37 protein-coding genes and 3 pseudogenes are annotated in these 45,126 nt (G+C 60.4%); 18 read left to right on the top strand and 22 right to left on the bottom strand.

All coding sequences use genetic code 11. The features are described 5' to 3' along the window. Both E7813_RS23540 and E7813_RS23535 read right to left on the bottom strand, forming a co-directional pair. A pseudogene (locus E7813_RS23540) lies at positions 1-387 on the bottom strand (branched-chain amino acid ABC transporter permease); the annotation flags it as partial. Between the two features lie 2 nt (positions 388-389). Beyond that, positions 390-1,664 (bottom strand): ABC transporter substrate-binding protein, encoded by a 1,275-nt coding sequence (locus tag E7813_RS23535; RefSeq protein ID WP_291577676.1) that lies wholly within the window; start codon positions 1,662-1,664, stop codon positions 390-392. A 184-nt stretch (positions 1,665-1,848) separates the two neighbouring features. Here E7813_RS23535 and E7813_RS23530 point away from each other — a divergent pair, with 184 nt between their 5' ends. The 3 genes from E7813_RS23530 to E7813_RS23520 are packed head-to-tail and all read left to right on the top strand — an operon-like array spanning position 1,849 to position 3,325. Next, positions 1,849-2,652 carry a sterol desaturase family protein gene (locus E7813_RS23530; RefSeq protein ID WP_291577680.1) on the top strand — a complete coding sequence of 268 codons (804 nt, stop codon included), beginning with the start codon at positions 1,849-1,851 and terminating at the stop codon, positions 2,650-2,652. A gap of 47 nt (positions 2,653-2,699) precedes the next feature. Beyond that, entirely contained in the window at positions 2,700-3,098 is a 399-nt protein-coding gene (locus tag E7813_RS23525; RefSeq protein ID WP_291577675.1) for a hypothetical protein, read from the top strand. 20 nt (positions 3,099-3,118) lie between these two features. Beyond that, entirely contained in the window at positions 3,119-3,325 is a 207-nt protein-coding gene (locus tag E7813_RS23520) for a hypothetical protein (RefSeq protein WP_291577674.1), read from the top strand. Between the two features lie 49 nt (positions 3,326-3,374). Here the strand turns inward: E7813_RS23520 and E7813_RS23515 are convergent, their stop codons facing one another. The 10 genes from E7813_RS23515 to E7813_RS23470 form a co-directional block, all read right to left on the bottom strand. Beyond that, a complete protein-coding gene (locus tag E7813_RS23515; RefSeq protein ID WP_291577673.1) occupies positions 3,375-3,701 on the bottom strand; it encodes a hypothetical protein in 327 nt (108 codons plus the stop codon). Between the two features lie 93 nt (positions 3,702-3,794). Next, positions 3,795-5,279 carry an ATP-binding cassette domain-containing protein gene (locus tag E7813_RS23510; protein ID WP_291577672.1) on the bottom strand — a complete coding sequence of 495 codons (1,485 nt, stop codon included), beginning with the start codon at positions 5,277-5,279 and terminating at the stop codon, positions 3,795-3,797. Continuing rightward, entirely contained in the window at positions 5,276-6,202 is a 927-nt protein-coding gene (locus tag E7813_RS23505) for a branched-chain amino acid ABC transporter permease (protein WP_291577671.1), read from the bottom strand. The genes E7813_RS23510 and E7813_RS23505 overlap by 4 nt, the downstream gene beginning before the upstream one ends. A gap of 2 nt (positions 6,203-6,204) precedes the next feature. Continuing rightward, entirely contained in the window at positions 6,205-7,080 is an 876-nt protein-coding gene (locus tag E7813_RS23500) for a branched-chain amino acid ABC transporter permease (protein WP_291577670.1), read from the bottom strand. A 107-nt stretch (positions 7,081-7,187) separates the two neighbouring features. After that, complete coding sequence (locus E7813_RS23495) at positions 7,188-8,444, bottom strand: ABC transporter substrate-binding protein (protein WP_291577669.1); 1,257 nt, start codon at positions 8,442-8,444, stop codon at positions 7,188-7,190. A gap of 265 nt (positions 8,445-8,709) precedes the next feature. Next, positions 8,710-9,738 (bottom strand): glycosyltransferase family 2 protein, encoded by a 1,029-nt coding sequence (locus E7813_RS23490; RefSeq protein WP_291577668.1) that lies wholly within the window; start codon positions 9,736-9,738, stop codon positions 8,710-8,712. Continuing rightward, a complete protein-coding gene (locus tag E7813_RS23485) occupies positions 9,705-10,634 on the bottom strand; it encodes a Gfo/Idh/MocA family oxidoreductase (RefSeq protein ID WP_291577667.1) in 930 nt (309 codons plus the stop codon). The genes E7813_RS23490 and E7813_RS23485 overlap by 34 nt, the downstream gene beginning before the upstream one ends. After that, complete coding sequence (locus tag E7813_RS23480; RefSeq protein ID WP_291577679.1) at positions 10,631-11,110, bottom strand: hypothetical protein; 480 nt, start codon at positions 11,108-11,110, stop codon at positions 10,631-10,633. The genes E7813_RS23485 and E7813_RS23480 overlap by 4 nt, the downstream gene beginning before the upstream one ends. Then, a complete protein-coding gene (locus E7813_RS23475) occupies positions 11,031-11,522 on the bottom strand; it encodes a methyltransferase domain-containing protein (protein ID WP_291577666.1) in 492 nt (163 codons plus the stop codon). The genes E7813_RS23480 and E7813_RS23475 overlap by 80 nt, the downstream gene beginning before the upstream one ends. Beyond that, positions 11,429-11,785, bottom strand: coding sequence for a hypothetical protein (locus E7813_RS23470; protein WP_291577678.1), 357 nt, complete (start codon positions 11,783-11,785; stop codon positions 11,429-11,431). Before E7813_RS23470 ends, E7813_RS23475 begins: the two co-directional genes overlap by 94 nt. Here E7813_RS23470 and E7813_RS23465 point away from each other — a divergent pair. After that, positions 11,693-11,902, top strand: coding sequence for a hypothetical protein (locus tag E7813_RS23465; RefSeq protein ID WP_291577681.1), 210 nt, complete (start codon positions 11,693-11,695; stop codon positions 11,900-11,902). The genes E7813_RS23470 and E7813_RS23465 overlap by 93 nt on opposite strands. Here the strand turns inward: E7813_RS23465 and rfbG are convergent. Continuing rightward, the gene (rfbG, locus tag E7813_RS23460) at positions 11,890-12,957 is read right to left on the bottom strand and encodes a CDP-glucose 4,6-dehydratase (protein ID WP_291577665.1); all 1,068 of its coding nucleotides are present in this window, start codon (positions 12,955-12,957) and stop codon (positions 11,890-11,892) included. The genes E7813_RS23465 and rfbG overlap by 13 nt on opposite strands. Beyond that, a pseudogene (rfbF, locus tag E7813_RS23455) lies at positions 12,954-13,724 on the bottom strand (glucose-1-phosphate cytidylyltransferase). The gene rfbG and the pseudogene rfbF overlap by 4 nt, the downstream one beginning before the upstream one ends. Before the next feature lie 250 nt (positions 13,725-13,974). Between rfbF and E7813_RS23450 the strand changes: the two are divergent. Next, complete coding sequence (locus E7813_RS23450) at positions 13,975-14,865, top strand: hypothetical protein (RefSeq protein ID WP_291577664.1); 891 nt, start codon at positions 13,975-13,977, stop codon at positions 14,863-14,865. Positions 14,866-14,925: 60 nt separating this feature from the next. Beyond that, positions 14,926-15,159, top strand: coding sequence for a hypothetical protein (locus E7813_RS23445; RefSeq protein ID WP_291577663.1), 234 nt, complete (start codon positions 14,926-14,928; stop codon positions 15,157-15,159). Here the strand turns inward: E7813_RS23445 and E7813_RS23440 are convergent. Then, positions 15,156-16,184, bottom strand: a complete 1,029-nt coding sequence (locus E7813_RS23440) for a class I fructose-bisphosphate aldolase (protein ID WP_291577662.1) — start codon at positions 16,182-16,184, stop codon at positions 15,156-15,158. The genes E7813_RS23445 and E7813_RS23440 overlap by 4 nt on opposite strands. Before the next feature lie 585 nt (positions 16,185-16,769). Here E7813_RS23440 and E7813_RS23435 point away from each other — a divergent pair. Beyond that, complete coding sequence (locus E7813_RS23435; RefSeq protein ID WP_291577661.1) at positions 16,770-19,967, top strand: lantibiotic dehydratase; 3,198 nt, start codon at positions 16,770-16,772, stop codon at positions 19,965-19,967. A gap of 115 nt (positions 19,968-20,082) precedes the next feature. Beyond that, positions 20,083-20,745, top strand: coding sequence for a DUF6065 family protein (locus tag E7813_RS23430; protein ID WP_291577660.1), 663 nt, complete (start codon positions 20,083-20,085; stop codon positions 20,743-20,745). Between the two features lie 43 nt (positions 20,746-20,788). Here the strand turns inward: E7813_RS23430 and E7813_RS23425 are convergent, their stop codons facing one another. Next, on the bottom strand, positions 20,789-21,598 hold the full coding sequence (locus E7813_RS23425; protein WP_291577659.1) for a hypothetical protein: 810 nt from the start codon (positions 21,596-21,598) through the stop codon (positions 20,789-20,791). 206 nt (positions 21,599-21,804) lie between these two features. Between E7813_RS23425 and E7813_RS23420 the strand changes: the two genes are divergently transcribed. Next, on the top strand, positions 21,805-24,465 hold the full coding sequence (locus E7813_RS23420) for a tetratricopeptide repeat protein (RefSeq protein WP_291577658.1): 2,661 nt from the start codon (positions 21,805-21,807) through the stop codon (positions 24,463-24,465). Here the strand turns inward: E7813_RS23420 and oxlT are convergent. From oxlT to soxC, 3 genes are all read right to left on the bottom strand, one after another. Next, positions 24,428-25,693: an oxalate/formate MFS antiporter gene (gene oxlT, locus E7813_RS23415; RefSeq protein ID WP_291577657.1), complete on the bottom strand. Its 1,266-nt coding sequence runs from the start codon at positions 25,691-25,693 to the stop codon at positions 24,428-24,430. The genes E7813_RS23420 and oxlT overlap by 38 nt on opposite strands. Positions 25,694-25,918: 225 nt before the next feature. Then, positions 25,919-26,443 carry a cytochrome c gene (locus tag E7813_RS23410; protein WP_291577656.1) on the bottom strand — a complete coding sequence of 175 codons (525 nt, stop codon included), beginning with the start codon at positions 26,441-26,443 and terminating at the stop codon, positions 25,919-25,921. A gap of 25 nt (positions 26,444-26,468) precedes the next feature. After that, positions 26,469-27,776, bottom strand: coding sequence for a sulfite dehydrogenase (soxC, locus tag E7813_RS23405; RefSeq protein WP_291577655.1), 1,308 nt, complete (start codon positions 27,774-27,776; stop codon positions 26,469-26,471). A gap of 311 nt (positions 27,777-28,087) precedes the next feature. On the opposite strand from soxC, the gene E7813_RS23400 reads away from it, so the two are divergent. From E7813_RS23400 to E7813_RS23385, 4 genes are read left to right on the top strand one after another with little or no spacing between them, the layout of a single operon-like run. Further along, positions 28,088-29,437 carry an efflux RND transporter periplasmic adaptor subunit gene (locus E7813_RS23400; RefSeq protein WP_291577654.1) on the top strand — a complete coding sequence of 450 codons (1,350 nt, stop codon included), beginning with the start codon at positions 28,088-28,090 and terminating at the stop codon, positions 29,435-29,437. After that, positions 29,434-32,541, top strand: coding sequence for an MdtB/MuxB family multidrug efflux RND transporter permease subunit (locus tag E7813_RS23395; protein ID WP_291577653.1), 3,108 nt, complete (start codon positions 29,434-29,436; stop codon positions 32,539-32,541). Before E7813_RS23400 ends, E7813_RS23395 begins: the two co-directional genes overlap by 4 nt. Before the next feature lie 3 nt (positions 32,542-32,544). Beyond that, positions 32,545-35,832: an efflux RND transporter permease subunit gene (locus tag E7813_RS23390; RefSeq protein WP_291577652.1), complete on the top strand. Its 3,288-nt coding sequence runs from the start codon at positions 32,545-32,547 to the stop codon at positions 35,830-35,832. A gap of 12 nt (positions 35,833-35,844) precedes the next feature. Next, positions 35,845-37,284: an efflux transporter outer membrane subunit gene (locus E7813_RS23385; RefSeq protein WP_291577651.1), complete on the top strand. Its 1,440-nt coding sequence runs from the start codon at positions 35,845-35,847 to the stop codon at positions 37,282-37,284. Positions 37,285-37,300: 16 nt separating this feature from the next. Here the strand turns inward: E7813_RS23385 and E7813_RS23380 are convergent, their stop codons facing one another. The 3 genes and pseudogenes from E7813_RS23380 to E7813_RS23370 form a co-directional block, all read right to left on the bottom strand. Beyond that, the gene (locus tag E7813_RS23380; RefSeq protein WP_291577677.1) at positions 37,301-37,750 is read right to left on the bottom strand and encodes an NAD-binding protein; all 450 of its coding nucleotides are present in this window, start codon (positions 37,748-37,750) and stop codon (positions 37,301-37,303) included. Further along, positions 37,736-38,221 (bottom strand): annotated as a pseudogene (locus tag E7813_RS23375) (NAD(P)-dependent oxidoreductase); the annotation flags it as partial. The gene E7813_RS23380 and the pseudogene E7813_RS23375, both read right to left, overlap by 15 nt. Before the next feature lie 15 nt (positions 38,222-38,236). Then, positions 38,237-39,298 carry a LacI family DNA-binding transcriptional regulator gene (locus E7813_RS23370; RefSeq protein WP_291577650.1) on the bottom strand — a complete coding sequence of 354 codons (1,062 nt, stop codon included), beginning with the start codon at positions 39,296-39,298 and terminating at the stop codon, positions 38,237-38,239. A gap of 236 nt (positions 39,299-39,534) precedes the next feature. On the opposite strand from E7813_RS23370, the gene E7813_RS23365 reads away from it, so the two are divergent. The 5 genes from E7813_RS23365 to E7813_RS23345 form a co-directional block, all read left to right on the top strand. After that, positions 39,535-40,956 carry a sugar ABC transporter substrate-binding protein gene (locus E7813_RS23365; protein ID WP_291577649.1) on the top strand — a complete coding sequence of 474 codons (1,422 nt, stop codon included), beginning with the start codon at positions 39,535-39,537 and terminating at the stop codon, positions 40,954-40,956. Positions 40,957-41,027: 71 nt separating this feature from the next. Continuing rightward, positions 41,028-41,906, top strand: coding sequence for a sugar ABC transporter permease (locus E7813_RS23360; RefSeq protein ID WP_291577648.1), 879 nt, complete (start codon positions 41,028-41,030; stop codon positions 41,904-41,906). Continuing rightward, positions 41,903-42,742 (top strand): carbohydrate ABC transporter permease, encoded by an 840-nt coding sequence (locus tag E7813_RS23355; RefSeq protein WP_291577647.1) that lies wholly within the window; start codon positions 41,903-41,905, stop codon positions 42,740-42,742. The genes E7813_RS23360 and E7813_RS23355 overlap by 4 nt, the downstream gene beginning before the upstream one ends. Beyond that, positions 42,739-43,794 (top strand): ABC transporter ATP-binding protein, encoded by a 1,056-nt coding sequence (locus tag E7813_RS23350; protein ID WP_291577646.1) that lies wholly within the window; start codon positions 42,739-42,741, stop codon positions 43,792-43,794. Before E7813_RS23355 ends, E7813_RS23350 begins: the two co-directional genes overlap by 4 nt. A 24-nt stretch (positions 43,795-43,818) precedes the next feature. Then, positions 43,819-45,126: arylsulfatase (locus E7813_RS23345; RefSeq protein ID WP_363331213.1), on the top strand; the 1,308-nt coding region annotated here is incomplete at its 3' end.

Below are 45,126 nucleotides of genomic sequence, written 5' to 3'. Positions count from 1 at the left end.
GACGTTGTCCATGGTCCGCGGCGTTGTCCCCCACAGGTAACGGAACGCATCCTGAAACATCAGGAGAAATCCGAACGTGATTAGGAGCTGATAGCTCTCGTCGCGGCGATAGATCGTGCGCAGCACGCGCTCGATCGGGAGGCCGACGAGGCCGATGGCAAGACCGGCGAAGATCAAGACGGGAAAGAACAAAAGCGGCGGCATGCCGAGCCTGATCGCAATACCAACCGCGGTGATGCCGAAATACGCCCCCAGCGCGTAGAACGATCCGCAGGCGAGATTGACGATCTTCTGCACCCCGAACACGAGTTGCAGGCCGGCCGCCACCAGAAACAAGACCGCAGCGTGGAATGTCCCGCCGAGGACGACATCCACAAACTCGGTCATGCCTAGACCGGCATTTTGGCGGTCTTGATCCAGTCCCAGAAATCCGCGCCGGGCGGCTTCTGCAACTGTTCGGCCTGGAAGGTGTCGATCGAGGCCAGCGTCGGGAAGTCGTATTTGTTGCTGTTTGTGGATGGCCCCTGATAGAAAACCTGCTCGGCGATCTTGTCCTTTCGGAAACGGCCCTTGCCGCCGAGGCTATCGACCTCGAGACCGGGCATCGCCTGGGCCACCTGATCCGGTGTCGGCCACTTGCCGGCGGCCTTTTGCGCGGCTTCGACGCCGGCCTTATAGGTGGCGAGCGCGAAATAGGCCCGGTCCGCTTCCCAATGCGGCACTTGCTTGTAGCGTTCGATGTAATCCGCAATGAACGCTTTCTGCAACGGCGACGCCTGCGGGTGATCGAAATACAGCGTGTTGTGCCCGAAGATGATGCCTTCCGGCATGAACTCCTTCTTGAGCTCGTTGATCTGCCAGCCCGCGGCCGGCAACACCAGCTTGACGCCGTCGAACAGTCCCGACGCGTGACCCTGTTTCATGAAAACCGGCAGGTCGGCAAACAGCATCGAGGAAAAGATCAGATCGGGCTTGGCGGCATTGAGCGCGGCGACATGCGACGTGAGGTCCATGGTCCCGACCTTCGGCCATTGTTCGGCGACAACCTCCGCTTCGACGCCGTAGCGCGCGAGAATTTGCTTGAAGGCTTCCCAATTGTTGCGGCCGTAGGAATAATCCGGGTTGATGCCGGCGACCCGCTTGAATTTACCTTTGAAATATTTGATCGCGAGCAGCGATCCCATCACCGCTTCGCATTCATTGTCGGTCGAACGAAACACGTAATTCGATTTCGGCATTGTCTCCTTGACGCCGTCCTGGGTGGTGCCGTCCCACATCACCAGCAAAGCCTGCTCTTCTTCCGCCACCGGTGCTACACCCAGGCTCACCCCGGTCGAAATCAGCCCATGCACGCTCTCGACCTTTTCCTGCAGGATCAGGCGGCGAAAGCGCTCGATGGTATCCTTCGGCGTGGTCTCCTCCTCGAACACCAGTTCCATCTTGCGGCCGCCGATGCCGCCATCCTTGTTCATGCGCTCCGAGGCCCACTGCACAGCGCGGATGCCGCATTCGCCTGCGGTGCCGGCCACACCCGAGCGGGGCGCGATCATTCCGATCCTGAGCGGCGCGTTCTGGGCGATGGCGGGCGAAAACACCCGGGGCGCTGCGGCGGCGAGGACGCCAGTGCCGGCGAGCCTGGAAAAATCGCGACGCGTGAACTTCATGAAAGCCTCCCGTTACCCGGCGCCTCTTCGATGCGCGCGTTGCCATACCATAAATATATCACAGACTTGGCATCAAGCGGTTTTTTCCGCAGTGCCCCCGGACACTACGCAGAACCCCGTTGCCGGGCTAATAGATTGGTGATATGTCAGATCGGCAAACCGATAGGATGATGGAGACGGCGTGATGGAACTGTCCTCGAGCCCGATGACGGAGCGGCAGCGGACCTACCGGGCGACGTATCGTCACCGTATCGCCGGCTGGTACAATGGCTGGCTCCATATCTTTGTCATCTACGTGATCGGATTCACGGCGCTGTCGATATATTTTGCCAATGTCAGCGATTTGCGCTGGTGGGAACTGGCCACCGTCCCCCTCACTTTCCTCGCGGCGAATTTCTTCGAATGGTGGATCCATCGCTTCGTGATGCACCGCCCGTCGCAGATCAAGGCGTTCCGCGCAATCTACAACCGGCATACGCTGATGCACCATCAGTTCTTCACCGAACGCGAGATGCGCTTCGCCGATCATCACGACTGGCGCGTGACCTTCTTCCCGCCCTACGCGCTGGTGACCTTCACGATGATGTCGATCCCGCCGGCGCTTTTTTTCGGCTGGCTGATCTCGCCGAATGTCGGCTGGTTGCTGATCTCGACCACGACCTCGATGTACCTGATCTATGAGTTCATGCATTTCTGCTGCCATGTCGATGAAAACTGGTTCGTGCGCAACATGCCGTTCGTCAATACCCTGCGGCGCCACCACACCGCCCATCATAACCAGTCCATCATGATGGAGCGGAACATGAACCTGACATTCCCGGTGATGGATTGGCTGTTCGGGACGTCGGACCTTGATCGCGGCCTGATCGGTCATCTCCTGAACGGCTACGATACCCGCTTCGTCAAAACCAATATGCGCAAGACCTCACGCACGCCGATGCCGGGCACGGCGGGACAAGCGACCGGATTTGCCACGCCGGCTGAATAAGCGAGGCCACGCTCGCCGGTCGCGTAACCGGATCGAGGGACGTAATCATGGCCGCCATCGAGCCGAACTGGATTTCCCTGCTCTGGTTTGCGGCGTTCGCGACTGTTTGCGCGATCGCCTTCCTGGTTGTTGCCGGCATGTTCCCGCTTAAAGCACGCCCGCAGGCCGCCAAATCGGGATCCGCGACATTGCTGATCGCCGGCAATGCCGTTTTACTGGCAGCGCTTCTGACGGGCACCGGCTTCTACGGCTATACCGAGCTCCGATGGAGTACGCTGATCGTGGTGGCCGGGCTCGTTATACTGTTCGTACCCGGACTTTTCGAAATCTGGCCGTCGCCACTGCGTGACGGAAGCGCCGGGCTTCTTGTGCTGGTCGGCGTTCAGGCGCTGGCTCTTGCCGCTCTGGCAAAAATCGTCGGCCCGTCATGGCCAGGCCTGTCGTGAATGTATTGGGAGGATAGGCGATGCCCGTAAAAATCAAGCTTGCGCTTTCGTTTGTCGTGGTCCTGGTCGCCGCCATAGCCGTTTATTTCCAGCATGCCGCCGGTCACGACCGCATGCAATATGTCGTCGCGTTCCTTGGCTTCTTCATGATTTTTGCGATGTGGCTGTTTCCCGAGGTCAAGCGCAACGAAACCGGCGGCGGCGTTAGCCGCGATGCTTCACGATAGCGGATGCTGCTTCCGCCGGCCTTGCAACACAACAAGCGCCGTCAGCGCCTCACCAATAGATACCGTGCCGGTGAAGTTCGTAGATCACGCGCGCTTCGGTCGATGAATGCCGGCGTTTCGGCTTGTCGGTCTTGATGGCTTCGGTTTTGAGGACATCGGTTTTTTTCTCAACCCCGGGAGAAGCCGGTTCGGACTTCGGCAGTTCGGCCTTGGTGTCCACGGCCGGAGGCCGCTCAACATATTTCGGCGCCTCGACGGGTTTTTGCGGTTCGGCCGCCACCGGCTCATCGTTCGATGCCAGCGTCAGGCCTCTGGTCTGGGCTTGTGCCGTGGCGGATACCAGAACCATCGCGGTGACCAGGATGAATTTACGCATGTGAATCTCCCCTTTGTTGGACCGGAGATTAGCCCATTTGAAACGGGGAGTTATGTGATATAGATCACACAACAGCCATGCGGGGGTGTTCTCTTAGAGATAGCCCTCACCCGCTTCCGCGGCAAAGCGTCCAGGATCGCCTTCCCAGACGATCCGCGCATGTTCCAGCACGTACACGCGGTCGGCATGCGGAAGCGCGAAGGTGACGTTTTGCTCGCCCAGCAAAACCGTGATTGGCGTGGTTTGGCGCAATTTTTCCAGCGCCTTCGACAACTGCTCGAGAATGACGGGCGCCAGCCCGAGCGTGGGTTCGTCGAGGATCAGGATTTTGGGCTGCATCATCAGCGCGCGTCCGATGGCCAGCATCTGCTGTTCGCCGCCGGACAGGGTCTGCGCGATCTGGCTTTGACGATCCTTCAGGATCGGAAACAAGTCAAACAGCCATGCCAGCTGCTTGTCCTTGTCTTCGGTCGACAGATGTTGCCCGCCAAGATCGAGATTTTCACGCACGCTCATCTCGCCAAACAGTTCGCGCGACTCCGGGCACTGCACAATGCCGCTTCGGGCGATACGCGCCGGACTGATGCCGCGCAGTTTCTCGCCGTCGCGAACGATTTCTCCGCTGTAGGGCAGGAAACCCGAGATCGTGTTGAACAGCGTGGTCTTGCCGGCGCCATTAAGACCGACGATGGAGACGAACTCGCCCTGGTGCACGTGGATCGAGACGTTCTCCAGCGCCTGCGCCTTGCCGTAGTGGACGCTGACGTTCTCGACCTGCAGCAACGGCACCTTGTCCTTGAAGCTGGTTTCCGGACGCGCAGAGGTCTCGATCGCGCCGCCGAGATAAACCCGCCGCACGGTCTCGTTGCGCATCACCTCGTCGGCGCGGCCGGTGATGATTTCCTCGCCGAGATACATTGCAAGCACGCGATCGACCAATGCGGCGACGCTTTTGACGTTGTGGTCGACCAGCAGCACCGCGCGCCCCTCATCGCGAAAGCTGCGGATCAATTCGGAAAAAGTGCCGACTTCGCCCAGCGTCAGCCCCGCGAAGGGTTCGTCGACCAGCACCACCTTGGGATCCCGGGCGATGGCCTTGGCGAGTTCAAGCCGGCGCAGATCCGCAAACGGCAATGTCGGCGGACGCCGATCCATCACGGCGCCGAGACCGACGCGGTTGGCGATCCATTTGGCGCGTTCGGTCAGGGCCTTGTCCGCAAACAGCATGAACAGGCTGTCGGGCAGCAGTGCGACCATGATGTTCTCAAGCACGGTCTGCCGGTTCAGCGGACGTGAATGTTGAAACACCATGCCGAAACCTTTCCGCGCGATCTTGTGCGCAGGCAGGCTGGCGATATTTTCACCCTGGAAAATGACCTCGCCCGACGTCGGACGTTCGATCCCCATGATTGCCTTCATCGCGGTCGACTTGCCGGAACCGTTCGGGCCGATCAGACCGAAGATTTCGCCGGCGCGCAGCTCGAGACTGAGGTTCTTCACAGCGGTCAAGCCGCCAAAGCGTTTAGTCAAGCCGCGGACTTCGAGGACGGGAGCATTGTTGGCGGTCGTGTCCGTCACTGGCGGGCCTCGTTCGACAGGGCCGCGCCGAGGAAACCGCCGGGGAAGAACAGAACCACCAGCAGGGCAACGGCCGAGACGATGAACGTCGCCAGTTCTCCCGTTGGCCGCAGGAACTCACCGGCCACGATCAGGAAGATAGCGCCGAGGGCTGCGCCGAGCACGGTACGCCGACCGCCGAGTACAGCGGCGACGATGACGTTCACGCCGACAGCAATGTCGACGACGGTGCCGACCGATGCGGTGCCGAAATAGAACACCAGCAACGCGCCGGAGAGACCGGAGAAAAAGGCGCTCACCACGAAAGCCGCGAGCTTGTGCTTGACGATGTTAAATCCGAGGGCGCCGGCTTGAATGGGATCCTGTCCGCTGGCCTGCAGCACCAGACCGACCGGCGACTGCGAAAGCCCGTACAGGATAATGGCGCTGATGGTCATGAAGCCGAGCGCAATCCAGTAATTTGCGCCGGCGTCGATCGTGATGACGTCGGGGATGGTCAGCCCGATCTCGCCCCCGGTCAGTCCGGCGAACACCACGATGAAATTCTGCAACATCAGCACGGCCACAAGCGTGGTCAGCCCGAAATAAGGACCGCGTACCCGCAAGGCCGGGAGCGCCAGCACAAATCCGGCGATCACCGAGGCCAATGCGCCAAGCGCAATGCACACATAAACCGACCATCCGTATTCATTGTTGAGGATTCCAGCGGTGTAGGCGCCGACACCGATCAGGAAGGTCGGACCGAAATTCACTTCGCCGGCAAATCCGAACAGCAGATCCCAAGCCATCGCGAACACGCCGAAGTAATAGGCGACGGTGAGCAGGCCGAGAATGTAGCCGGAGACATAGAGCGGCAGCGTCGAGGCGACGACGACAATACCGAGCGATATCCAGAACAGCCGCGATTTAAAAAAGCCGTTCATGCTCATCGCCTCCCGAGCAGGCCCTGTGGACGGACATACATCACGATGACCAGCAGCAGCAGCGCCGGAATGGTCCGGTACGCCGGCGAGACCAGATAGGCGGTGAGGGTCTCGAGGTAGCCGACCACGAAGGCGGCGATCAGCGAGCCGGATACGCTGCCGAGGCCGCCCAGCACCACGATCGAGAAGGCGCTCGCGGTGAGCGGCCCGACGCTATAGGAGCTGACGCCAAGGAACATTCCGAGCAACACGCCGGCGATGCCGGCAAGGATGCCGTAGATCGCCCAGACGACGATATAGATGTTCGTCAGCTCAAGCCCGAGCAGGGTGACCCCGCGCGGGTTCATCGACGCCGCCAGCACCGCCTTGCCGGTGCGGGTACGGTTCACCAATAGCCAAAGCAGGCCGATCACCAGACAGCAGACCGCGGCGGTGAAGATCTCGTTCTTCGGGGTGCGCACGCCAAAAATGTCGATCACACCCTCGACGATCGGCAGCACGGTCTTGGCATTGTTGGTAAAGAAATACGCGATCAGTTCCTGGATCATGATCCCCCACAGCAGCGTGCCGGTGAGAACGAAGATCTCTTTTTCCTCGTTGGGAATCCGGGTCGATTTCTGAAGCGGCTGTACCACCACGTAATAGGTGACAAGCGCTGCCACCAGCGCAACCGCCACACCGACCAGCGCGCCGCTATAGGTGTCCATATGCAACACGCTCGCGGCAGCCCATGCCGCCACCGCAGCCAACACCATGATGGCGCCATGCGACAGATTGAGCACGCCGGAAACGCCGAAGATCAGGGTGAAACCGGTTGCACCCAGAGCGTACAAAGCGCTGATGGCAAAGCCATCGATCAGGATCTGGAAGGCAAGCATTATATCGGCCGCGGCAGCACCGCTGCCTCACTCCTTGGAAACTGCATTCTGAAAACGGGATATGCGAAAATGCTCCCGGGCGGGCCCGGGAGCATGATCATAAGACTTCAGTTCGATGTGACCTTGATGAAGCTTGGGAACTTCAACTGTCCCTTGGCGACTTCCTTGGGCCAGACAGCGACCTGCTTGCCATCCTGCCACTGCAGCATCAACCCGGTGATCAGGCCCTTGCCGTATTTGATCGAATGGGTGAACTGGTCTTCCTTGCCGTAGAACTGGATGCGGCCGATGGTCCCTTCCCAATCGGTGTTTTCCAGCGCCGCGACCAGCTTGTCCGCGTCGGTCGAACCGGCGCGCTTCACTGCGTCGGCGATATAATAGACCTCATCATACGAGGTATAGCCGGCATAGGACGGGAAGTTGCCGAACTTTGCCTTGAAGCCCTGCGTGAAGGGAAGGCTCTTCGGAGTCACCGGAACGTCCGGGCCGGACACGCCCTGATAGAGCACGCCTTCCGCGGCGCCATTAGTGTCCGCGCCGAAGGTCGAGTTGGTGGCCTGCGAACTGATCCCGAGCATCGGAATCGGAACCTGCTGGTTCTTCCACTGCACCGTCGGCTGCACGCCAACATGGGAAATGCCGGTGATGATCACGTCGGGCTTGGCACCTTCGATCTTGTTGAAGATCGGCGTGAAGTCGGTGGTGTCCGGCGAGAAGCGAATGTGGTCAAGCACTTTCAACCCGATCTTGGGCAGGCATTCCTCGTACCCGATATCAAGCGGCGTGGTCCAGGCGGCATCCTCGCTCATGATGACAGCCGTCTTCATGTGCTTCTGCTCGACTAGCAATTCCTTGGCGGCGTCGCAGACCGACAGCGCGAGTGCGGCCGAGGTCAGATAACCGTGGAAGGTATATTTGTTCTTCTCATAGTCGTTGTGGACGCTCTTGCTGATCTCGTTGGACGCCGCACCTGGCGTAATAAAGGGCGTCTTGAGACGCGAGGCCCAGGGTTCCAGCGCCAGCACGACTTCGCTGATGTAGCTGGAGATGACGATATTGACCTTGTCCTCGTTGACCGCGCGCTGGAATGCGCGAACCGAGTCCGCTGAGGAAGAGTGATTGTCGTAAGTGATGATTTCGATCTTGCGTCCGTCGACGCCGCCCTTGGCGTTGATTTCATCCGCAGCCATCTGGGCTGCCTGAGGGATCGATGCTCCGGCGATAGCCTGGGCTTCTGCGATGACACCGATCTTGATGGGGTCCGCGGCCAAAGCGTGGCCGGAAGTCGCTAGCAAGCCGAGGGCGGTCGCTCCAAGAAGCGTCGGCAGTGACCAAAAAACAGGCGATTTGGATGTTCTTTTCATGTTGTTTCTCTCCAATTGATAGACTTGTTGCTCAGCCTACAGGCCATTCTAACCGTGCTCGCGCGAGCAGCAAGCAAAACTGCACCGCCAAGCCCTTCTCGATAGCGAAACTAAAGTAGGTAGCGCAGCCTCGCTGTTCCATTCTGGAGAACGAGATACTGGCTTTCAAGATGGTTTCCCGAAGATGGCAGCAGTTCCACCTGCATCCGGAAGGACTTTCGTCAACGGGGCTGACTAGACAGGCGATCCCTGTCGAAGCCCGCACTCAAGGTTTGTCATTGGGAACATCTCCGGTCGGATCGTCGAAATTGACGAGCTCCCGCTCGACGACGAGCGGCCTCCTGCGAACTTGATTGTAGATCGCAAGGATGTACTCGCCCAAAATGCCGACAAAAAATATTTGAACTCCGCCAAAAAAGAACAGCGCCGCAATCAACGTCGGAATGCCGGCCGGCGAATGGATCCGGCCAAGCAGCACAAACACCACGACGCCAATGGCGTACAGGATACTCAAAAGAGAAATCAGCAAGCCGGCAATAAGCGCCACCCGAACCGGCGCGCCACTAAAACTGATGATGCCGTTAAGCCCCTGCTCGAACATGTGGCTCCAACGGTTATGCGATTTGCCGTGCTTCCTGGCCAGCCACCGGTATTTCACGCCGATGGAGCGGAACCCGGATTCGAACGTCATCATTCTCATGAATGGCTGGGCATCGTCGATGCGACGCATGGCGTCGTGAACTTTCCGGTCGACGAGCTGGAAATCGCCGGCGTCCGGCGGATATTCGACGTAGGTCAGTTTGCTGAGCAGGCGGTAGTAAAGTTTCCTGGCGGTGCGGACCAGAAAGTCCTCGTCTCGTTCCGAGCGAAGCCCATAGACGATCTCGTACCCCTGCTCCCAAAGCTTGACGAACTGGGGGATCAAGGCCGGCGGATCCTGCAGGTCAGCCGGCAGAAAAAGGACAACCGCATCACCGCTAGCGTGCAGGACACCGTTATAGGTGTTCTTCAGGATGCCAAAGTTGCGTGAATTTACGATGATCTTGATCGAACGGTTTGCTCGCGCCAGCTCCTTGAGGATAGACAAGGTCCGATCGGTCGACGCGTTGTCGCAGAAGATATGCTCCAGATCATAGTCAGGCAGTTCGTTCCTGAAAATATCCGCAACCGCGGCGACGCATTCGGCGATACCCGCCTCCTCGTTGAAGCACGGCGTAACGATCGAAATCTTCTTTCGGGTGCTCTTCATCGTGGCGTTCGCTACCCGTTTTCCCGCCCAAGATGGCGTTCGCATTGGTCCCAAAGCGCAAGAGACCCGCGGTACCATCCATAACCGGTATCACGGCCATCGATCAATTCGTGGCAAAGTTCGGAGAGAGCGGCAACCCGCCGGTCGAGGCCGCCGATCTGCGCGCATTGCTGGAATGGCTCTTCGAGATCGACTATCCGCACGGAGCCGGCCGGGGACTCATCGATTTCGATCGAGAACCGCTTTGTAGTCGCATTGGTTTCGACATCTACCCGGCAGTGCGGCAATCCTTGCCCGCCAAACCCGGCCGACCATGTTTCACACTCATCCCGGCGGCTGCTTGTGCATCGCGCGCCGGTGACGTTCCGGTAGCCGATCTCCGCGAGAAGGCCGATCAGCTGAATTCCGAAGAAACGCAATGCGCCCCCGCCATCGGAAACGCTGCGTTTCCAGTTCTGCAGCGCATGAGCGTAATGATGGGCCCGAAAACGCCAAACGATCCTTATGGAGCCCGGCGCCTCACGCTTTTCCAGCGTCTGCTTCAGCAGCACGGCCCACGGCAAATAGCGGAAGACATAGGCAATGCGATATGATTTTCCGGCCGCCTCAAGAGTATCCAGCACTTCCAACGCGGAGCCTGGCGTCGTGCCGAGCGGCTTTTCCAGGACAAAGGCCCGGAGGTTGGGAGCGCCCAGATGACGATGAATCAATTGCTCCTGGTCTTGAGGCCGGCGCGAGATGACGACGGCGTCGACTTCTTGCAGGATGGCCGCTTCGTCAGCGCGCCATTGAATAACATCCTCGAACGGCCGCACATCAACCCGCTCCCTCAAGCGGACCCGGTAACGCGCCGGCAGATAGACCTCTTGATTGCAGCCGGAGATCAGGGCCGGCACGTAGCCGTACAGACCAAACCCCGAGCCCAGTACCGCGAACTTCACGGCGATCCCGCAAAGTCGCCGGGTGAAATGATGTCGAGAAATTCTCCCCGGTAACCACGGCCTCGCATGTAGGTCCTGATCTCAGCCGAAATATGCCAGGCGAGGTTCAAAAGCGGACCATCGCCAATCTGTTCAAATGATAACGCGTCATCCGAGAGAATCGGAATCCTCGATCCCGGCACATAGTGTCCGACCTTCGCTGACGAAGGCTTCTCGTAGCAGCCAATAATGTGCTCGTTCGACAGTCCCAGCATCTTCATCGGGATCGCGGCCCGTCCAGGAAACGCTTTCGCCGCCAGCGGACCTCGTTTGGCAACTTCATCATCGATCCGGGCGAGTTTGGTATCGTGCCACACCGGAATTCGCTTCGCCAATTCATCGAGGCCTGCTCCGAAGTTACGCTCGCTGGCATCGATCCCCGAAATCGCCTGCTGGGCTTCGCCGTCGTCGAGTGCGGCGCTGAGGAAAACGCGAATATTCCCGCCATAGCGTGCGGGAAATTCCGCGCACGATTTTCATCTCGAGCGATCGAGCGATGTGCACGAACGACGTCAGGCTATAGGTCCGGGGATGTTCATGATAAAACGTATCAAACTGGAACTTGTCGATGATCGAGCCGAGATAGTGATTTTCAATGACGATCAGGGTGTTGCGGCCGGCGACCGCCCTTAGCGCCCGCAACACGGCTTTCAGGTCTTCAATGTGGGCGAATACGTTGGTGAAAGTAATGACGTCGGGCGATCCGAATTCGCGCAAAACCTTATCGGCTGTTTCCTCGGTGAAAAAATCGTTGATCACTCGGTGCCCGCGCTTACACGCGTCCTTTGCCGCGCCGGTTGGCTCGATACCGACCGTCCTGGCGCCTCTTTCCGCGAAAAATGAAAGCAAGCTGCCGTCGTTGCATCCGATGTCCAGAACGACCTTGGCGGAAAGACCGTCGAGCGTCCCCTCACACATCTCAACCACGCTTTCATGCCGTTGAGAACATCGGCGGTTTGACGCGATCGATAGTGATAAGAGGACGGGAACAGTTCCTGTTTCGGAATCTGAAATCGCTGATGGGCGGTGCGGCAAACCTCGCAAAACAGGATTTCGATCGGATACTCCCTGCAGATACGGGCGTCCCCGACGGGCACGAGATCGTCGCACATCGGATGATTACCGAGATCGACGAAGCTGCGCAGTTGCGGATTGCCGCACACTTCGCATCGTGTCGTTTCGCGCAGGCTCGGCACCTTCATGCTCTTGTCAGCCTTCAACTGCGTTGAGCGTTGCTGGCAATTTTATCGATCTGGCCCAGCGTAAATTTGCGCATATCGCACCCTTCGCTGAAAGCCCTGTACCATTCGACCGTCAATGCCAGGGTCGCCTCGAATTCTATCAGCGGCCGCCATTTGAGGCGGCTGATGGCCTTCGAACAATCGAGTTGCAGGAAGGCCGCTTCGTGGAGGTCATCCTTCCTGCGGATTTCCCATTTAGCGCCCGGTCCCCAATTTTTTGCAAGCGCGCCGGCGACTTCCGCAACCGTAATGTTGCTGCTGGCAGTGGGACCGAAATTCCAGCTCTCGGCAAATTGAGGCGCTGCGCATAACGCCTCGCACAACGTCAAATATCCGATCAGCGGATCGATCACATGCTGCCAGGGTCGCACGGCATCGGGATTACGGATTCGGACCGCCTCGCCCTGCATGAACGACTTCATCATGTCCGGCACTAGGCGATCGGTCGACCAATCTCCACCTCCGATCACATTGCCTGCGCGAGCGGTGGCAATCCGGCTTGCATCCTCGCCGTGAAGGAAGCTGCCGCGATAGGCAGCCGCGACGATCTCCGCGCACGCTTTGCTGCTGCTGTACGGATCGAATCCGCCGAGCGCGTCACCTTCGCGGAATGGCTTTCCGGCTCCGGTATTGTCGTAGCATTTGTCGCTTGTAATGACCGCAACCGCCCTCACCCCGCGCGTCAACCTGACCGCCTCCAGCAGGTTGACGGTCCCCATCACGTTCGTTGAATAGGTCTCGGTCGGATCGAGATACGACCGGCGGACCAGGGCTTGCGCGGCCATGTGGATCACGATCTCCGGCTCGGCCCGCCGCATGGACGCCTTCAATGCCTCGAGGTCGCGGATATCGCCAATCTCGTGATTGAGGTCGGCTTCGACGCCGGCCACGCAAAATATCCCGTTCGCATATTCCGGCGGCAGCGCGAAACCGTGGACCTCGGCTCGCAAAGAGCGCAACAGCAGCGCCATCCAGGCTCCCTTAAAGCCGGTATGTCCCGTCAAAAAGACCCGCCGGCCGCGCCACAAGTCTGGATCGATCACCAAACTCTCCAGTCGGCTTTGCCAGCCGCCCACTGCGATTCGAGAAATATACGGTCGCGCAGCGTATCCATCGGATGCCAGAAGCCATGATGGACGTAAGCCCGCAATTGATCGTTGCGCGCGAGCGTTTCCATCGGCCCCTCTTCCCAGACGGTGTCGTCTCCCTGGATCAGCGACCCCACCGAAGGCGACAACAGGAAGAAGCCGCCGTTTATCCAGCCACCTTCATCCGCGGGCTTCTCGTGAAAACTGGTTACCTTCTGACCGTCGATGGCGATTACGCCAAACCGCTTGGCCGGCCGCAAGGCCGCCACCGTGGCCAGGAGCCCGTGAGATTTGTGAAACGCCAATTCAGCGCCGAGATCGATGTTTGCGAGTCCATCGCCATAGGTGAGGGCAAAGACTTCTTCGTCGCGAACTTAGGATAACACCCGCTTGATCCTTCCACCCGTCATGGTGGCGTCCCCGGTGTCGACCAGTGTGACGCGCCAGGGTTCGGCGGTCTCGCGGTGAACTTCCATCCGGTTTTCGGCCAGATGAAAGGTCACGTCGGTCATGTGGAGAAAGTAATTCGCAAAATATTCCTTGATCACGTAACCTTTGTAGCCGAGGCAGATGATGAAATCGTTGAAGCCGTAATGGCTGTAGATTTTCATGATGTGCCAGAGGACAGGACGGCCCCCTACCTCAACCATCGGTTTAGGACGGACGTCGGTTTCCTCGCTCAACCGGGTGCCCCTGCCTCCCGCCAGAATAACGACCTTCATGACAAAGTTCCCCGGCGGGAATCCCATCCCGGCGCTCGCGGTTTAATACAAGATTCTTGCAGGACAGGGAATTTTGCAATTTCAGGGCGTCGGCGGCAGGTTTTCAAGGCGAGACACCGCCGCACCGCAGCAGCCACCTTCGAACTCCCCGTACGGCTAAACTTGCGGTTGATCTACCGGAGCCGGTCTATTGGATTAGTGCGTCACGCCGCATTATGATGTGCCGAAACAGGCATCCAGGACAACGCGCATGCAGCAGCAATTCGACCGCGCCGCCGAGGATCTCGGCAACGCGATTTTTCTCGAACACGTCAATGTGCAAGTGCCCGACCAGCATCTGGCGATGTTGTTCTACGTCACCGGGCTCGGGCTAACCCGCGACCCCTATCTCATGGTGTCCGATACCAATATGTGGATCAATGTCGGCCGAAGCCAATTTCATCTGCCGAGCGGCAAGGCGCAGGTGGTACGAGGCCACACCGGAATCGTCATCCCGGGCCGCGCGGCGCTGCTGAACCGGCTCAAGTTCGTCGCCGGCAAGCTCGAAGGCACGGCGTTCGCCTTCCGCGAGCACAATGACTGCGTCGAGGCGATATGTCCCTGGGGCAATCGCGTGCGCTGCCATGAGCCCGACGCCACGCGTTTTGGACGCATTACGCTCGGCATCCCCTACGTCGAGTTCGACGTACCCGTCGGCACGGCGCAAGGCATTTGCGGTTTTTATCCCGAGATCATGGGCATGCCCGCCGAACTCAAAAACGGCAACGGCACTCTGGCGCGCGTGCAGACGGGCAAGGACCAGTATCTGCAGTTTCGCGAAACCGACCGGCCGCAGCCGGAATATGATGGCCACCACGTGCAGATGTACATTACGAACTTCTCGGGCCCCCATGGCCGGCTGGCGGAGCGCGGCCTTATCTACAGCGAGGATAATCCGTACCAATACCGCTTTCGCGATATCGTCGATCTCACAAACGGCAAGCCTTTGTTCACGGTCGAACACGAGGTGCGCAGCGCCACCCACCCGATGTACATGCGGCCGCTGATCAACCGCAATCCGGCGCAGACCAACCGCAATTACGCCAACGGCCACGACCAATGGCTGTGGGCGATGGAACCGGACGAGTACGACCGGCGTTAGCGACGGCGCGCCCCCAGGGCACGCCGACAGGGCACGCCGACTGGTTTGGAGGCTGATCCGATGGCGATGGCTGCCTTGTCAGGCTGGACCAGCGAACAAAAGCATGTTGTCGCGGCAGGCCGGCATCGCAACGTATTTCGGCGAAACTACGGTCTGGCGCTTGCGGTCGTGGCCGGGAGTGGCAGCCATCATCGCATTGCTGACCTCGGCGGGGCATCGCTTTCACCGGGGCCGACCGGGGTGACCTTGCCATTCGGCCAGGCTTGCCGTGACGGATGGATGACGGCCGGCTAGGCCGCGTTTCTTTGCTCCAGCTCGCTCTTCCACTCGCCCTTGCTGGCGAGCGAATTCATCCGCGCGCGATGGGTGAAGGCGCGTTGTCCAGCGGCGATATTCTCGGACTTGCCCGACCATGCTTTTTGCGGCGCCGATTGCAGCGCACGGCCGTAGGAGAAAGACAGCTTCCACGGCAATCCGCCGATCCGGTTCATGGCGTCGAGATGCGCCGTGGCGTCCTCGTCGGACTGGCCGCCCGACAGGAATGCGATACCCGGCACCGCTGCCGGCACGCAGCTCTTCAGCAGCCGTATGGTCTTCTCGGCGACTTCCCCGACCGAAGCTTGCTTCGGGCTTTTCTTGCCCGAAACCGCCATGTTCGGCTTCAGGATCATGCCTTCGAGCGCCACGCGCTGGACGCGCAATTCCTGGAAAGTCTTGTTGAGCACGCGCTGAGTGACCTGGTAGCACCGATCGATATCGTGATCGCCATCCATCAGCACTTCAGGTTCGACGATCGGCACGATCTGGGCGGCCTGGCACAGCGCCGCGTAGCGCGCCAGGGCATGAGCGTTGACGTGGATCGCGGTCATGCTTGGAATATCCTTGCCGATGTCGATCACCGCGCGCCATTTGGCAAAACGTGCCCCCTGCTTGTAATAGGCCGCAAGCCGTTCGCCGAGCTTGTCGAGACCGGCGGTGACGAGTTCGCCAGGGCAACCCGGCAAGGGTTGGGTTCCCTCATCGACCTTGATGCCGGGGATGGCGCCCGCCTGCTCGATCAATTGAACCAGCGGCGTGCCGTCTTTGGCCTTTTGCCAGATGGTCTCGTCGTAGAGAATAACGCCGGAAATGTATTTCGACATCGCGTCCTTTGAACGAAACAGCATTTCGCGATAGTCGCGGCGGGTGTCCTCGGTGGATTCGACGTTGATCGCATCAAACCGCTTCTTGATGGTGCCGGAGGATTCGTCGGCGGCGAGGATCCCCTTGCCCGGCATAACCATGGCCTGAGCCACTTTGTTGAGGTCGACAAGATTCATGGCTAACTCCTCAAGGCTATCACTCCGAAAGCCTACATTATAACCGTTCATTCCTCGCCGCCACGCGCGGCCGAACTATCCAAACCGACTACGCCATCCCGAACAAGTGTTCCCGCGCCTTGACATTCACGCGCGCGGCGTGATTAATTTATTGAATAATTACAAAGGGAACGATCATCATGGCGGTTGGATCGTCTGACGACCGGGTATTGTGGGACCTGGATGCGCGTCCGCTCGATGGATATGTCAGCGGAAGGCGAGAGGCCGAGGTGGAAGTCGTTTCGGACAGACCGAGTTTGCAGGACGAGCGGACGGCGCCGAAAAAAGCTCCGTCTCCCGTCACAAGGCCCAATCCACGAAATCCGAATCGCGCACCCGTCGTAGCGCCCGCCACCGCCTACACGCCCGGCGTGCTTAATTGCGTTCGGGGCGCGCCTCCCCGCCGTGTGACGCCGAAAAAATCCCGCTAGCGGGTTGTTGGAGGCTCGGACAATAACAGGCTGTGCGTATTGACGGGATACCGTAACGCGCTTCTGGCATACCTGCGTTATCTGCCAAGGGGCACAGCCCAGCCGATCGAGAACGGTGCGCGCCATCGCCAAGCCCCTTAACCGGCTCACCGGCTCACTTTACGAGCCAATTCCCTACGCACTGCTACGCGCTCCAAGTCTCTCGCTGGATGATTACCTTAGTCTAACGGATATGATGCGGGTCTTGATGGATCCGCAGCAGGCCGATTTAGCGGACCCGCGCCGCATCAGGATACGCGAGGCGATATCGATCGCCAGCCCTTCATTCATCCGGTCGTTGGACCTGCGCCGGCACCGTCAGTCTTCCGACCTCGCGCGCAAACTGCTTCGCTACCTCATTCGGATGTCGAGCCGCCCGGTTCCGTTCGGGCTCTTTGCCGGGGTTGCACTCACTACATTCGGAGAACGCACAGACCTGCGGATCGGGAGCTCGCCGGCTGAACGGTGCGCAAGACCCGACATGGATTGGTTGTGGCGACTGGTCCAGGACCTTGAAGGGAAGATCGAGATCCGCCGCGAACTCCGGCTGTGCGCGAACGGCAGCGCATTGGTTCGCGCCGGCCGCGCCATGATAACCGAAGCTCTCAAGCTTCCCGCCGGCATGGCGGCAAGCGCGGGCGTATCGATCCGCGCCACGGATGCGGTTCTTGCAGCCCTGCAAGCCACGCAAACTTACCTGCCGTATCGGGCGGTCATACGCGATCTGACAACCAAGCTTCGCGCCGGCGACGATCAAGTCGAGACTCTCATCACCTCCCTTTGGCAATATGATTTCATAAGAACGGACCTCCGGCCGCCATTTACGACGGAGGATCCCGCCCGATACGTATTGCAGCGATTGGCGGGAATACCGGCGGCCCTGGAAGCGGCGGCAACTCTTAAGAATATGCTTGAGCGCTCCAAAGGACATGCAGCGCCTAGCGGAGCCGAATGCCAAAGCCTCCAACAGGCCGCCGACACTGCATCAGACGAGCATTCGGCCGCGTCGACCAGGCGCGGCGCGCCGGCACTTCAGATAGACGCAGCAATACCTCTCGATGGATCCCAAGTCTCAAGGTCCGTTGCTGACGAAGCGGCTCGAGCCGCGGAGCTTTTGCTTCGCATGACCGTTTACCCTGCCGGACTGCCGCATGTCGCTGCATTTCGCCAGCACTTCATTCAGCGCTACGGACATGACCGTCAGGTACCCCTGATTGAATTGCTCGATCCTAATTTCGGTTTAGGCACGCATTGGCAAGCCGAGCTTGCCGAATTGAATGAACCGGCAGCCGGCTTCGACGAAGACTGCCAAAGCGAGCGCTCGAAAAATCTGCTCGATCTTGCGTGTCGCGCCCTGCGCGATCGAACACAGGTGCTGGAACTGAAGCCCGACCTGCTGGCAGCCCTGGAAACCTGGCGCCCGGCCCCAAAAAACGCACCGCCGTCGCTGGACCTGTCGGTGCTGGTGGCGGCGGCGTGCGCTGCGGATATCGATGCCGGCAAGTTCCAGATCGTGGTCGGACCGGGTGGCTGGGCCAGCGCCGCAGGCCGGTTCGTTGGCCGATTTGCCGACCTGTTGGGTAAACACGGCAATGAAGTGGTGCAGATGGTCGCGCGGGGCGAAGAGGCGAACTCACCCGACACGCTGTGGGCCGAGTTGATTTGCGTTCCCCGTCAATCGCGACTGTCCAACGTCGCCATTCGTCCCGCGATTCGCCGGTACGAAATTGCGCTGGACACCACGCCCGGTGTCGATGAAGCCCACGTCATTCGTCCCGACGATCTCGTCGTCGGTATTCGGGATGACCGCTTTTATCTACGGTGGGTGGTTCGCGACCGCGAGGTCCGCATCTGCTCCGGGCACATGCTGGCGCCCAGCCATCTGTCGCGCCTCGGGCGGTTTCTGGCCGAAGTCAGCCAGGACGGTTTTCCGTGGCTGCATATGTTCTATTGGGGACCTGCCGAGTTGTTTCCGTATCTTCCTCGGCTTCAGTCGGGCCGTATCGTGCTGCGTCCGGCACAATGGCGGCTACGCCTGGACGAATTGGGTGATTCACAGATACTCGGCGATAGTGCCGGATTCCATCAAGCGCTTGCAAAGTGTCGAGCCCGACTGGGCATCCCCCGACATGTCTATCTCGGTCTATCCTCCGAACGTCTGCTGCTGGACCTCGAAGATGCTCAACAAGCCGACGAGCTTCGTTGGGAGCTGGAACATTCTGATGACCCAGGCGGGATCGTCGTGCAGGAGGTCATTCCGGCGATTGACCAGGCATGGCTTCAAGGCCCCCGTGGAAAATACGTTTCCGAATTCGTTGTCTCTCTTGTTCGGCGGCCGGAAGCTTCGGAATCGGCGGAAGGCCTGCCTCCGGCTGAAGCTGTGCAGATGCCCGCCGTGCCGCCGCGCCGATCGAATTTGCAGCGGCTGCGTCCGCCGGGTACCGAATGGCTTTATCTGAAAATATATTGCGGCAGGGATTTTCAGGATGACGTTTTGTATCGCCTGCGGGAATTCGGCGAAAAGGCCATCGCATCCGCGATGGCCGCGGATTGGTTTTTTCTAAGATACACCGATCCGGAGGATCATCTCAGGATACGATTTCGCGGGAATCCCGAGCGCATGGCAAGCGACCTCATGCCATTGTTGTCAGCGTGGGCAACTTCGCTGGTCGAAGATGATCTGTGCCTTCGGTTCAGCTACGAGACATATGAGCGGGAGCTGGAGCGGTACGGAGGGCCGGAAGGCCTGGCCATATCGGAGAGTATCTTCTCCGCCGACAGTCGAGCCGTCGTAGCGTTTCTGCACCTGCTTGGGCGAAATCCGGAAAACAGGATGCTTGTTTCCGCCTTGAGTACGGACGACTTCCTGGGTGCGCTCGGTATCTCTGGGGAAGCCCGGATCAGGGTTTACCGCGCCCTGGCGCCTGGGCACGAAGGAGGAACCGGGTTTCGCAAACACGGGAAATTCCTCAGGCAGGCATTCGAGGACGGAAACGCCGCTGCCTTGCACGAGATCGAAGCTATCACAGCAGCGTTCGAAGCCCGACGCCATGATATCGTTCCGCTGGGCCTGCGCCTGGCCAGCCTTTCGCAATCCGGCGCGCTGACCCGTGAAATATCAGATATTTACGCCAGCTTCGTTCATCTTCATCTTAATCGTCTGCTGGGCGCAAGTCCGAGGGATGAAAGACCGATATGCGGCATGCTTCGACGATTACATCAGGGATTGGCGATGACGCGCATCGAGCCGGGTTCTGATCAGCCAGGGAAATAAAGGACTTGCGGCCATGAGCAAGAGTTCGGATGAAGAAAAACCGCTGATCAAGTTCTTCTCCTTGTTCCCGGATGCGCCCGCGCCGCGGCGGGCCGACCGGAGCCTGCTCGGATCGATGCCGCTTCGCGCCTACCAGCACTGCGAACCCTTAACAGCGGCATCCGCATTCGGCTGGTACGTGTATCCGCCAATTGACTTCATGCTCAAATGGGACGGCACCGAGATTTTCTGGAAAGCTGCCGACGCGAGAAGATGGCAGCCGGCAACCGCGGTCGTATTGCCGGGGTTTGCGGATCTTTACGAGAACTCGGTGCCGGCGAAGAACGCGCTGCAAACGCCATTTCCGTTCCTGTTGGCCAGACGCGAGGTCGGCCTTATCCAGATCTGGCCGGGTGTCCTGGTGCATACCCGGCCCGGCTGGAGCACGCTTGTGAGGGGCCCGGCGAACCTGCCACGCGGGCCTGCTTACGAGGTTCTCGAGGGCATCATTGAAACCGACTGGTGGTTCGGCCCCCTCATTTCCACAATCCGGCTTTGCCAGACGGGTCACCCGATTTTATTCAGTACAAACCGGCCGCTGTTCCAGCTTCAACCGGTGCAAACCGCGACATATGCATCGAAGGAACTGGACAACTTCGAGTTGGTAGAGGGGTTGGCGTCTCTCGGCAACGACGATTGGAAGCATCTGGAAGAAACCATCAACCCGCATGAGACACGGAGCGGTGTATATGCCGCGGACGTTCGGCGAAACCGCAATTCGCGGCCCGGCAACAAATAATTGCGGCGCCCTTGGCCGGCCAGATCGAACTCGACCGGAAGCGCTAGTTGGGGCGCCAGAAATAAAGCGCGTAATCGCAGGTTTTCTGGAAACCCAACTTCAGCCAAAGCGGCGCGGTTTCCTTTCCGGCATAGTTGGCGATGACATGGAATCCCTTTTTAACGGCGTCCGCGGCCAAATGCGCCACAAGAACGCTGAATACGCCATGGTTGGTGAACTGCGCCTTCACCTCCGGTCTTCCGCCCGGAATAAAAGCATAGCCGCTGTGATAGCGAATCTGGGCGATGCCTGCGGGTTTGCCCTCGAACCTGGCCAGGAAGTGGCTGACCAGATTTCCTTTTTCCTTGAGGTGGTGATGAACCATCTTGCGGTGTCGCGCTACGGCATGTTCCTCGATGAACGCGTCGGACGAAATCAACGCCACATATTCGTCGAGGTTTTTATCGGTAAGCGGTTCGACCGTAACACCCGCGTGTGGTGCAACCGTTATTTTCCGGGGGTCCGCTATCAGCCCGGAGGAAGTGCCGCCAAGCTTCATTCCGGCGGCGGTCAAGCGCGAGGCAACGTCGCGGGGACGGCTCGACGGGGCGACTACCCAGTGGAAGGCGGAGCCGAGCTTTCGGTAAGTAGCGATGGTTTCCTGAATGCGCTTGTCGATGTCGGCTTCGTCAATTTCGCACTTTGCGACCGAATTAGCCAGCAATCCGGGCGATGATCGCGTGATGACCTGAAACCAGTGCGGGTCCTGGATCACCTCATTGTCCGGACTAAGGCCCAATTCCTCCCACCAAACCCGGTCGGTGATTTTTGCCTTGTCCTGCGGTCCCAGCTTTTCAAAATCGATGGTGCTCATAGGCCATTGCTCCCTTGCAACTACAAGGATGCTGTATCTCGCCATCCTCCGCACGACCTTTCAAGGACGACAATCATAAATCCCGTGGAGCCCTTGTCAAACTTCTCGCAACGGATGCAGGCGTATTCCCTGTCCGAAGGCGCCTTTTGCGGTCCCGAATCAATTATAAGAATCGTCCTTGCCCCTCACAGATCGTTATCCTGCGGATGAACGCGAGCGCCCGTTCCGGCAACAAGGCAGTCCGCAAGGGCCTGGTTCACCTCGACGCCGGGCGCACCGAAAATGCGGAGCGACTGTTTCGCAGCGTTCTGAAATCCGAGCCGAACAACCCCGAAGCCAATCACGCGCTCGGCACACTGGCCGTCCAGCAGGGTAACCTTCCCGCGGCGCTGGCATTCCTGACCAAGGCATTGCGGGCGAATCCGCAGGAGGGCCGCTACTGGCTTTCCTTCGCCGAAGCTTTGCTGCTGGCGGGCTCGATCGGCGATGCGCGCGCCGTACTCGAAAAAGCCGCGGCCCGCGGATTTTCAAACCCCGCGATTGCCGCGCTGAGAATCCGGCTCGACCACGCGGAAATGCATCAACGCGCGCTCGACCATCAAAGGTCGGGACGGCTGGCTGAAGCCGAGAAGCTTTATACCGCGATCCTGCTGGCGGACCCGGTCCATGCCGACAGCCTCCACATGATCGGCGTGCTTGCATCTCAAACCGGCCGTGTCGGTCTCGGCATCGAATTGATCGGCCAGGCGATCCGGCAGAAGGCAGATATGGCTTCGTTCCACCGCAGCCTTGGCAGTGCGCTGGCAGCGCATGGGCAGATTGAAGATGCGATCAAATCCCTTGAGCGCGCCCTTGAGATCGACCCGCAGGATGCCGTCGCTCTCAGCGACCTCGGGAACATCCATCGGCAAAACAACGACGGCAAAACCGCGTACTCTTGTTACGAGAAAGCCATTCGGATCGACCCCAACCACGCGCTGGCGTTCAACAATATGGGCAGCTTGCTGCGGGAGTCCGGCAATCCCGTTGAGGCAATCGAGCGATACCGCCAGGCGCTAGCCATCGCGCCCGGTTTTGCCGAAGCGCACTACAATCTTGGGACCGCGCTGGCAGATCTCAACCGCTTGCAGGAAGCGCTTGCACACTTCCAGCGCGCCATCGAACTCCGCCCGGTCTTCCCCGATGCCCAGACCAACCTCGGCAATTTGCATCGCAGGCTCGGCAATCCGGACGAAGCGATCAGGCAGTATGGCGCCGTCATCGCAACCGGCGTGAACGCCGCGAATGCGCATAACGACATGGGCGCTGTTTTATTCGATCAGGGCAAGACCAATGAAGCGATCGGTCACCTCGTCGAGGCGCTTCGCCAGAACCCCGAACTTGCCGAGGCGCACAACAACCTCGGCAACGTGCTCAACGAAGCGGGCCGGCTGGACGAGGCGATCCGGCACTATCAGGAGGCGCTTCGGATCAAGCCGGGCTATGCGCTTGCGATGAGCAATATCGCCGGCGCGTTCAAGGCCCAGGGCAGGATTGCCGAAGCCATCGACAGCTACAGATCGGCCATCGGTCTGAAGCCGGATTTTATCGACGCGCATAACAACCTGATCATGCTGCTCGGCTATTCCGCCGAAGTGCCGCACCAGGCCCTGGTCGATCAGGCCCGCTTGTTCGATGTCAACGTTGCGGCTCCGCTGCTGAGACGGCGCGCGTTCGCCAACAAGACGGATCCGGACCGGCGCCTCCGGATCGGATATGTCTCCGGAGATTTTCGCGATCACGCAGTGAACTACTTTTTCGAACCGTTGCTGCAGCACCACCAGCTACGCGATTTCGAATTCTTCGCCTACGCCAACCTCCGTTCGGAGGACGAAGTCACAACCCGGCTGAAACCCCGATTCGATCATTGGCGCGATATTCGCACGATCAGCGACGATGCCGCCGCCGATCTTGTCGAAGCCGACGGCATCGACATTCTGATCGACATGTCGGGTCATATGGCGGCCAACCGGTTGCTGGTATTTGCGCGCAAGCCGGCACCGATCCAGGCGAGCTGGCTTGGCTTCACCACAACGACGGGCCTGACAGCGATCGACTACCGGATCACCGATCCTTATGCCGATCCGGTCGGCATGACCGAACATCTCAACACCGACACACTGTGGCGCTTGCCGGCAACGTTTTGCTGCTACCAGCCCCGCGCCGGCATTCCGGAACCAATCGACCATCCGCCGCGCGAGGACAATGGCTTCACGACTTTCGGCTGCTTCAACAATTTCACCAAGGTCAGCGATCGCACCCTGAAACGCTGGGCCGACATCCTCACTCGCGTCCCCGACGCGCGGCTGCTTCTGGAAATCGTCGGCATCGATAGTCCGGACTTTCGCCGCGAAACCGAAGCCCGTCTCGCCGGCCTCGGCCTTCCGCTCGATCGGCTGATGCTTGAGCCGCGCAAACGATCGAACCAGTACGTCCTCTACAACAAGATCGACATTGCGTTGGATCCATTCCCGTTCAACGGCGGCACGACGACGCTGGACGCGTTATGGATGGGCGTACCTGTCGTCGCGCTTGCCGGGGAATACTTCACGGCGCGAATGGGCGTCACGATCCTGAACAATATCGGCTTGCCGGAGCTGATTGCGGAAAGCGAGAGCGCTTATGTCGATCTCGCAACCCGTCTGGCGACCGACCTACCGGGGCTGCGCGCGGTCCGGCACAATCTTCGACACAAAATGGCCGGCAGCCGGATGATGGACTTCGCGGCGTTCGCCCGGGACATCGAGGCCGCCTATCGCGGCATGTGGCAAGCGTGGTGCGGGAACCAGGTTATGCCGCCGACAAGTAGGCCCTCCGCATCGGCTTGAGCACCGCCACCGCCAGGATGCCGGTCAGGATATCAAGCGCGATAATGATGCCGAACACCGGCAGCCAGCTTCCCGTCGCGTCATGCAGAAGGGCGGCCAGCGGGCCACCGAGCACCGAACCCACTCCCTGCGCCATATAGAGGAATCCGTAATTGGTGGTGGCCTGTTTGGTGCCGAAGGTATCGGTCAGCGTCGAGGGGAACAGCGAGAAGATTTCGCCCCAGCCGAAAAACACCACCGCCGACAGGATGACAAAGACCAGCGCATTATCGCGGAACAGCACCATGGTGCTGACCGCCGCGGCCTCCATCAGAAACGCGATCGCCATGGTATTTTCACGTCCGATCCGATCGGACACCCAACCGAAGAATGGCCGCGTCAGGCCGTTGGTGATGCGATCCACGGTCAGCGCCAGCGGCAATGCCGCCAGTCCGAACACCATCACCGAGGCCACGCCGAAATCGCGCGAGAAAGAGGCGAATTGCGAAATGATCATCAGGCCGCCGGTGGACATCATGGTCATCATGAAGAACAGCAGCCAGAAAACCCCGGTACGCAGCATCGCCTTGGGGGCGACATCGATCGAGGTCGTCGCGACCGGCGCCGGTGGAAGAACATCCGACGGACCCGGCATGCGCAGGAAAAGCGATGCAGCAGCTCCGATCAGTCCGAGAATGATGCCGAAAACCACCAGCGTGTGCTGATAGCCGTTGCTCTTGAGCATGGTGTCGATCGGGAAAGTGGTTGCGATCGCGCCGAAACCGTAGCCGGCCGCCACCATTCCGGTAGCGAAACCGCGCCGGTCAGGAAACCAGCGCACCATCAGCCCGACGATGCCGACGTAGACGATGCCGGTCCCGATGCCGCAGAACAGCCCGTAGGTAGAATACAGACCGACCAGGTCGGTGGCGTAGGCCGAGGTTACCCAGCCAAGGCCGGACAGCAGGCAACCGATCGCGATCAGCAACCGCGGGCCGAACTTGTCGACGAGATATCCCTGCAACGGCGAGAGCCAGGTTTGCAGCACGATGACGATGGAAAAGGTGATCTGGATCGCGGGAAGGTTCGCGTGCAGGTTGTCCTGAAAGGACTTGGTGAAGAGTGTCCAGACGTATTGCGGACTCGAGATCGACATCATCGCAATCAGACCCAGCACGAGCTGGATCCAGCGCGTAGACGATGCGGCCCCCGTCATCGAAGCCGAAACTGGCGTGCTAGCAACCGACATGTTCTTCTCCCCCAGGATGATCGTGCCCTGCCCCAGTAAACAGCCAGAACGGCGGCGATGGCAATAGGCAGGCGCACCGATGGCCGCAGGCGCATGAAGAAGCGCCATCAGCCGCGCCGTTAACCGGGGCCGTCGGAATCACCTTGGCCCGCTTGCTGCCTGTTTTAGTTGCGGTCGCCCGGTTTCTGTTCACTGCGCCGCGGGCGCACGCGGAGACTGTTGGCTTCAACAGCCTGTCACGCATGCCGGATTTTTAACGTCGGGACGCGGATCGCCGACGAACATGTTCCTATTCGGCATCTTGATGGCGGCGAGCGATTTTGCATCGAGCGTGGCATCGGCGGGCAGCAGTCCATTCAGATTGAGGATATAGGCTGAGACCGCGTAAACGTCTTCGTTGCTAAGGGACTGCGGCGCATTCTGCGGCATCGCGCGACGAATATAGTCGAACAGTGTCGGCGCGTGGGGCCAGTAGCTACCGACCGTCTTGATCGGTTTGGCCGTCGCAATCGTGCCCTGCCCGCCGACAAGGCGATCACCCACGCCGCCCTCGCCTTTCGCGCCGTGGCAAGCCGCGCATTGCTGGTCGAACACTTCGCGGCCATGACTGACGCTGCCGCTTCCTTCCGGAAGGTTGGCACCGTTGCGATCGATATCGATATTCCAGCCCGCAATTTCTGCTTCCGTCGCGGCTCGCCCGATACCGTAGTGGCCCTGTGCCCGAACCTGCGCGGCCAGCCCAAGCGCCATCACGGTGAGTATCGCCAAACCGAACTTACGCGTTCGCATTGGTCACCTGCCCTTGCGCATCGATGCGCCACGGCTGAATGGCGTTGTTGTGGTAGAAGGAATTCTCGCCGCGGACCGTCAACAGCTCCGAAAATGTCGGCTGCACGTAGTCGGTCTCATCGATCGCGCGGCTTTGGATCACGGCCGGCTGACCGTCCCATTGCCACGGCAGGCGAAACCGGGTCAAAGCGCGCGTCAGCACCGGTTCCTGCAACTCAGCGGCTTGCCAGTTTTTGCCACCGTCGACCGAGACGTCGACGCGCTTGATCTTGCCATGCCCGCTCCAGGCAATGCCGGTAATTTCGTGAAAACCGGGACCGCCGAGCTTCTGCCCGCCCGACGGCCGGGTGATGATGGATTTGGCTTCCATGTAGAAAGTGAATTCCCGCGCTTTGCCGTCCGGCATCAGATCGGTGTATTTCGATGTTTCCTCGCGCGAATAGGCCGGCTCCGTCACGGCCTTGAGGCGGCGCAACCATTTCACGTTCATGTTGCCTTCGAAGCCGGGCAGCAGCAGTCGCAACGGATATCCTTGTTGCGGGCGCAACCGCTCGCCGTTCTGGCTGTATACCAGCATGGCGTCTTCAAGACATTTTTCGATCGGAATGCTGCGGGTCAGCGCCGCCGCGTCTGCGCCCTCGGCCACGATCCACTTGGCTTCGGGACGCAGTCCGGCTTCCTGCAGCACCAGTTTGAGGCTGACGCCGGTCCATTCGGCGCAACTCAACAACCCGACAAGGTCGGAGGCGGTCTTGCCGTAAGGCTTGGTATAGACCGGGTTGCCGGAACATTCGAGAAAGTGAATCCGCGATTGCGATGGAAAGCGGCGGATGTCGTCCATGGTGAAGATCAGGGGCCTGTCGACCAATCCATGCAGCATCAGCCGATGTTGTTCCGGGTCGATGGTGGGCACCCCGCCGTGATGACGTTCATAGAACAGCCCGTTCGGCGTAATGATGCCATCGAGATCCTGCAGCGGCGTCCGCCCCGAGGCGGAGATGTATTGCGGCAGGTTTTTCGGAATATTTTTGACAACGTTCTTTTCGAACGGCGAAGGCGTTCCATAAAGCTGGCTTCCCATGGGATCGCCGGGAGTCTTCATCCATTCGGGGACGTTAGGCGGTACATTGCCGGAGTTGGCGGTCACCGCCTCGGCATGTGCTGGCTCCGTTGCGGCACCGCTCACCAACGCGCCGGCCAGCAGGGCGCTACCCTCACCCAATATTTGCCGGCGCGACAACCTGCGCTTCGTCCGAGGCGCACCGTCCGCTCCTGTTGTCGATCTGGTTGCCATCTGGTCCTCCGCTGTTCTTCACATCGGTCATCGGTCGAAGATCACAGTCTTCCCGGCTCATGCATGGCGGCAATCGCCGCACGTCCGGGGAGCGCTTATGGACGCTGATTAATACCCGAGGATCGGTTCAAAATGAACCTTTGATCCCGGTGGTTCCATGGATAAAATGCCGGTCGGTTGGCGGCTTTTATCCATGCCGGGAGCGCTATCTTTCCGATTGTTAATGCGACAACATCGGACGGAATCGCTCAAATGCGGCCGGCCGTCTGAGACGCTCGAAAGGCAGCCAAACAGCAAGTCGCGGAACAGCGTTGAAATCGCCTGCAACGCTGTTCCTGTACGATTATCCGGGTGTCCAAGAGCTCTCCGATGTCAGGTTCATGAACCAACCCGTAAAACCTCTCCAGCAAGCTCCTTCAACCGGACCTTCGCAGGTCATCCAGCCTCCGTCGCGCTGGCGCCTCGCCTCGATCGCCGTACTGGCTTTGCTGGTTGTGGCCGGCATCGTCTGGTGGAGCAAGCAGGGCGGCGCGCCGCAGCAAGCCGGCGGCGGTCGCAACGCGGCGCCGATGTCGATCGTGCCCGAGACTGTCGCCAAAGGGGACATCGGGATCAACCTCAACGCGCTCGGCACAGTAACTTCTCTGGCCACTGTGACTATCAGGACCCAGATTAGCGGCTATTTGCAAAAGATCGATTTCAAGGAAGGCGACGACGTCAAGAAGGGCGACCTGCTCGCGGAAATCGATTCCCGGCCCTACGAAGCCACCCTGGCGCAGGCGAGGGGGCAATTGGCCCGCGACGAAGCAATGCTGAAAGGCGCTCAAGTCGATCTGACGCGCTACCAGGGTCTCGCAGCGCAGAATGCCGTGGCGCGTCAGACACTGGACACGCAGGTCGCCTTGGTGGCGCAGGACCAGGGCACAGTCGAGGCCGACCGCGCTGCGGTCAAATCCGCCGAGGTGAACCTGCAATATTGCCGCATTCTGTCACCGCTCGACGGCCGCGTCGGATTGCGTCAGGTCGATCAAGGCAACTATGTAACGCCGGGCGACACCAACGGTCTCGTCGTAATCACGCAACTGCAGCCGATCAGCGTGCTCTTCACGGTGCCGGAAGATAATCTGCAGGCCATTTCGAAGCGGCTCCAGGCCGGAGCCGTGCTGCCCGCAGCCGCCTATGACCGCAGCGGCGCCAACAAGATCGCCGACGGAACGCTGCAAACCTTCGACAGCCAGATCGATCCGACTACGGGCACGATCAAGCTGCGGGCGCAGTTCCCGAATGAAACGAGAGCGCTCTATCCAAACCAGTTCGTAAACATCCGGCTGCTGCTCGACACCCACAAGGACGTCACCACGATGACGACGGCGGGCATCCAGCGCGGCGTACCCGGTACCTTCGTCTATCTCATCAACACGGACAGCACCGTGTCGGTCCGTCCGGTCAGGCTTGGCGTCACCGATGGCAACCGTGTCGAGGTTCTGTCAGGGATCGCGCCGGGCGATCGCGTTGTGATCGACGGAGCCGACAAGCTGCGCGACGGCGCCAAGATCAACCTGCGGGCTGAGGCTACTACCGCAACACCGGATACTCCGGCCCCGGTTACCGACAAATCGGGCGGTAAAAAGAAGCGTTCGGATAGCGGGCAGCAACAATGAGTCCGTCGCAGCCGTTCATTCTGCGGCCGGTGGCAACCACCTTGCTGATGATCGCGATCATGCTGTCCGGCATGCTAGCGTTCAAATTCCTGCCGGTCGCAGCCTTGCCGGAAGTGGATTACCCGACCATCCAGGTGCAGACCTTCTATCCCGGCGCCAGTCCCGACGTCATGACGTCGTCGGTCACCGCTCCTCTGGAGGTGCAGTTCGGCCAGATGCCGAATCTCAACCAGATGAGCTCGGTGAGCTCGGCCGGCGCGTCCGTCATCACGCTGCAGTTCGGCCTCAGCATTTCCCTCGATGTCGCCGAGCAGGAGGTGCAGGCCGCCATCAATGCCTCCGGCAACCTGCTGCCTTCCGATCTTCCGGCGCCGCCGATTTACGCCAAGGTCAACCCGGCCGATGCACCGATCCTGACGCTGGGGCTGACGTCGAAAACCATGCCGCTGACGCAGGTGGAAGATTTCGTGGATACGCGTCTGGCGCAAAAGATCTCCCAGCTTCCGGGTGTCGGACTGGTGAGCATCAGCGGCGGCCAAAGGCCTGCGGTGCGGATTCGCGCCGATATCCGCAAACTCGCCGCCTACGGACTCAATATTGACGATCTTCGCACCACCCTCAGCACCGCCAACGTCAATACACCCAAAGGAAATTTCGATGGCAACATGCGCGCCTACACCATCAACGCCAACGACCAGATCAGAAATGCCGCCGACTATCGATCGTTGATCGTCGCCTACAAGAACGGCTCGCCGGTCCGGCTCAGCGACGTCGGCGACGTCGTCGACGGAGCCCAGAACGACAAGCTCGGCGCCTGGATGAACGAGACGCCGGCCATCATCCTGAACATTCAGCGCCAGCCCGGCGCCAACGTCATTTCGGTGGTCGAGGGAATCAAGGTGCTGTTGCCTCAACTGCAGGCGACGTTGCCCGCCGCGATCGACCTCAACATTCTTACCGACCGGACAGTGACCATTCGCGCCTCGGTGCAGGATGTGGAATATGAACTGACGCTCGCCGTGATCCTGGTGGTGCTGGTGATCTTTGTGTTCCTGCGCAGCACGCGGGCGACGCTGATTCCGAGCCTCTCGGTTCCGCTGTCGCTGGTCGGCACGCTCGGCGCGATGTACCTGTTCGGCTTCAGCCTCAACAATCTTTCCCTGATGGCGCTGACCATCGCCACCGGCTTCGTGGTCGACGACGCCATCGTCGTGATCGAAAACATCTCGCGCTACATCGAAGACGGCGAACCGCCGCTGCAGGCGGCACTTCGCGGCTCCGAACAGATCGGCTTCACCATTATCTCCCTGACCGTCTCGCTGATCGCGGTGCTGATTCCGCTTCTGTTTATGGGAGACGTGGTCGGCCGGCTGTTCCGGGAATTCGCCATCACGCTGGCGGTCACGATCCTGATTTCCGCAGTTGTATCGTTGACACTGGTTCCGATGGCCTGCGCCAAGCTGCTCAAGGCCGAGACAGAGTTACACGAGAACGCGTTTCAGCGTTACAGCCGTGAAGGGTTCGACCGGATCATCGCAGTCTATGCGCAGGCGCTCAATTGGGTGCTCGATCGCCAGACATTCGTGCTGCTTATCGCCCTGGGTACATTTGCGCTGACCGCCCTGCTCTACGTCGTCATTCCCAAAGGGTTTTTCCCGCTTCAGGACACCGGCGTCATCCAGGCGATATCCGAGGCGCCGCAATCGGTGTCCTATGCCGCGATGGCGGAGCGGCAGCAGGCGCTGGCGGGCGCCATCCTGAAGGATCCCGACGTCGAGAGCCTTTCCTCATTCATCGGCGTCGACGGAACCAATACCACGCTGAACAGCGGTCGAATCCTGATCAACCTCAAGCCGCACGATCAGCGCAAGTCCGATATCGCCGCGGTGATGCAGCGCATCAAGGACAGCATCGCGTCCCTCACAGGCATCACGCTTTACATGCAACCGGTCCAGGACCTGACGATCGAGGGCACCGTCAGCCGGACGCAATACCAGTTTATCCTTCAGGATGCCGACCCGGTGCAGCTTGCGGAGTGGACCCCCAAACTGGTCGACAAGTTGCGGGAGCTTCCGCAACTGGCCGATGTCACCAGCGACATCGCGGCACAGGGGCTTTCGGTCTTCGTCGAAATCGACCGCGATCAGGCTGCCCGCTTCGGGATCACGCCCGCGACCATCGACAATGCACTCTACGACTCCTACGGGCAGCGCATCGTCTCTACCGTCTTCACCAACTCGAACCAGTATCGCGTCATTCTGGAAGCCGATCCAAGCCTGCAAACCTCGCTGGAGGCATTGTCCGCGATCTATCTGCCTTCATCGGTGGGCAGCACGCCGGTGCCGCTGGCCGTGGTGGCCAAGATGCGCGAGGAAACCGCGCCGCTATTGGTCTCGCATCTCGGACAGTTTCCGTCCTCCACGGTGTCCTTCAACCTGGCGCCGGGCGCATCGCTCGGCGAGGCGGTGACGGCCATCAAACAGGCGCAGGCCGACATCGGCGTGCCGCTCGGCGTGATCAGCAGCTTTCAGGGCGCCGCACTGGCATTTCAGTCATCGCTCTCAAACCAGCTTTTCCTGATTCTGGCGGCTATCATCACCGTCTATATCGTGCTGGGCGTGCTTTATGAGAGCTTCATCCACCCGCTCACCATCCTCTCGACGCTGCCGTCCGCCGGAATTGGCGCGCTGCTGGCGTTGATGGTAGCCGGCGACGACCTGACGATCGTCGCGATCATCGGCATCATCCTTCTGATCGGCATCGTCAAGAAAAACGCGATCATGATGATCGACTTTGCCCTCGACGCCGAACGCAACGAGGGTAAATCGCCGCGGGAAGCGATCTACCAGGCCTGCCTGCTGCGATTCCGTCCCATCCTCATGACCACGATGGCTGCGGTTCTCGGCGCGTTGCCCCTGATGGTCGGAACCGGCGCGGGCTCCGAACTAAGGCATCCGCTCGGCATTTCCATCGTCGGCGGTCTTCTGGTCAGCCAATTGCTCACCCTGTTCACGACGCCTGTGATCTATCTCTGGTTCGACCGCCTGGCGGTACGGTTTGCCGGACCGTCGGGCGAAGCCGGCCCGGCGAACGAGTTGAACTGAGCCATGGGCCCGTCAACCCCTTTCATTCGCCGGCCGGTCGCAACGACGTTGCTGACCTTCGGTCTTGCGGCGGCTGGGGCTGTGGCGTTTTTCAAACTGCCGGTCTCGCCGCTGCCGCAGGTGGATTTTCCGACGATTTCGGTACAGGCCACCCTGCCGGGTGCCAGTCCGCAAGATGTCGCCACCACCGTCGCGAGCCCGCTCGAGCGTCACCTCGGGCAGATCGCCGACGTGACCGAGATGACCTCGTCGAGCACGGTGGGAACGGCCCGCATCACCCTGCAGTTCGGACTTAACCGCGACATCAACGGCGCCGCGCGCGATGTACAGGCCGCCATCAACGCCGCGCGCGCCGATCTTCCCACCAGCCTGCGAACCAATCCGACCTACCGCAAGGTCAATCCCGCCGACGCGCCGATCCTGATCCTGACCCTGACTTCGGACACGCTGACGCGCGGCGATCTGTATGACGCGGCTTCGACCGTGCTGGCGCAGAAACTCTCGCAGGTCGATGGTATCGGTGAAGTCGTGGTCGGCGGCAGTTCGCTGCCAGCGGTAAGGGTGGATCTCATCCCGCAGGCGATTTACAAATACGGCATCGGCCTTGAGGACGTGCGCGCCGCCCTGGCCAGCGCCAATGCGCACAGCCCAAAGGGCGGGATCGATGTCGGGGATCAACGCTACCAGATTTACGCCAACGACCAGGCCAGGAAGGCCGCCGACTACCAATCGCTGATTGTCGCCTACCGAAACGGCGCACCAGTCCACCTGTCGGATGTCGGGGAGGTAACCGACGGGGTGGAGAATCTCCGTAACGCCGGTCTCGCAAACGGCAAGCCGGCGGTCCTGATCATCCTCTATCGACAGCCCGGCGCGAACATCATCTCTACCGTCGATCTGGTGAAGGGACTGATGCCGCAACTGAAGGCTTCGATTTCACCTGCAATCGACGTCGGACTGGGGGTGGACCGTTCGACCACCATTCGCACCTCGTTGCGCGACGTCGAAGCCAGTTTGATCCTCGCCGTGCTGCTGGTTATCATCGTGGTCTTCGCTTTCCTGCGAAACCTGCGCGCCACGCTGATCCCGGTGGTAGCGGTATCGGTGTCGCTGGTCGCGACATTCGCGGCGATGTATTTGATCGGGTACAGTCTCGACAATCTTTCGCTGATGGCTCTGACGGTCGCGACTGGTTTTGTCGTCGACGACGCCATTGTCGTGCTGGAGAACGTCACCCGTTACATCGAGAACGGGTTGTCGCCGCTGCAGGCGGCCCTCAAGGGAGCCAACGAAGTCGGTTTCACCGTGCTTTCGATGAGCATCTCGCTGATTGCCGTCTTCATTCCGATCCTGCTGATGGGCGGTATTGTCGGCCGGCTGTTCCGCGAATTTGCGATGACGATCTCGATCGCGATCGTGATTTCGCTCGCCGTTTCGCTTGCGACCACGCCGATGATGTGCGCGGTGCTGCTGCGCAGCGAATCCGGCCGAAAGCATGGATGGCTTTATCAGGGTTCCGAGCGCTTCTTCGATCGGATGCTGAACTTCTATCGGCGGTCGCTGACAACAGCGCTCCAGCATCCCGGCGCCATGATGCTGATCCTCGCGACCGTCTTGGGACTCAATTTCTATTTGTACGACGTCATCCCGAAGGGCTTTTTCCCGCAGCAGGATACCGGGCGGGTGGTCGGCATCATCCAGGCCGATCAGAGCATTTCATTCCAGTTGATGCAGCAGAAGCTGACGCAGTTCGTCACCATCATCAAGCAGGATCCCGCCGTCGAAACCGTCGTCGGGTTCACCGGCGGCGGCCAGACCAATTCCGGCTTCGTGTTCGCCTCGCTGGTTCCACTCAAGGAGCGGGGGATTTCTGCCGATGGCGTCATCGGGCGCCTGCGGCGCACGATGGCGGTCGTTCCGGGGGCAACCTTGTTCCTGCAGGCGGTACAGGATATCCGCGTCGGCGGCCGGGCCAGCAATGCGCAATATCAATACACCCTGCAGGGCCCTACCCTGGAGGAACTCAACGAATGGACGCCGAAGATCGCGGCGGCGCTGCAAAGCGAACCCAACCTCGCCGACGTCAACAGCGACCAGCAGAACAAGGGGCTCGAATCCAACCTGGTGATCGATCGCGACGCCGCCGCCCAACTGGGCATCACCGTCAGCCAGATCGACAACACGCTCTACGACGCGTTCGGCCAGCGCCAGGTTTCGACCATCTATGTGGCCCGCAACCAATATCACGTGATCATGGAAGTGGCGCCGCGCTACTGGCAAAATCCGGAAACGCTGAAAGACGTCTTCATCAGCACGTCGGGTGGCTCGGTCGGCGGCTCGCAGGCGACGAACGCAGTGGCAGGAACTGTCGTGGCGGGCAAATCGACGGCGGTCAGTTCCGCCAACGTTCAAGCCGCCAGAAATCTCGCCACCAATTCGATTGGCGCCACAGGAAAGGGCGTGGCCTCGACCGGTTCTGCGGTCTCCACAAGCAAGGAGACCATGATTCCGTTGTCGGCGGTCGCGCATTTTACCCAGGGCGCAACACCGCTCGCGGTCAATCACCAGGGGCTGCTGGTCGCCAACACCATTTCCTTCAATCTGCCGCCCAATGTCTCGCTCAGCACCGCCGTCGCCACGATCGAGGCCGCCATGAACCGGATCGGCGTGCCCGCCACCATCCGCGGCACTTTCCAGGGCACGGCAAAGGCCTATCAGGATTCGCTCAGGAACCAGCCCTACCTTATTCTGGCGGCTCTGGTCACGATCTACATCGTGCTCGGCGTCCTCTATGAAAGCTACGTCCATCCCCTGACGATCCTGTCCACATTGCCTTCCGCCGGTGTGGGCGCGCTGCTCGCGCTGATGGCGTTCCAGACCGAATTCAGCATCATGGCGCTGATCGGCGTGATTCTGCTGATCGGTATCGTGAAGAAGAATGCCATCATGATGATCGATTTTGCGCTCGACGCGGAGCGACGGCGCGGACTTACGCCCCTCGATGCGATCTACGAGGCCTGCTTGCTCCGCTTCAGGCCGATCATGATGACGACCATGGCCGCCATGCTGGGCGCCCTTCCTCTGGCTATCGGCATGGGCGAAGGCGGCGAGCTTCGAAAGCCGCTCGGCATCGCCATCGTCGGAGGCCTTGTCTTCAGCCAGGTGCTGACCCTTTATTCGACGCCGGTCATCTATTTGTATATGGATCGGTTCCGTTCATGGAGCCAACGTCTCAGGGGCGGCGGTACGGCACCGCTGGCGCCCGACGCCACGCTACAACCGGGCGAATAAATGTCAGGAAGCGTGTCAACGACGGTCCAACTCGCGAGATCAGGCGGCAGGTTCCGTCTCGCCGCGGCTCTCGCCGCGCTCTCGCTCAGTCCGGTGTTGTCCGGCTGCATTCTTGGAACCGAAAAGCCCGAACTCAGTCTGGAGGTTCCGAGCCACTATCGCGAGGGATCGCAGCGCTCGCCCGATGCCGCCGTTCCGGCCTTGGACTGGTGGCGCGGTTTTCGGTCCGCCGAACTGACCGGCCTGATGGAAGATGCGCAGATCTACAACCTCGATATCGCGGTCGCCATCGCCCAGATCGTTCAGGCCGACGCGCAGGCGGGAATAGCCGGCGCACCTTTGTTGCCGTCGGTGACGGGAACGGCAACGGCCGAGTTGATCAAGGATCCCGGCCTAAGGCCGGTGTCGCAATACAATCTCGGGCTCACCGCGAGCTACATGGTGGATTTCTGGGGCAAAAACCGCGCCGCACTTTATGCGGCCGAGGAAAGCGCGACCGTGGCGCGATACAATCGTGAGGTTGTGACACTCTCGACCATCGTGACCGTCGCCGACACATATTTTCAGGTGCTGGCCGCGCAGGACGAACTGCGCGTTGCGCGCCGCAATCTTGCCGCGGCCCAGCGCATTCTGGCGCTCATCAAGCAACAGTTCGCAGGCGGAACGGCCTCGCAGCTCGACCTGTCGCAACAGGAAGCTTTGGTCTCGAGCGAGCGGGCCGCAATTCCTCCGCTCGAAATCGCGTTGCGACAAAACATTGCCGCGCTGGCGGTGCTGGTCGCGCGCGCGCCGGCGAATTTCACCGTATTGGGGGGCGGGATGGCGCAAATCACCATCCCGCGCGTCACACCGGGCATGCCTTCGGAACTGCTCTATCAGCGGCCCGATATCCGGCAGGCTGAAGCGCAACTCGCATCCTCGAACTTCAGCGTCGAGGCGGCGCGGGCCGCATTCTTTCCCCAGATACAGTTGACCGCTCAAACCGGTGTGCGAAGCGCTGCACTCGCGTCACTGTTCGGACCGGGCGCCTGGTACTACACCCTGGCTGCCGGATTGACCCAGCCCATCTTCGACGGCTTCCTGCTGGAGAGCCAGTTGAAGCAGGCGAAAGGCTTGCAATTGCAATACCTGCAAGCTTACCGCAAGGCGGTGCTGTCGGCCTTCGCCGACGTCGAGAAGGCGCTGGTTGCGCTTTCACAATCCACGCTGCAGGAGCGGCTGCAAGCGGAAGCTGTCGCCAACTCCCGCAAGGCATTCGAGGTATCGGAAACGCAATTGCGCGCCGGCACGGTCAATCTCATCACGGTCCTGCAGACGCAGCAGACATTGCTCATCGCCGAGAACACGCTGGCGCAGGTGCGGTTGACCAAGCTGTTGGCCGCCAGCAGCCTGTTCCAGGCGCTTGGCGGCGGATGGACGCCGCAAGGGACGCTGGCCGCGGTGCAGCCGTAAAGTAATTCCCTCTTCCTCACTGTCTTTGAGTCTTGAAGCGCACCTTCTTCAGACCAGCCCTTTCGCACCAGAAATCCAGCAACGCCGAGAAATCCAGGGCGTGATAGGGCGTCGAGCGCGCGAGACTCAATGATTCCCGCGCCACGGCCGCGATCGGCAATGCGACTTTGTTCGCATTGGCCGAGTTCACGATCAGGGTCAGATCCTTGTGCGCGAGATCGACGGTGAATCCCGCTTCGGTATCCCCGACCAGAACCTTGGTCGCAAAATTGAGCTTGAGCTGGCCGTTGGTGGCTGACGTTCCATGAATCACGTCGAGCGTGGTCTCGAGATCGAGGCCATAGGCATTGGCCAACGTCAGCACCTCGGCATTCATCTGGCAGGAGACCACCGACAGATAGTTGTTGACCAGCTTGGTGCGTATGCCGTTGCCGACCTTGCCGCAGTGGTGGATCACCGTCCCCATCGCCTGCAGCAAAGGTTTGACACGGTTGAAGTCGGCGTCCGACGCACCGACCATGAACAGGGATTCGCCTCGGTCGGCGTGAGACGCCAGCCGGCCGATCGGGGAATCGACCATGCTCATCCCCTTGGCCGCCAGTGCCGCCGAAAGCCTGTCGGTCGTGACGGGATCGACCGTACTCAAGTCCATCAACAGGAGCCCGGGCCGGCCGTGCGCCAAAATCCCGTCGGCCCCGAGTACGGCCGCTTCGATCTCCGGAGAACCCGGGAGCACCGTGAGAACCACATCTGAGTTTTGCACCAGTTCGGCAAACGACCTGGCGCGCCTGGCGCCGAGCTTCTCAAGATCGGCAAGCGGGGCTTCCTGAAGGTCGAACACCGTCAAGGCAAAGCCTTTTTTCTGGAGGTTCGAGGCCATGCCCTTGCCCATGCGTCCCAGTCCGACGAAGCCGATACGATCCATATGATACTCCTGTTGCCGAAAACGCTGTTAAGCCGAACCCGCCGACGGAGCCGGTCCGGTGCTGTCGCGCAGAACGATCTCGAAGGGTAATTCGCCCTGGAATTCGACGTCGGTCCCTTCGAGCCGCGCGGTGAGATAGTTGGCCGCGAGCCGGCCCACTTCCATGATCGGGGTCTGGATGCTCGTCAATGCCGGTGTCTGGGTCGCGCCAAGATCGGTGTTGTCGACGCCGGTAATCGAGATTTCGCCGGGCACGCCGACCCCTGCCTTGCGGCAGGCCATCAATGCACCGACCGCGACGACGTCGTTGGTCGCCACCACCGCGGTCGGCCGATCGCGCAGCGCGAGAAGCTTTTCCATCGCCAGCGTCCCGGCGGACAGCGCAATCGGGGCGTACTGGACATGGCTGTCCTTGAGATCGAGCCCGTGCGCGCGCAGGGCCTCCCTCACCCCGGCGCTGCGCTCCCTGGCGCGATCGTTGCCTTCATGCGGCGCGCTGATCAAACCGAATTCGCGATGGCCCAACCGGATCAGATGTTCGGTCATGGTCCGGGTGGCGGCCTGACTGTCAAAGCCGATGCTCGGATGCTGGCCTGATCGATCGATGCCCCAGGTCAGGACGTAAGGACGCCCGAATTCCTTGAGCAGCACGAACAGTTCCGGGTCGTGGTCGGAGCCCACGAACATGAAAGCGTCGACGCCGCGTTCGATCAGCGCCCGCGTCAACCGCAGTTCGGTCTTCAGATCGTAGTGGTTGGACGCGAGAATCAACGCATAGCCGCGCGGCTCGATCTCGCGCTCTAGCGAACTGGTCGCTCTTGCGTAGAGCGCATAATCGAACGATGGAACGATGGCGCCAATCGTAAAGCTGCGTTGGCTGCGAAGCGCGCGGGCCTGACCGTTCGGCACATAGCGCAGCTTGCGTACGGCGTCCTGAACCCGGGTCAGCGTCGCGACATCGAGCAAATTCGGCGCATTGAGCGCGCGCGAAACCGTTGCCGACGATACGCCGGCAAGCCGGGCAACGTCCTTGAGGACCGTGGCCGGCCGGTTCGGCTTGTCGGATCGTGAACGTGAACGTGTCTTCAAGGCGGAAGCCGTCACTGATGTAACCGATTACAGATTGCTCAATCCAAGCGCGAATTCTCAAGGCGGTTAGCCAAAAGGAAGGGCTTGACGCCATTTTTATCGACAAGTAGCTTGATGTAAACGATTACATATGAGGCTTGCCTTTGGCAAGTCCAGATCCAACACGGGGATGTGCGCCCACGGGCGTCGCGCGTTAGACCCAAGCGTATCGGTTAATCCAAAGGTAGGGGCGTCAGATGACAGATCGCGACAAGCACACGAAAACCGAACAGATCAACCACGGCCGGCGCGACGTGTTGCGCACGGCAGCTGTCCTCGGCGTCGGCGCGGTCGCAGCACCCTATCTGATCCGGACGGCGCGCGCCCAGGCCGCCGACCTCGGCGCTTACACTTCCGCGAAAATCAACTGGCGGCAGGCGGAGGGCGAGCAGATCACCGTCGGCGTCATCCCGGCGGGCTACTTCGATAACCTGGTCAGCCTTTCGCAGGAGTTCGAGGCGCTCACCGGAATCAAAGTGCGTTTCGAGAAGATCCCGCCCGGCCAGGTCCGGCAAAAGGCAATGCTCGATCTTTCATCCAAGACCGGCACCTACGCCACCGTCGCGACCGACTGCATGTATTATCCGCTCTATGCCGTCAACAAATGGGTCGAGCCGCTCGATACCTATCTGAACGACACCTCGCTGACCGATCCCTCGTGGTTTCAGTACAACGACATTCACAAGGCATGGCGGGACGCCAATACGGTCGATGGCAAGCCCTACGCCATTCCCTATGACGGTGAGATGACGGTCCAGGTCTATCGCAAGGATCTCTATGACGCGAAGGGCCTGAAGCCCGCGGAGACCCTCGAGCAGTTCGTCGAGAACGCCAAGGCGTTGCACGATCCGTCGAACCGGCTGTGGGGAGCAGCCCTGCGCGGTTTCGCAGGCGCCGGCCAGAATATGTACATCTATCCATCGATCTTCCGCAGCTACGGCGGCAACTGGATGTCCGGCGATAAAATCCAGGTGAACAGCAAAGAGGCGACGGATTCGCTCGACTGGTATGTCGACACGCTGACGAAATATGCACCGCAAGCGGTGCGCAACTGGAACTGGCCCGACATCGCCGACGCCTTCGCGCAAGGCACCCTCGGCGCCTACATCGATGCGCATTCCTCGGCAGCGGTGCTCAACAATTCCGAGAAATCGAAAGTGATCGGCAAGATCGGGTTTGCACGCTGGCCCAAGGGACCGGCCGGCAAACGCGTGACCTCGATCTGGAACTGGGGTTTCCCGATCAATGCCGCGCTCAGCCCTAAAGCCAAACAAGCGACATGGATGTTCATTTCCTGGGCCGCGGCTGCGGAGACGCAGGCGCGAACCTCATGGAAGTTCGCCGGCCCGGTGAAGCGATCGGGACTTAACCGGCTTTCGATCTGGAAATCGCCGGAATTCGGCAAGCTGCTGGACGCCAGCGGCTATAATTTCGGCGAAGCATCGCTGCAGTCGCTCGAACTGGATACCGATGTCGATTGGCGTCCGCGCGTGCCGCAATGGCCCGCACTCGGCGAAGCCATGGCGACGGGAATTCAAGCGGCTCTGGTCGGACAAAAGAAGTCCAAGGAGGCGCTCGACGAGGCCCAGGCGCGGATCGATGCGATCATGAAGGGCTAAGTCCGGACCGGCGTGCGAAGCGTTTCTCGCCTCGCACGCTGCTTCACCGTATAGATGGAATTTACGTTCCAATGCAGACCCCGGTTGCCGCACGCGAGCGACGATTTGCGATCTACCTGTTCCTGCCGGCATTCCTGGTGCTTCTCGTCACCACTACGGTGCCGCTGATTTACCTGGCGTGGACCAGCGTCAATCGTGTCGATCTGACGTCACCGTGGATCAAGGGATTTGCCGGCGCCGATAACTACAGCAAGATGCTGGGCGACCCCCGCTTCTGGAATTCACTCGAGCTCACGGTCATCTACACCGGCACCACAGTCGTGTTGCAGATGCTGATCGGTCTCGGACTGGCGCTGCTGGTGCTGCAGATCCCGCGCGGCCAGGGCATTCTTCGCGTGGCCGCAATCATTCCGATCGTGCTGGCACCCGTCGTCGTCGGCCTGTTCTGGCGGACGCTGGTTCTGGCGCCGGATTTCGGCGTACTCGACTTTGTCATGCGCGCACTGGGATTTGGGTCGCATGACTGGCTCGGCGACCCCAACCTGGCGCTGGCTTCCGTGATCGTGATCCATACCTGGCAGTGGACGCCATTCGCGTTTCTGGTGATCCTGGCCAGCCTGTCGTCCCTTCCGCCCGATATTTTTGAGGCGGCGCGCATCGATCGGGCAAGCAGCGTCCAGCGCTTCTGGTACATCACCCTGCCCCTGATCCGCCCGGCGCTCGTCATCGTCGTCATCATGCGGATGATGGTGGCGCTGTCGGCCTTTGCGGCGATTTTCGCCGCCACCGGCGGCGGTCCCGGCTCCGCCACCGAAATCCTCAACCTCTACACCTACCGGACTTCGTTCACCGAGCTGAACTTCGGATACGGCGCGGCGCTCGCCATGGTGCTGCTGGCCGTGACGCTGCTGGTGTCCTATTCGATGTTTCGTTTGAGGACTGCGCGATGAAACGGAGCGGCATCGCCACGGCAAGCCTGCTCGGCGTCGCCGGCGTTTTCCTGACGTTGTGGACGTTTCCGGTGCTCTGGGCGCTGCTCACATCCTTCAAGAGCGAGCGCGATGTGCTGGCCTATCCTCCCACGCTGATATTTACCCCGACGCTGGGTAACTATCGCGACGTTCTGTTTGGCGCGACCACGATCCTGCCCAACCTGATCTCGAGTTTTGTGGTGGCGACGTTCACGACCGTTCTCACGATGCTGCTGGCGATACCCGCTGCCTATGCGCTGGCCCGGCTCAACCTGCCAGGCAAGCGCGCCGGCGGGTTTTACATCCTTGCGACCCAGATGCTTCCGCCGGTGGGATTGATCATCCCCTACTTCCTGTTTTTGCAGAAGATCGGCTGGCTCGACAGCTACAAGGGCATGACCCTGATCTATCTGACGTTCTCGCTTCCGTTCGCGATCTGGCTGCTGGTCTCCTACTTCGAGGACATTCCGCGCGAGATGGAGGAAGCCGCCCTGATCGACCGCGCCGGCCGGATGCGCGCGTTTCTCTACGTCGTCCTGCCGCAGGTACGCGGTGGCATCGCCGTGACGGTCATTTTCGTATTCCTGAATGCCTGGAACGAATTCCTGTTCGCGGTGGTGCTCGGCGGCAACAACGTCCGGCAAGTCACGGTGGCGATGTTCAACTTCATTTCAGTCGAGCAGACGCTATGGGCGAAACTCGCTGCTGCAGCCATCGTTACGATGGCGCCTGTGATTTTGCTCGGCCTGTTCGCCCAGCGTCACATCGTAAAGGGTTTGACGGTCGGCGCGGTCAAGGGAGGCGGCCGCAGATGAGCAACGGGCGTGTATCGCTCAAGAAGATTGTCAAGCGGCATGGCGCCTTCACCGCCCTGCATGGCATCGATCTCGACATCGAGCCGGGCGAGTTTTTTGCGCTGTTGGGGCCGTCGGGTTCCGGGAAAACCACGACGTTGCGCATCGTCGCGGGACTTGAAGAGGCGAGCGAAGGCCGCGTCTTCCTCGACAGTACCGACATTACCAATACCGAGCCGGGCGATCGCGACGTCGCCATGGTATTCCAGAGCTATGCGCTCTATCCGCACATGAATGTGCGGCAGAACATCGCCTTTCCGATGCGCATGGTCGGCATGCCCAAGGGCGAAATCGATGCGGCCGTCCAGGATGCGGCGAAGAAGGTCCACATCGAGCATTTGCTCGACCGCAAACCCGGACAATTGTCGGGCGGACAACAACAGCGTTGTGCTCTGGCGAGGGCGATCGTTCGCAAGCCCCGGTTGTTCCTGCTCGATGAACCGCTCTCCAATCTCGACGCCAAGCTTCGCCTGGAGACGCGTGGCGAATTGAAAAAGCTGCAGCGCTCTTTGGGCGTAACCACCATCTATGTCACCCACGACCAGGAAGAGGCCATGACGATCGCGGATCGAATGGCCGTGTTCATGGATGGGCAGATCGTACAGGTCGGATCGCCGAAATTCGTGTTCGACAACCCGGCGACGGCCGACGTCGCGAACTTCATCGGCAGCCCGCCGATGAACCTGATACCGGCGAGCTATGCCGACGGCCGGATCCGCATCGGAGCGCATGAGTTGCAGACCAGTTGCCGCGTCGGCGGCGAACGAAACGTCATCGCCGGTATCCGGCCAAGTTCGGTGCGGATCGGACCATCAGGCATCCCGGCACGCATCGACCTGATCGAGAATTTGGGCGATGCCCTGTTGCTGGATCTCAGCCTCGATCAAATGACGATCCGCGCCCGGACCGGGACCGAGGTGACGTCGCGAGAGGGAGAGTCCGTCTTTTTCTCGGCGGACCCGACTGCGGTGCATTTGTTCGATGCGGTCACCCGGGTTCGGATCAATGACTGACGACGAAATGCGTTTCAAGAACGGATGAGCATAGAACCCCAGGAAGCAGTGATGAATAACGGAGCGGAACCAACAAGCCCGAATGTCCTCATCATCCTCAATGATGACATGGGGTTTTCCGATATTGGCTGTTATGGCGGCGAGATCGAAACGCCCAATCTCGACCGTCTCGCCGCCAACGGGCTGCGTTACTCGCAATTCTACAACACCGCGCGTTGCAGTCCGTCACGCGCTTCGCTGCTGACCGGCTTGCATCCGCACCAGACCGGCATCGGCATCCTCACCTATAGCAATGGACCGGAAGGCTATGCCGGTAACCTGAACAAGAGCTGCGTGACCGTCGCCGAAGTCCTCAAGCAAAACAAATACAAGACCTATCTCAGCGGCAAGTGGCACATCTCCAGCAGCCTGACGACGCCAACGGATGCATGGCCGTTGCAGCGCGGCTTCGATTATTTCTTCGGCACCATCATCGGTGCCGGCAGCTTCTACAATCCGAACACGCTGACGCGCGGCAACGACAACATCGAACACGAAGCCGAGAACGATCCGGCGTTTTTCTACACCGATGCGATCAGTGACCAGGCTGCAGCCTACATCCGCCAGCACAAACAGAACCACCCCGAAGCGCCGTTCTTTCAATACGTCGCCTACACCGCGCCGCATTGGCCGCTGCACGCGCATGAGGAAGACATCGCCAAATACAAGGGCAAGTTCGATGCCGGCTGGGACAGGCTGAGGGAACGGCGGCTCGCACGGCTCGTCAAGGACGGGATCATTCACCCGAACTGGCAATTGACCGATCGCGATCCGACGCAACCGCCATGGACGGAAGCGGAGAACCGCAAATGGACGCTGCGCTGCATGGAGGTTTATGCGGCGCAGATCGACCGCATGGATCAGGGCATCGGGCGGATCGTGACCGCATTGGAGGAAACCGGTCAGCTTGAAAACACCCTGATTATCTTCCTCTCCGACAACGGCGCCTGCGCCGAGGATATCCCGGACGGAGTGACGGCGCGCGAACTGGTCGATCAGTTGATGATTGCAAAGGCCAAAACGAGGACTGGCAAGCCGGTGCGCTTCGGCAACGATCGGTCGCTGATGCCCGGCGGCGAAGATACCTATCAGAGCTACGGTACCGCTTGGGCCAACTTGTCTAATGCACCGTTCCGGCTTTACAAGCATTGGGTCCACGAGGGCGGCATCGCCACGCCCTTTATCGTGCACTGGCCGCGCGGCATCAAGGATAGAGGCAGGTTGCGGCACAATCCCGGCCAACTCCCCGATATCATGGCCACCATTGTCGAAGTGGCCGGCGCGACCTACCCC

It is taken from the genome of Bradyrhizobium sp. (assembly GCF_004799405.1).
Classification (GTDB): domain Bacteria; phylum Pseudomonadota; class Alphaproteobacteria; order Rhizobiales; family Xanthobacteraceae; genus Bradyrhizobium.
The sequence above is the reverse complement of the archived record's forward strand: the minus strand, read 5'-3'. Positions and strand labels throughout refer to the sequence as shown.

Coding starts and splice junctions, on each gene's coding strand:
- E7813_RS23535 (WP_291577676.1), bottom strand. CDS start 1,664: ATGAAGTTCACGCGTCGCGATTTTTCCAGGCTCGCCGGCACTGGCGTC.
- E7813_RS23530 (WP_291577680.1), top strand. CDS start 1,849: ATGGAACTGTCCTCGAGCCCGATGACGGAGCGGCAGCGGACCTACCGG.
- E7813_RS23525 (WP_291577675.1), top strand. CDS start 2,700: ATGGCCGCCATCGAGCCGAACTGGATTTCCCTGCTCTGGTTTGCGGCG.
- E7813_RS23520 (WP_291577674.1), top strand. CDS start 3,119: ATGCCCGTAAAAATCAAGCTTGCGCTTTCGTTTGTCGTGGTCCTGGTC.
- E7813_RS23515 (WP_291577673.1), bottom strand. CDS start 3,701: ATGCGTAAATTCATCCTGGTCACCGCGATGGTTCTGGTATCCGCCACG.
- E7813_RS23505 (WP_291577671.1), bottom strand. CDS start 6,202: ATGAACGGCTTTTTTAAATCGCGGCTGTTCTGGATATCGCTCGGTATT.
- E7813_RS23500 (WP_291577670.1), bottom strand. CDS start 7,080: ATGCTTGCCTTCCAGATCCTGATCGATGGCTTTGCCATCAGCGCTTTG.
- E7813_RS23495 (WP_291577669.1), bottom strand. CDS start 8,444: ATGAAAAGAACATCCAAATCGCCTGTTTTTTGGTCACTGCCGACGCTT.
- E7813_RS23490 (WP_291577668.1), bottom strand. CDS start 9,738: ATGCGAACGCCATCTTGGGCGGGAAAACGGGTAGCGAACGCCACGATG.
- E7813_RS23465 (WP_291577681.1), top strand. CDS start 11,693: ATGGGCGGTGCGGCAAACCTCGCAAAACAGGATTTCGATCGGATACTC.
- E7813_RS23470 (WP_291577678.1), bottom strand. CDS start 11,785: ATGTGCGACGATCTCGTGCCCGTCGGGGACGCCCGTATCTGCAGGGAG.
- E7813_RS23450 (WP_291577664.1), top strand. CDS start 13,975: ATGCAGCAGCAATTCGACCGCGCCGCCGAGGATCTCGGCAACGCGATT.
- E7813_RS23445 (WP_291577663.1), top strand. CDS start 14,926: ATGGCGATGGCTGCCTTGTCAGGCTGGACCAGCGAACAAAAGCATGTT.
- E7813_RS23440 (WP_291577662.1), bottom strand. CDS start 16,184: ATGAATCTTGTCGACCTCAACAAAGTGGCTCAGGCCATGGTTATGCCG.
- E7813_RS23430 (WP_291577660.1), top strand. CDS start 20,083: ATGCCGCTTCGCGCCTACCAGCACTGCGAACCCTTAACAGCGGCATCC.
- E7813_RS23425 (WP_291577659.1), bottom strand. CDS start 21,598: ATGAGCACCATCGATTTTGAAAAGCTGGGACCGCAGGACAAGGCAAAA.
- E7813_RS23420 (WP_291577658.1), top strand. CDS start 21,805: ATGAACGCGAGCGCCCGTTCCGGCAACAAGGCAGTCCGCAAGGGCCTG.
- oxlT (WP_291577657.1), bottom strand. CDS start 25,693: ATGTCGGTTGCTAGCACGCCAGTTTCGGCTTCGATGACGGGGGCCGCA.
- E7813_RS23410 (WP_291577656.1), bottom strand. CDS start 26,443: ATGGCGCTTGGGCTGGCCGCGCAGGTTCGGGCACAGGGCCACTACGGT.
- soxC (WP_291577655.1), bottom strand. CDS start 27,776: ATGGCAACCAGATCGACAACAGGAGCGGACGGTGCGCCTCGGACGAAG.
- E7813_RS23395 (WP_291577653.1), top strand. CDS start 29,434: ATGAGTCCGTCGCAGCCGTTCATTCTGCGGCCGGTGGCAACCACCTTG.
- E7813_RS23390 (WP_291577652.1), top strand. CDS start 32,545: ATGGGCCCGTCAACCCCTTTCATTCGCCGGCCGGTCGCAACGACGTTG.
- E7813_RS23380 (WP_291577677.1), bottom strand. CDS start 37,750: ATGGGGACGGTGATCCACCACTGCGGCAAGGTCGGCAACGGCATACGC.
- E7813_RS23365 (WP_291577649.1), top strand. CDS start 39,535: ATGACAGATCGCGACAAGCACACGAAAACCGAACAGATCAACCACGGC.
- E7813_RS23360 (WP_291577648.1), top strand. CDS start 41,028: ATGCAGACCCCGGTTGCCGCACGCGAGCGACGATTTGCGATCTACCTG.
- E7813_RS23355 (WP_291577647.1), top strand. CDS start 41,903: ATGAAACGGAGCGGCATCGCCACGGCAAGCCTGCTCGGCGTCGCCGGC.
- E7813_RS23350 (WP_291577646.1), top strand. CDS start 42,739: ATGAGCAACGGGCGTGTATCGCTCAAGAAGATTGTCAAGCGGCATGGC.